Here is a 57,096-nt window from a genome sequence, read left to right as displayed (position 1 = left end):
GTGTAGCCGAACAGCGGTTTACGCGAGAACGCCGGGATGATCGAGCTGATGGCGCCAAAGGCAGGCAGGATCATGATGTACACCTCGGGATGCCCGAAGAACCAGAACACATGCTGGAACAGCACCGGGTCCCCGCCGCCTGCGGCACTGAAAAAGCTGGTGCCGAAGTGAATGTCCATCAGCATCATGGTCACGCAACCGGCCAGTACCGGCATCACCGCGATCAGCAGAAAGGCGGTGATCAGCCAGGTCCAGACAAACAGCGGCATTTTCATCAGCGTCATGCCAGGGGCACGCAGATTGAGGATGGTGGCGATCACGTTGATTGCGCCCATGATCGAGCTGATGCCCATCAGGTGGATGGCGAAGATAAAGAAGGTCACGCTGGCTGGGGCGTAGGTGGTGGAAAGCGGCGCGTAAAAGGTCCAGCCAAAATTCGGCCCACCGCCGGGGCTGAACAGGGTCGAGACCAGCAGCAGGAAGGCCGCAGGCAACAGCCAGAAGCTGAAGTTATTCATCCTTGGCAGGGCCATGTCCGGCGCGCCGATCATCAGCGGGATCATCCAGTTGGCCAGACCGACAAAGGCCGGCATCACTGCACCAAAGACCATGACCAGGCCATGCATGGTGGTCATCTGATTGAAGAACGCCGGCTCGACGATTTGCAGGCCCGGCTGGAACAGTTCGGCACGAATGACCATGGCGAACGAGCCGCCCAGCAGAAACATGCAGAAGCTGAACCACAGGTACAGAGTGCCGATGTCTTTATGGTTGGTGGTCAGCACCCAGCGCATCAGGCCCTTGGCGGGGCCGTGGGCGTGACCGGCATGGCCGTGGTCGTCGATGACTGCGCTCATGTTCTGCCTCCACAAAGAGGTAACAGATATCGGGTGGGAGCGAGGCTTGCCCGCGAAAGCGATTTTTCGGCCTCAGGAGATTTATTGGATGTACCGGCCTGTTCGCGGGCAAGCCTCGCTCCCACAGTGAGTGTGATTGTTCTGGTCATTTGCTCTGCGCCTGCTTGAGGGCCAGCACGTCTTTTGGCGTGACCATATCGCCCTTGTTATTGCCCCAGGCATTGCGCTCGTAGGTCACCACAGCGGCGATATCGACTTCCGAAAGTTGCTTGCCAAACGCAGCCATTGCCGTGCCGGGACGACCGTTGAATACAGTCTTGAGGTGTTCTTCCACCGGCCCGGTGGCAACCTTGGAGCCCTTGAGCGCCGGAAATAACGGCGGCATGCCCTGGCCCTCGGCCTGATGACAGGCCACGCAGGTGGTGTGATAGACCTTGTCGCCGCGCTCCACCAGCTCTTCCCGGGTCCAGTCCTTGCTGGTCAGCTCCCTGAGCTTGGCGCTTTCGGCCTTTCGTCCAGCCAGCCAGGCCTCGTAATCGGCCTGGGGACGGGCATCGACGACGATGGGCATGAAGCCATGATCCTTGCCGCACAGCTCAGAGCACTGGCCACGGTAGATGCCGGGCTTGTCGATGCGGGTCCAGGCTTCGTTGATGAAGCCGGGAATGGCGTCGCGTTTGACCGCAAAGGCCGGCACCCACCAGGAGTGGATCACGTCGGCGGCGGTGACCAGAAAGCGGATCTTCACCCCCACCGGCACCACCAGCGGCTCGTCCACTTCCAGCAAATAATGCTCGCCCTTGGCTTGCTGGTTATGAATCTGCTCGGCGGGGGTAGCCAGGTTGCTGAAGAACTCGACGTCCTGGCCCAGGTATTTGTAATGCCACTTCCATTGGTAGCCGGTGATTTGGATATCGAGATCCGACTCACTGTTGTCGTACATATGGATAAGCGTGCGCGTGGCCGGCACGGCCATGGCAATAAGGATCAGCAGGGGAATGACGGTCCAGAGAATCTCGACCGTGGTGCTTTCATGAAAGCGGGCGGCAACCTGGCCGGTTGAACGACGGTGCACGATCATCGACCAGAACATCGCCACGAAGACGATCAGGCCAATCACGACACAGATCCAGAAGATGGTCATGTGCAGGTCGAATACGGCCTGGCTGACTTGCGTCGCTCCCGGCGCCATGTTCGTCGTCCATGCGGCCAGCGCCTCACCGGATAACGACCACGACAACAGGCCCATCCAGGCGTGTGGATGTCGCATCATTGCGGGGCTCCCCTGTTTTTCTTGTCTCCCGCAAGTGATGACCTGCGGACAAGGGAGCTGGCTGTCACAAGATACTCCGATCCACGCCAAACCTGCTTGAGCAGGGAGGCAATTGGATATCAGCCATCTTCCTTACAGGTCGCAGTATAGACAGCACCTGCCGCGTGCAAGGCGCGCAAATCACCCGAAGTCCGGTCGTTCCCCTACCCGTTACCATGGAAAAAATGGCAAATCCCATAAAAACAGGGGTTTTTAGTCGTGAACACACATAAAGGTGACGCCGTTATGACAAATACGTCTTAGCAATTCGCTTAAGCGAGCTAACGTATGACTTCCCATCAATAACAGCCTGGTTTTACCGTTTTCAGGAGACTGCATGAACACCGCCGCTTTGCGCGAGCAGATACAACGTGCCCATCAGCACGAGGCCGCAACTGGCCAACTGGTAAAGCAACTGGAAGTCCAACTGCCACACCTGCACCCAGCCATTCATTTACCCGAAGTCGATGCACGGGACGTACTGACCCGCTTTGTCACCGCCTATATCGATCTGGTCCCGGACCTGCTGGACGCTGCCCATGAAGTGGCCGTCGAAGCTGGTATCGAAGGGCAGATCAAGCCGGTACTGAAGATTGCCGAGCACTTTTTCACCGCTCCTCCGGCCATCATGGAAGGCCACGAAGGACTCGACAGCCTCCTGGACGAAGCCTATCTGGCCCATCGTCTGGTGGAGGAAGTGAACGATCTGTACATCAAGCATTTCGGTCAGCCGCTGATTCCGTCCAATACGACGGTTGCCAGCGTGATCGCTCATCAACTGATCGGCGAAGCGTTCGCCAACCAGCTGGATGAGGCCGTGCATCATGCAGTAGACGGCATGCTTGACGACGACAGCTTTGCCCTGGAATCCGTGGAAGCCTATCGCGACCGCCTTGCTAGCCCCGATACCGAGGCTGCCTGGAAGCGTTGGCCGAGCCTGTCACGGCAACTGGGCATTGGCCTGGAAATGGAACAAGGCAAGGGCTGAAACCCTTGTTGTGTATTGCCCGCAGGTAACTGCGGGCACTATTTTTCTACGATGCCGCGCTACCCATTCCCACCGTTGTGCGCACACGCCCTTCCAATCGACGCTTCAAGCCCCGCGACTCAATGATCAACCGCGAACCTTGCGCCGCATTCGCGCGCCCCCACTCTTCCAGCAACTCCAGGCACGAGTGGTCGATATAACTCAGGTTATTCAACGGCACATGCACTGTGCTGCCCTTGGGAATGCTGTTCAAGGCCTGGGTCAGGGCCGGCACTTTGAGGAAGGTCGCGGCACCGATCAGACGCAACTCCATCTCACCTTGCGGCTGCAGCTCGACCAGACTGATTTTCAGGCGCGCCGCCTTGAAAGCCAGCTTGACCAGGGTCAGGGCAAAACCGATCAACACACCGGTCAGCAGGTCCGTAGAAACAATCGCGATGGCCGTCGCCGCATAGGTGAACATCGGCATGCGTCCGTAGCGACCCAGGCCGCGAAAGGCTTTCAGGTCCACCAGCTTGAGGCCGGTGTAGACCAACACCCCCGCCAGGCTCGCCACTGGAATGCTCTGCAGCACACTGGACAATAGCAACACGAAGGCCAGCAGCCACAGGCCATGGAACATCGCTGACATCCGGGTCTTGGCACCGGCCTGCACGTTGGCCGAGCTGCGCACGATCACCCCGGTCATCGGCAGCGCACCCACCAGACCGCAGAGCATATTGCCCACACCCTGGGCGCTGAGCTCCTTGTCGAAGTCAGAGCGCACGCCGTTGTGCATGCGGTCCACCGCTGCCGCCGACAACAGGGTTTCAGCACTGGCGATAAAGGCCACGGCAAAGGCGGCGACCAGAATGGCCGGCTCCGCCAGGTTGAGCAGATCCGCCGGGCGCAGCCAGTCGATGGCTTCGGCCAGGTTGGCAGGCACCTCGACGCGCTTGACCGGCAGCGCCAGCAGCAGACTGGCAGCGGTCGCCGCGCCGACACCGAGCAAGGCCCCCGGCACGAAGCGCAAGGCTTGCGGGCGGCGCTTTTCCCAAGCCCACATGATCAGGATAGTGCCCAGCCCCAACAGCCCGGCGTACAGGGCACTGCCGGGGCCGAAGGCGCCAAGCAGAGTCGCAGGGAAGGCGATCAGGTTATCCAGCCCCGAGGGCTGCGGCCCGCTGTCAAACATCACATGCAGCTGTGACAGCACGATCAGCACGCCAATCCCGGCCAGCATGCCGTAGACCACTGCTGGCGCCGTGACCCGGAACCAGCAGCCGAGCTTGAAACGCCCGGCCAGTACTTGCAGCAAACCCGCCAGCAGCAGGATCGGCCCGAGCATGGCCATGCCGTGCTCGCGTACCAACTCGAAGACCAGCACCGCCAGCCCCGCAGCCGGGCCGCTGACCTGCAACGGCGATCCCGCCAGCCAGCCCACTACCAGGCCGCCGATAATACCGGTGACCAAGCCTTTTGCAGGCGGCATGCCTGAAGCAATGGCGATGCCCATGCACAAGGGCAGGGCGACCAGAAAGACCACCACGGACGCCAGCAGCTCCCGTGGCAACAACGATTTCAGTTCTTTAGCACCCATGACGACTCTCCGGGTTTTTCTTCAGACATGGCAAAGCCCTGCCGCGCATCCAAGGCGCAGCGTCGGGCTTAAAGAAGGATTCGACCGTTAGTCGTGATCAGCTCACGCGGCTAGAAACGTGACTTGGGTGTCGCCACGGGTATGTGCGAGCTGCCATCAAGCGGCAGGAACGTGTCCTGCTCGGCGTCGTAGGCCAGGATTTCGCTGGTCTCGATGCTGTAGACCCAGCCATGGATGAACAGTTGGCCGTTGGCGATCTTCGAGGCCACCGAAGGATGGGTGCGCAAATGCTGCAACTGGGCGATGACGTTTTCCTGGGTCAGCACATGCATGGTTTCTTTTTCACCGCTGCAATGGCAGTTGTCCTCGACCACCGTGCGCGCGACTTCGGCATGGCGCAGCCAGGCCCTGACCGTCGGCATTTTTTCCAGGGAGTCGGGGTTGAGTACGGCGCGCATGGCGCCACAGTCAGAGTGACCGCAGATGATGATGTGCTGTACACCCAGAGCCAGCACCGCGTATTCGATCGCGGTGGAAACACCGCCGTTCATCTGGCCATACGGCGGCACGACGTTGCCGACGTTACGCGTGACGAACAGATCGCCGGGGGAGCTGTGGGTAATCAGTTCAGGGACGATGCGCGAGTCGGCGCAGGTGATGAACATGGCGCGGGGGTTTTGCGCGGTCGCGAGCTTCTTGAATAGCTCTTCTTGCTCCGGAAAGACCTCCTTGCGGAAGTGCTTGAAGCCATCAACGATGTGTTGCAAGGCTGCCTCGGGGCTGTCTGCTGCTGGCGCCGATGCAGCCAACGTCTGTTTATCCATGTCGCTCATGTCTCATCCTCTCTGACGGATTGATGTGGATTATTGCTTTATCTCGAAGTGGTTTTCTTTTTTTCATGTCAGAAAATTCCGTTTTCTGTGACATCCACAGACCACTTCAAGTGACAGACTAGTCTGCAAAGCTTAATTGAAACTGAATGTAGTCGACCACTGGGCGGTCAAGATGGATCTGTAGGAGCTGCCGAAGGCTGCGAAATCGGTACATCAGGCAGCCCCCCATCGCAGCCTTCGGCAGCTCCTACAGACCCTCACTCGCCAAGAAAACTACAACAACGACATCTGCCCACCCGGCGGGCAGAACGCCGTGCAATCCAGGCTGAAGCCGCGCCGCTGATTCAGTCCCAGGCGCTTGATCGCCACTGCATAGCGCTGGGCCAGCAGATCGGCAAACGGCCCTTCGCCGCGCATGCGCGAGCCGAAACGGCTGTCGTAGACCTGCCCGCCGCGGCTTTGCCGCACCAGGCTCATGACGTGATCGGCCCGTTGCGGGTAATGCGCTTGCAACCACTCTTCAAACAGCGGTGCCACTTCCAGGGGCAGGCGCAGCATGACGTAGCTGGCACTCAGCGCACCGGCGGCATGGGCTTCGTTGAGCAGGCTTTCCAGCTCGTTGTCGTTGATCATCGGGATCATCGGCGCGCAGATCACACCCACAGGCACCCCGGCATCGCGCAACACTCGGATCGCCCGCAACCGGGCCTTGGGCGCCGCTGCACGGGGCTCGAGGATGCGTTTGAGTTCATCGTCCAGGGTCGTCAGGCTGATGTAGACCGAAACCAAACGCTGCCTGGCCAGCTCGGCCAGCAGATCCAGATCACGCAGGATCAGCGAACCCTTGGTGATGATGCTCACCGGATGCCGGTAACGCAGCAGCACTTCAAGCGTGGCGCGGGTGATTTTGTACTCGCGCTCGATGGGCTGGTACGGATCGGTATTGGCGCCCAGGGTAATCGGCGCCACCGTATAGCCGGGTTTGGACAGCTGTTGCTCGAGCAGCGCGGCGGCGTTGGTCTTGGCGATCAGCTTGGTTTCGAAATCCAGCCCCGGCGACATATCCCAATAGGCGTGAGAAGGGCGCGCATAGCAGTAGATACAGCCATGTTCGCAGCCGCGATAAGGATTGATGGAACGGTCGAAAGGAATATCCGGCGAGCTGTTGCGGGTAATGATGCTCTTGGCGGTCTCGGTGGTGACCTGAGTACCCTGAGTCATCGGTACTTCCTGATACCAGCCGTCGTCCTCGGCCACCGAGCGGTTGGGCGCGAAGCGATTATGCGGATTGGTCGCCGTGCCGCGACCGCGAGGCGGGAGAGCAATAGACATGGGGACGCCTCTCTATACTGGTTATTTGTACAGTATAGAGAAAGCATTCGCGATGACCAGTCCTACAAGATGAAAGGCGAGGGCTGCGACTGGTTCTATCTGACACACCGCTATCGCAGCCTTCGGCAGCTCCTACAAGAGCGCATTGCAAATCAAAACCGGGTGATCAGCTCGGATCAACCGGCTTTTTCAGCTTCGGATTGGGGAAAAACTGCACGCCCTGCACCTTCGGATCAGCCGGTTTCACCACTGGCTTATTGACCCGCGTGCCCAATTCCTTGGGCACTGAGTTGCCATCGGCGTTGAGCGTGTCGCTGTAACCGCAGGCGACGCACTCACGGTGCGGCACGTCGTTTTCGCTCCACATCATCAGCTTGTCGGGTTCGCTGCACGCCGGGCAGACAGCCCCGGCGATAAAGCGCTTCTTGGTCACGATTACCGGTGTATCGGTCATGCTGCCGCTTCCTCGCTCAGGCCTGAATGGCGCAAGAGTGCGTCAATCGAGGGTTCGCGTCCGCGGAAATCGACGAACAGCACCATCGGCGCCTGAGAGCCGCCACGGGCCAGAATCGCCTCACGGAATGCGCGGCCGGTGTCGGCATTGAGCACGCCGTCTTCTTCGAAACGCGAGAAGGCATCGGCCGACAGCACCTCGGCCCACTTGTAGCTGTAGTAGCCCGCCGCGTAACCGCCCGCGAAAATATGCGCGAAGCTGTTGGGGAAACGGTTATAGGCCGGTGGACGCATGACCGACACTTCGTCGCGCACGCCTTCAAGCACTTGGGCAACGCTGCGGCCATCACCGTGAGTGGCGTGCAATTCGAAGTCGAACAGCGAGAACTCCAGTTGGCGAACCATCATCAGGCCGGACTGGAAGTTCTTGGCGGCAAGCATTTTTTCCAACAGGTCCTGAGGCAGGGCAGCACCGGTCTCGTAGTGACCGGAAATCAGCGCCAAGCCTTCCGGCTCCCAGCACCAGTTTTCCATGAACTGGCTTGGCAGCTCGACCGCATCCCAGGCCACGCCGTTGATCCCCGAAACACCGACGTGTTCGATGCGGGTCAGCAGGTGGTGCAGACCATGGCCAAACTCGTGGAACAGGGTGGTGACTTCATCGTGGGTCAGCAGCGCAGGCTTGCCGCCCACGGCCGGGGTGAAGTTGCAGACCAGGTTGGCCACCGGGTTTTGCAGGCGGCCGTCAACGGTGCGGCGACGATCGCGGGCGCCATCCATCCAGGCACCGCCGCGCTTGTTGGCACGGGCATAGAGGTCGAAGAAGAAGCGGCCGACGTGCTGGCCGTTCTCGCTGATCTCGAACAGGCGCACATCCGGGTGCCAGGTATCAAAACCCTTCTGCTCGACGATTTCGATGCCGTACAGGCGCTGCACGATGGCAAACAGCCCGGTCAGCACTTTGTCGATGGGGAAGTAGGCGCGCAGGGCTTCCTGGGAAACGCTGTAGCGCTGCTCGCGCAGTTTTTCGCCGTAGAAACCGCTGTCCCAGCTCTGCAGGTCCGGGCAGCCGTGTTCGGCGGCATAGGCGCGCAGCTGTTGCAGGTCCTTGGCGGCAAACGGCTTGCTGCGCTTGGCCAGGTCACGCAGGAAAGTCAGCACCTGATCGCTGGACTCAGCCATTTTGGTCGCCAGGCTCAGCTCGGAGAAGCTGGCAAAGCCCAGCAGCTTGGCCAGTTCCTGACGCAGGTCGAGGATCTGCTCCATCACCGGGCCGTTGTCGTTTTGACCGGCGTTCGGGCCCTGATCGGAAGAACGTGTGCAGTAGGCGGCATACACTTCTTCGCGCAGGGCGCGGTCTTCGGCGTAGGTCATTACCGCGTAGTAGCTCGGGAATTCCAGCGTGATCAGGAAGCCTTCGAGATCCTTGGCCTTGGCCGCCGCAGCCATTTGCTGCTTGGCGGACTCGGTCAGACCGGCCAGGGCCGATTCATCGGTAACCAGTTTGGTCCAGGCCTGAGTCGCGTCCAGCAACTGGTTGGAGAACTGGCTGCCCAGTTCCGACAGCTTGCTCTGCACTTCGGCGTAGCGCTTTTGCTGCTCGGGCGGCAAATCGATACCCGACAGGCGGAAATCACGCAGGGAATGTTCGAGAATGGTTTTCTGCGCCACGTCGAAACCGGCGGCTTCCGGGCTGTTGGCCAGCGCTTCATAAGCCTGGAACAGCTCACGGTTCTGGCCCAGCTCCGTGGAGTAGGCGCTCAGGCCCGGCAGGCAGGACTCATAGGCTTCACGCAGCTCGGCGCTATTGCACACGGCGTTGAGGTGGCTGACCGGGCTCCAGGCATCGCCCAGGCGCGCATTGAGTTCGTCCATGGCCAACACCAGGCCGGCCCAGGTCGGGGCCTTGCCCTGCTTGGCGAGGATATCGGCAATGGCCACGCGGTTGTCAGCGAGAATCTGGTCGATGGCAGGTTTTACATGCTCGGCACGGATCGCCGAAAAGGCTGGCAGGTCGTACGATTGCAAAAGAGGGTTGTTCGCGCTCACGGTTTTGCACCTTGGCTGGAAGAAACACCCTCGCATCTTAATTACAATCGGCGCTCACCGCAGCAAGCAGACCCCGATCCCGCGACTATCGCGAGCAAAGAAGGAGCCTATCGTGGCCATCCGCACGTTCCAGCAACACACTCCCGCCCTTGGCGAACGGGCCTTTGTCGATTCGACGGCAGTGGTTATCGGCGACGTCGAAATAGGCGCCGACAGCTCGATCTGGCCGCTGACCGTGGTCCGTGGCGACATGCACCGCATCCGCATCGGCGCGCGCACCAGCGTGCAGGACGGCAGCGTGCTGCACATCACCCACGCCGGGCCGTTCAACCCGGACGGTTTCCCGCTGCTGATCGGCGACGACGTGACCATCGGCCACAAAGCCATGCTCCACGGCTGCACCGTCGGCAACCGCATCCTGATCGGCATGGGCACCACCATCATGGACGGCGCCGTGGTCGAGGACGAAGTGATCATTGGTGCAGGCAGCCTGGTACCGCCGGGCAAGGTGCTGGAAAGCGGCTTTCTCTACGTCGGCCGCCCGGTCAAACAGGTACGCGCCCTGACCGAAAAGGAAATCGCCTTCTTCCCCTACAGCGCCGCCAACTACGTAAAACTCAAGGATCAGCACCTGGTCGAAGGCTACGACCGCGCCTGACCTCCCTGAACCTGCCAACGGATACCCCATGCATTACCCAACAATTCTGTTCGACCTCGATGGCACCCTGACCGACCCGCGCGAAGGCATTACCCGCTCGATCCAGTTCGCCCTGGCACGCCTGGGGATCGACGAGCCGGACATTACTCGCCTGGAACACTTTATAGGCCCGCCATTATTGCAGGCCTTCATGCAGTTCTACGGTTTCGACGAGGCCAAGGCCTGGCAAGCCGTGAACTTCTACCGCGAACGCTTCAAAGTCACCGGACTATATGAAAACCGTGTGTTCGACGGCGTTTTCGAACTGCTCGACACCCTGGCCGGGCAGGACCGCACCCTGTATATCGCCACCTCGAAGCCTTGGGAGTTCGCCCGGGAAATCGCCCGGCATTTTGACTTCGCCCGCTATTTCAAGGTGATCTACGGCAGCGAACTGGACGGCACCCGCACCGACAAGGTCGAGCTGATCGCCCATCTATTGGCCGAAGAGGGCCTGGACCCAGCGCAGACCCTGATGATCGGCGATCGCAAACACGACTTGATTGGTGGCACGCGCAACGGGCTGGACGTGGCGGCAGTGGGGTATGGGTTTGGCAGTTACGAAGAGCTGGCGGGGCAGGCGCCGACGTATCATTTTGAGACGATGGCGGATTTGCGCGAGGCGTTTATGCATCGCTGATGGGTTGAATTCGATCACCGTGGGAGCAAGGCTTGCCTGCGAATGCGGTTTTTCAGCCGTAGAAGATGTGGCGGTTGCACCGGCCTCTTCGCGGGCAAGCCACGCTCCCACGAGAGTTGCGTTTGTGCAGCGCCTATTTGGATTGGAATGAGATTTTGTGGGAGCGAGGCTTGCCCGCGAAGGATATAGCGCGGTGTACCTGATACACCCCACGCCACATTCGCGGGCAAGCCCGGCTCCAACAGAAAAATCAGGGCATCAGCTTTTGCAGCGCCGCCTTGCGCTCTTCAATGGGTAAATGCCCCAGTTTTTCGACCGCGCTGAAAAACGCCGGCCAATCGCCGTTCACCTGCTTGAACACCGCCGCAAATGCCGGTACCCATTGGTCATAGAGCCCGAACGGCAGCAGCTTGGCGTTGTTCAGCGGCGCGTTGATCCAGGCATCGTAACGCTTGTCGCCGCCCCACTGGCTATCGCTCATCTGCCGGTAATCACGGCGCAGCCGCTCGAATTCGGCGGCCTTGCGCGTGCGCATTTCGGCGGCTGGCAAGGGCAGGGCGTACAGGGCTTTCAGACGTTCGCGGGTATCCAGCACCAACTGAATGAACTGCTCGCGCTGCCGGGCCTGGCTCTGGCTTTCCGGCGGCAGGCCTTGGGCGGTGCGCCATTGGCGGGTGCCTTCCTGCTCGACGAAGTTGGCGTAGGATTCGTTGAACTCGGTGTCGTCCTTCACATAAAACCGCTGATGCGCCAGCTCATGGAAGATCAGCGTGGACAGGCGTTCATCGCCCCAGCCAGACATGGAACTGAGGATCGGATCATCGAACCAGCCCAGGGTCGAGTAGGCTTCGACCCCGCTGACATAGACATCCTTGCCCGCCTGGCGCTGCAACGCCGCATCGCCCCGAGCGCCGCCCTGGCTGTAATAGCCGCGATAAGCCACGCAACCGGCAATCGGGAAGCAATGGGTGACAGGGGACAGGGAAAATTCATCGGTGGCGAAGACATTCCAGACCACAAAGGGCCGGTGGATATCGGCATACAGTCGATAGCTGCGGTTGTCCGGCAGGTGCAGCGTGCGACTGGCAAAATCCCGCGCAGCCTGGGCGTGACGCAGGCGCTCGCGCAGTTTCGGGTCACGGCCAGGGTCAGCAATCACGTCGGTCACCGGCTCGCGAGCGTGCAACAGGCTGAGTTGGCCATCGACCAATTGGCTGTAGTAAGAAAGGCTCGAACAACCGCTGAGCAATACCGCCGCCAGCATCAGTACGGGGCGTAATACATTGAGTCTCGGCATATGCAGCCCAGAGGTGAAAAACGTCGTCCGTTATGCCGCACGCCTCGGCTCAAATGCAACTATCATCGGCAGTTCGTTCAGCCTGGGGACCCATGATGCGCTATCCACTCGTAATCCTTGCCTGCGCCGCCACTTTGGCTGGCTGTGCCGGGCCGCTGCCTGCGGTCGATCCGCAACAGGCCTGGGTCGATATGCATACCTTTACCGGCAAACTGGTGATGGCCGATAAGCTCGATGGCAAGACCACCTACGATGGGCGTTATTTCCAGATGCCGCCCGGCAGCCATTTGCTGAAGGTGCGCTATGACTACGAGTATCAGGCCGGTGGCCTGGGTATCTCCATGGACCTATACAGCGAGCTGACCTGCTATATCGACGTGCGCTACGACCATTTTGCCGCAGGCGAGCACTACAAGCTTGAGGTGCGCCATATCGCCAATGACATCACCGCGCGGCTGTACGACGCCGAGCGCCGGGAAGTGGCCCGGGAAGGTGATATTCACTGCATCTGATCAGCGATCGTTCTTCTGGTAGATGATCTTCTTCGTGCCGTTTTCACAGCTGCCTACGACCATATTCTGATCGTGCACATCGTCATTGCTGACAATCTCCAGGGTGTAGGCATTGACGTTCGCCGCCTGAATCTTCGCTTCGATCTCAGTCTTGAGCTCTTCGCACGGCTTGGGTGCCGCCAGGGCCGCGGTACACAACGCAGAACAGGCAATGGCCAACAAAATACGTTTCATGCTCGACTCCTTGGCTAAGCATAAAAAAATGACCTGCCCAGACGGGCCGGGCAGGTCATCGGTGCAACGCGGCTGCAATCAGCTCAGCAGCGTGGCGTCCAGGGTGATTTCTGCGTTCAGCACTTTCGATACCGGGCAACCGGCCTTGGCCATGCCGGTCAGCTTCTCGAACTGCTCCTGAGTCGCGCCCGGCACCTTGGCCTTGAGGATCAAGTGCACCTTAGTGATGGAAAAGCCGCCATCGACCTGATCCAGGGTCACTTCGGCCTGCGTATCGATGCTATCAGCGACGAGATTTTCGCCACCCAGAATCATCGACAGCGCCATGGAGAAGCAGCCGGCATGGGCCGCGCCGATCAGCTCTTCCGGATTGGTGCCCTTGCCGCCTTCGAAGCGGGCCTTGAAGCCGTAAGGCGCTTCACGCAGCACGCCGGTTTCAGTGGAGATGCTGCCGATACCGGACTTCAGGTCACCTGCCCAGTGGGCGGACGCTTTCTTGACAATGCTCATGGTGTCTCCTGACTTAGGTGTGAGGTTTCGTTCGGGTATGAAGGTTCTGAGGATAGACGGCTTTGAAAAGTTCAACGATTGGTAAATCCTACTAAATTCGTAGGATATTTTTCACGTAGCCATTGAAATCCTACCGCTCGCCCATACACACTAAAGCTAATTCTGTGCGTAAAGACTGGCCAATGTACCAGACCGGCCTGCGCACCACTCTAACGAGGATATGTTGCGGCCTATGAAACGTTTAGCCGATGTGAAGATTTCCACCCTCGACCTGGTGCCCGTGCGCCAGGACAAAGGCACTGCCCAGTCCCTGCACAACTCTCTGGATCTGGCTCGCCACGTTGAAAAACTGGGCTTCGAGCGCTTCTGGGTCGCCGAACACCACAATATGGACGGCATCGCCAGCTCGGCGACTGCGGTCTTGCTGGGTTATCTGGCAGGCGGCACCTCGACCATTCGCGTTGGCGCCGGCGGAATCATGCTGCCCAACCATGCGCCACTGGTCATCGCCGAACAGTTCGGCACCCTGGCCAGCCTCTATCCTGGCCGCATCGACCTGGGCCTGGGCCGAGCGCCCGGCTCCGACCAGATGACCGCCCGCGCGCTGCGCCGTGAGCGTTCGGGCAGCGCCGATGATTTTCCGGACGATGTCACCGAGCTGATGGAGTACTTGGGCCCGCGCAAACCTGAGCAAAAAGTAATCGCCGTACCGGGCACAGGGACCGAAGTGCCGATCTGGCTGCTCGGCTCGAGCCTGTTCAGCGCGCAGCTGGCGGGCATGCGCGGCTTGCCCTACGCCTTCGCCTCGCACTTCGCACCGCGCTACATGCATGAGGCGATTCGCGTCTATCGCAACCACTTCCAGCCATCGGCCGTGCTCGACAAACCGTACGTCATGCTCGGCGTGCCTTTGGTGGCAGCCGATACCGACGAGCAGGCCGAATACCTGGCGACCTCGGTGTACCAACGCATCCTCGCCCTGATGCGCGGGCAAAGCCTGATGCAGCGCGCGCCGGTCAAAACCATGGACGGCCTGTGGCTGCCCCATGAGCGCGAAGCAGTGGCGAGTTTCCTGGGACTGGCGATGGTCGGCGGCCCGGAAAAAATCCGCGCCAAGCTCGATGTATTGCTGGAGCAGACCGACGCTGACGAGCTGATCTTTACCTGCGACATGTACGAGCATGCCGATCGGTTGCGTTCGTATGAGATTCTGGCTCAGGTCGCCAAGGGCTGAGCCAGACCCGTAGGAGCGGCTTTAGCCGCGAGAGCCGCGAGATCGCCCTCCCGGCTGAAGCCGGTCCTACGGATTTATCACGGCTCAATCGACCGAAACTCCAAAATAAAAAAACCGACGCCTGAGAGGGTCGGTTTTTTTAAAACAGGCCAGCCAATCAACCGCGCTTGTAGACGATCTCTTTGGTGCCTGCGTCGCACGAGCCAACAACCTTCTTGTCGCCCGCAGCACCTTTGTCGACCACTTCCAGCGAATAGGATTTGACGCCTTTCGCCTGCAGTTTCGCGTCCAGATCAGCCTTCAACTCATCGCAAGGCTTGCCTGCCGCCATGGCGCCACCGGCAAGACTCAACAGACCCACTGCCAACAGTAACTTCTTCATCGGTCAAACTCCCTGATCAGGCTGAAACAGGCGATTTCGCAAAGGGGAAATCGCCCGCAAACATTAGCCATGTCGACGTATTTGTCAAAGGTTGTGGCAATCAGCCAGTGTAAAAGTTCAGCTTTTAGCTATTGGCGATGCGAAAACCGACTTTCAGGGTCACTTGGTAGTGCTGGACCTTGCCATTTTCGATATGCCCACGTGTTTCCGTCACTTCAAACCACTCCAGATGCTTGAGGCTTTTGCTCGCCTCGGCCAGAGCATTGTTGATGGCGTCTTCGATGGTGGTGGTAGACGAGCCAACCAGTTCGATTTTTTTGTAGGTGTGGTGATCAGTCATGGCAGTTCTCCTAAAGGGTAAGTAGGAGCGTAGCAGCGCTGACGCTCCTTACCTCTGTGGGCAAATTCCAGGGAGAAGTTCAGATATTTGATCTAAAGCTGCGTTGCACTTTCGCGAAGTGGTGTAGTCGGAAACAACACACCCTCTCACCCTGAAGGAGAAACACCATGGCTCTTAACTCACTTCGTAAAGCCTCGTTGCAAAGCATGGAAGCGGAAATCGAAAGCCTGCTCAAGTCCCTGGAAAGCCTGAAAAACGACGCTTCGGAAGAGTCCCATAAGACCCTGAAAAGCCTGAAGGCCAACGCCGAGCGCGCCCTGAGCCATTCGCGCGGCCTGCTCAGCGATGTCTATGAAGACGTCAAAGTGAAAACCCGCGAAACCGGCGTTGCTACCCGTGACTACGCTCAGGAACACCCTTGGACTACGGCCGGTGTAGCTGTTGGTGCCGTAGGCCTGCTGGCCGCTTACCTGCTGTGCAAGCGCGCTAACTGATCATTATGTGCGAGATCACCTTTTGCGAATGAATTCGCTCCCACGAGATCACTTCACACCCGCCCCCGGTGTCAGGATAGTTGTCGCCTCTGCGAATTCTTAAACGCATTCCGGGGGCGGCAAGAGTATGGTCATGTCTTTCTACTCACCCGAACGAAAAGCATCACTGCTGAGAATGATGCTCCCGCCCCTGAGTCTCTCTGTAAAAGAGGTCTCACGGCGTGAGGGGTGCAGCGATGTTTCTCTCTATCAATGGCGCAAACAAGCTGCGGCGCAAGGAACTCAATTGTCCGAAACCAAGCAACCGTCGGAGAATTGGTCAGCCGAATCCAAACTGACGGTGATCATCGAAACATCGCCCCTGTCTGAGCTGGAGCTGGGCGAGTACTGCCGTCGCAAGGGAATTTTTCCCGAGCAAATTGCGGCCTGGCGTAACGCGTTTATCACCAACAGCTCTAATCAGCCGACCGCTAAAAGAGCAGAGGTCGGACAAGCGCGCGAGGATAAAAATCGTATCCGTGTTCTGGAGCGTGAGTTGCGACGTAAAGACGCGGCGCTGGCTGAAACAGCAGCCTTGTTGGTACTGCGAAAAAAGCTCAATGCCTACTGGGGGAACGACGACGAGGACAGCTGACCTTGTTGCCAGAACGGTATTTACTCGTGAGTTGGCTCAATGAAGCCATTACCGCGGGCGCCCGAAGGGCGCCTGCTTGTCAGGAAGTCGGCATTTCCCTGAGAACTTTGCAGCGCTGGAGCTTGCCGCTGGAAGTCCTTGCCGATGGGCGCACCACGACGCTCAGGCCAACACCCCGTAATGCACTCAGCGAGCTGGAGCGCCAAGGTATCGTGACGCTGTGCAGCAGCAAGGCTTATGCGCATCTGCCACCGAGCCAGATCGTGCCGCAGCTGGCTGATGAGGGACGCTATCTGGCCTCGGAAGCTACTTTTTACCGGGTGTTGCACACAGCAGGTCAGCAACAGCATCGCTCGCGCGCCAAACGTCCACAGCACCGTGCAACCCCCACGACGTATGCAGCAACATCGGCCAATCAGGTGTGGTCATGGGACATCACCTACTTACCCTCGCCGGTTCGCGGGCAGTTTTACTACCTCTACCTGATTGAGGATATTTACAGCCGCAAAGCCGTGGGCTGGGAGGTCTACGAAGCAGAAAGCGGGGAAAAGGCAGCAGCGTTACTGCAACGAAGCGTGACCCAGGAGCAGTGCTGGCGCCAACCGTTGGTGCTGCACTCGGATAATGGAGCGCCCATGAAGTCGGTGACGCTTCTGTCCAAAATGCACGATTTGGGAATAACACCTTCGCGGGGACGGCCACGCGTCAGCAACGACAACCCCTATTCGGAGTCGCTGTTCAGGACGTTGAAATATTGTCCGCAATGGCCCGTGAATGGGTTTGGAGGCCTGGACGAGGCGCGTACCTGGGTCAGAGACTTCATGACTTGGTACAACACAGTGCATCGCCATAGCCGAATCCGCTTCGTCACACCGACCCAGCGGCATGACGGCAAGGACAAGGAAATACTTGCCCGCCGTCATGATGTTTACCGACTCGCCCGAGAGAAAAAGCCTGAACGATGGTCCGCTGAAACACGCAATTGGAGTCCGATCGGAACGGTCTATCTAAATCCTGAAAGGGAGCTCAGCGTGATCGTGAAAGTGGCATAGCAACACCGCCGACGCGACAACTACCTTGAAAAACGCCGCCCGTGGGAGCGGATTCATCCGCGAATAGGTCGCTCGAACCACTTACAGGCTATCCCCCAAGCTCCGCCTTTAGCCACTGCGCCAATTGCCGTGCACGGCCATCTGCGGAGCGCTTGGGTACCCAAAGCGCCAGTTGCGCCGGGGTTTCACTGAAGCCCCAGGGCGCAACCAGGCGCCCGGCGCGCAGGTCGTCGGCCACCAGTGGCTCGGGGGCGATGGCGATGCCCAGTCCCGCCGTTGCGGCCTCAAGCAGGTAATACAGATGCTCGAACTTTTGGCCGTAGCTTAAGGCTTGGGGGTCGATGCCATTCTGTTGCGCCCAACTGGGCCAGGCCTGTGGTCGTGAGGTGGTTTGCAGCAGGTTCTCACCCAGCAATGCCTGGGCGGGGGCCTGTTGCAGGGCCTCAAAGCCGGAGAAGTGCGGGCTGAGCACCGGGCCGATGCGCTCGCTGACCAACTCGAACACCTGCATATCCACCGGCCACGGTGGCTCGGCGAATATCAGCAAGGCATCCAGACCCGGCCGACGTGGATCGAGGTCACCTTCGCCCGCCGACAAGTGCAGGCGCAAGTCCGGTAAATCCGCATTCAGACGCCCCAACCGGGGGATGAACCAGCGCGCCAGCAAACTGCCCGAGCAGCCCAACACAAAGGGCGCATCGGCGCTGTCATGCGTCAACTCGGCGCACACCGCGCGCAGCCGGTCAAAGGCTTCACCGCTGGCATCGCGCAGACGGATACCGGCATCTGTGAGTTTCAGGCCGCGCCCATCCTTGCTGAACAGGGCCAGGCCCAAATGTTCTTCAAGGACTTTCAATTGCCGGCTGACCGCACCATGGGTGACGTGCAGCTGCTCGGCTGCCTGACTGACGCTGTTCAGACGGGCGGTGGCTTCAAAGGCGCGCAGGGCATTCAGGGGCGGAAGGTCGCGGCTCATGGTATCTGTGAGTTTTCCTGACAGGTTGCGCCGATCTTATCGATTTTCTTCGTCACATGCGCTGGTTAAAGTGGCTTCATTGCCAAATCGGCTAAACCCATTACTTCAAACGTGGAGGTCCCATGACCCAGACCAATTTCAGCAAAGGCGCCGACGCCAACGGCTTGTTTGGCTCGTTTGGCGGCCGCTATGTCGCCGAAACCCTGATGCCCCTCGTCCTCGACCTGAACCGCGAGTACGAAGCGGCCAAGGCTGATCCTGAATTCAACGAGAAACTGGCTTATTTCCAGCGTGACTACATCGGTCGCCCAAACCCGCTGTACTTCGCCGAACGCCTGACCGAGTTCTGCGGCGGCGCCAAGATCTACTTCAAGCGCGAAGAGCTGAACCACACCGGCGCGCACAAGATCAACAACTGCATCGGCCAGGTCCTGCTGGCCTTGCGCATGGGCAAGAAACGCCTGATCGCCGAAACCGGCGCCGGCATGCACGGCGTGGCCACTGCCACTGTCGCCGCCCGCTTCGGTTTGCCTTGCGTGATCTACATGGGCGCCACTGACATCGAGCGCCAACAGGCCAACGTGTTCCGCATGAAGTTGCTGGGCGCTGAAATCGTGCCTGTGACTTCGGGCACCGGCACCCTGAAAGACGCGATGAACGAAGCCCTGCGCGACTGGGTCACCAACGTCGACGACACCTTCTACCTGATCGGCACCGTCGCCGGTCCACACCCTTACCCGTCCATGGTTCGCGACTTCCAGGCCATCATCGGCAAGGAAACCAAGGCGCAGATGCAAGAGAAGGAAGGCCGCCTGCCGGACAGCCTGATTGCCTGCGTCGGCGGTGGTTCCAACGCCATGGGCCTGTTCCACCCGTTCCTGGACGATGCCAGCGTTGAAATCATTGGCGTTGAAGCCGGTGGCCATGGCGTTGATACCGACAAGCACGCAGCCAGCCTGAACGGCGGCGTTCCCGGCGTATTGCACGGTAATCGCACCTACTTGCTGCAAGATGCCGACGGCCAGATCACCGACGCCCACTCGATTTCCGCAGGCCTTGACTACCCTGGCATCGGCCCGGAACACGCCTACCTGCACGAAGTGAAGCGCGTCGAATACGTCAGCATCACCGACGAAGAAGCCTTGGAAGCGTTCCACGACTGCTGCCGCCTGGAAGGCATCATCCCGGCCTTGGAAACCGCTCACGCCCTGGCCGAAGCCATGAAACGCGCCACCAACCTGCGCGACGATCACCTGATGGTGGTCTGCCTCTCCGGCCGCGGTGACAAAGACATGCAAACCGTCATGAACCACATGGCCGCCGCTGAAAAAACTCAGGAGAAGCTGGTATGAGCCGCCTCGAACAACGTTTTGCCGAACTGAAAACCGAAGGCCGTTCGGCGCTGGTGACCTTTGTCACCGCTGGCGACCCTGGCTATGACGCCTCCCTGAAAATCCTCAAGGGCCTGCCCGCTGCCGGCGCCGACGTGATCGAGCTGGGCATGCCTTTCACCGATCCGATGGCCGATGGCGTGTCGATCCAGCTGGCGACCCTGCGCGCCCTGGATGCCGGCCAGACCCTGCCGAAAACCCTGCAGATGGTTCGCGAGTTCCGCGTCGACAACCAGACCACACCTATCGTGTTGATGGGTTACTACAACCCGATCCATCGTTTTGGCGTTGAAGCCTTCGTTGCGCAAGCCAAGGCAGCTGGCGTCGATGGCTTGATCATCGTTGACCTTCCGCCCGAGCACGACGGCGAGCTGGCGACCCCGGCCCAGGCTGCTGGCATCGACTTTATCCGCCTGACCACGCCAACCACCGATGACGTACGTCTGCCGACGGTGCTGGAACGCAGCTCCGGCTTCGTCTATTACGTCTCGGTCGCCGGTGTGACCGGTGCCGGCTCCGCAACTACCGAACACGTCACCGAAGCCATTGCTCGCCTGCGCCGCCATACTTCGCTGCCGATCAGCGTCGGTTTCGGCATCCGCACACCGGAGCAGGCTGCTGCCATTGCCCGCCTGGCAGACGGCGTCGTAGTGGGTTCGGCACTGGTGGACAAGATCGCCAACGCCGCCTCCCCGGACAAGGCCATCGATGATGTCCTAAGCCTGTGTGCCGCGCTGGCCGAAGGCGTACGCAAGGCCCGTATCAGCTGAAGGTAAATGTTTTGATACAAAGGAATCATTAGGCCATTACTGGTACTAATCAGGTACGACATAAAAAGGCTCAAGACCTCTGTCCTGGGCCTTTTTTGTCGCTCTGAATTATCCAGGAGTAACACCCATGAAATTGCCGAACCGTTTGCTCGCCGGGCTGGGCGTCTTGATGATCAGCATCAGCCCGCTGACTCATGCGGATGATCACGATCAGGGTCGTGGCCGTGACGATAATCATGGTCAGCAGCATGGTCCGGGTCCGCAAGGCAATGGTCATGGCAACGACCACGGCAATAACCGCGGCGGCAATCGTCCGCCTGACAATTTCGACGATGTTCGTCACACCTTTCAAGAACATCGCGACGTAATCGGCCGCGGTCAGCCGTTGCCGCCGAATATCCACATCGTCAAAGGCCACCCTCTGCCACGGGGCTATGGCAAGCGTCTGGACCAACGTTCGCTGCAGTATCTGCCGCGCTATGACGGCTACGAATGGCGTCGTACCGGCACCGACGTAGTGCTGGTCGCCATTGGCACCGGAATCGTCTACGAGATTCTGCAGGGTGTATTGAACTGATCCGCAACTAACTTTGGATTACGTCTCACTGTGGGACCGGCTTCAGCCGGGAAGGGGCAGGTGCTGACAATGCGTATCTATTGTCCTTGCCAAAGCCTTCCCGGCTAAAGCCGGTCCCACCGTAACGGTGCAGATCCAGCTTTTCAAACCCTGAACATTCCCACATCCAGCGGTCGTACCTCGCCCATCCACATCGCATGTTCGGTGTGGTCGGCAAGGTCATCGCCGGTCAGGGGATGGATCAGTATCACCAGGCCTTTGCGATTGAGCGCCAACCACAGCATGACATCGGCGAAGCGCTCATGACTGAAGGCAAGCTGGCAGCTCCAGTCCACATGGGGCCCGACCAGCCGTTCATGGATGCGACCCATCTTCAGGCCGAACTGCTCCGTCGCCTGCTCGCACAAGGTGCGCGCCTGGTCGAGGCTCTCGGCGTCGAAATAGACGTGGGCGTGGTAGCCCTGAACTTCCGGCATTACTGAAACCCTCCAAAACAGCAAAAAGATGAGTGTGCCTGCCTGCGCAACTTATCCACAGGCTCAGATCAAGATTCACACGGCAATCGATGGCAAAGGCCGCCCACCCAGCAGATCGCCACTACGTGACTGTTCACTGGCCAGCCAGTCGACGAACTGCTGGACGATCTGTACCCGACGCTTGCGCTGCGGCAGGACCACGTAATAGCCGTAGGCGGAAATCGCTGTAGCCTCCACCGGGCGGCACAGCAGGCCCTGATCGAGCAGGTTGTCCACCAGATGGCGCCAACCGATAGCCACGCCTTCTCCGGCAATCGCCGCCTGAATCAGCAGCGTGTAGTTATCGAAGCGCAATTGCCCCGGCGCCGGTGCCTGGGGGATTTTCAGGGCACGGAAGACACCGGCCCAGTCAAACCAGTTGCTGCTGCCTTCGCCACGCAGGTGCAGCAGCGGAAACTCGCGCAGCACCTCAGTGGGCAGCGGCGGCTCGCGACCGGCCAGCAACTGCGGGCTGCACACCGGAAACACTTCTTCACTGAACAGCCAGCGGCTCTCGCCCTGTTTGAAACGACCATCGCCGAACAGCACGGCCACATCGATATCGGCGCGCAGCATGCTGTGGCTGCGCTCACTGGTTACCAGGCTGACGTCGACGTCCGGGTTGGCCTTATGGAAGCGATGCAGGCGCGGCATCAGCCAATAGGCGGCGAAAGCGAAGTCCGTGGCCACCTGCAACACCTCATGCTGATGGTGACCGGTGACGGCGATCAGGCCGCTGTCCATGGACTGCAAACCAGCCTGAACGTGGCTGAATAGCACTTCCCCGGCTTCGGTCAGCTCAATGCCCCGGTAGATCCGGTCGAACAGGCGCGTAGCCAGTTGTTCCTCAAGGCGCTTGATCTGCTGACTGACCGCAGGCTGAGTGGTGCCCAGTTCAATCGCGGCAGCGGTAAAACTGCGCAGACGCGCCGCTGCCTCGAAGGCACGCAGCAGGTCCAGAGACATTGCCCCAAGGCTTTCAAACATAAGCTGTACTTATCCTAGCTATTGTTTTGCATGGGCTTTACCGCTAATCCCATGGCTTCCATAGTGAATAACAGCACTGTCGCATAAATATTCACTATGGAATGCCGCGAAGACATGAAGCGCAAGAACATTCTTTTCATCATGGCCGATCAAATGGCCGCGCCGATGTTACCGTTTTACGCCCCATCTCCAATCAAGATGCCGAACTTGAGCCGCCTCGCCGCCGAAGGCGTGGTGTTTGACTCCGCGTACTGCAACAGCCCGCTGTGCGCCCCCTCGCGTTTCACTCTGGTCAGCGGCCAGTTGCCCAGCAAGATCGGCGCCTATGACAACGCTGCCGATTTCCCCGGTGACATCCCGACTTACGCCCACTACCTGCGTGGCATGGGCTACAAAACTGCGCTGTCGGGCAAGATGCACTTCTGCGGGCCGGATCAGTTGCACGGCTACGAAGAGCGCCTGACCAGTGATATCTATCCCGCCGACTATGGTTGGGCGGTGAACTGGGACGAGCCGGATGTGCGCCCAAGCTGGTATCACAATATGTCGTCGGTGCTGCAGGCAGGCCCGTGCGTACGCACCAACCAGCTCGACTTCGATGAAGAAGTGGTCTTCAAGGCCCAGCAGTATCTGTTCGATCACATCCGCGAGGATGGCGATGCGCCGTTCTGCCTGACCGTTTCGATGACTCATCCGCACGACCCGTACACCATCCCCAAGCCGTTCTGGGACCTGTACGACGATGCCGATATCCCGATGCCACCGGCCCACGCCGATCAGGACGCCCTGGACCCGCATTCCCAGCGCCTGCTCAAGGTCTATGACCTGTGGGACAAGCCGATGCCGGTCGCCAAGATCCGTGACGCCCGCCGGGCCTACTTCGGTGCGTGCAGCTATATCGACGATAACGTCGGCAAGTTGCTCAAGACCCTGGAAGACACCGGCTTGGCCGATGACACCATCATCGTGTTCTCCGGCGATCATGGGGACATGCTCGGCGAAAAAGGCCTCTGGTACAAAATGCACTGGTTTGAAATGGCCGCTCGGGTACCGATGCTGGTTTACGCTCCGGGTCAGTTCAAGGCAAGCCGGGTGAGCGCTTCGGTGTCCACCGCTGATCTGTTGCCGACCTTCGTCGACATGGCCGGTGGCGAGCTGGACGTCGGTCTGCCGCTCGATGGCCGCTCCCTGATGCCGCACCTCAAGGGCGAGGGCGGGCACGATGAAGTGTTTGGCGAATACATGGCTGAAGGCACGGTCAGCCCGCTGATGATGATTCGCCGTGGCGCTTATAAATTCATGTATTCGGAGCAGGACCCGTGCCTGCTGTTCGATGTGCAGAACGATCCAAAGGAACTGGAAGACCTCAGCCAATCGGCTGAACACCAGGCGTTGTTCTTTGATTTCATGGCGCAAGCACGGGCCAAGTGGGACATTCCGGCGATACACCACCAGGTGCTCGCCAGCCAGCGTCGTCGGCGCTTCGTCGCCAAGTCGCTGGCAATCGGCAAGCTGAAGAGTTGGGATCACCAGCCGCTGGTAGACGCCAGTCAGCAATATATGCGCAACCATATCGATCTCGACGATCTGGAGCGTAAGGCGCGTTATCCGAAACCTTGAACCCTGCCAAGACCAAAAAAACCAAAGGGGCACCAACCATGAAGAAGCTATCCACAGCACTTGCGGCCGGCGTGATTGCGCTGACCAGTTTTGCGGCACAAGCCGATGGGGAATCTTGCAGCACCGTGAAAATGGCCGATCCGGGCTGGAGCGATATCGCGGCAACCAACGCGATCACCTCGTTCCTGCTCGACGGCATGGGCTACAAGGCCAAGATCGACACCTTGGCGGTGCCGATTGCCTACGGTGGACTAAAGGATGGGCAGATGGATGTCTTCCTGGGTAACTGGATGCCAGCGCAACAGGGTTTCTATGACAAGTTCATCGCTACCGGCGATGTAACCCAGTACGCCAAAAACCTCGACGGCACCGAATTCACCCTGGCGGTGCCGGACTACGTATGGGACGCGGGCGTGCATGACTTCGCCGACCTGAACAAGTTTGCCGACAAGTTCGACAGCAAGGTCTTCGGCATCGGTGCCGGTGCCCCGGCCAACCAGCACATTGCCGATATCATCAAGAAAAATGAATTCGACATGGGTAAATGGAAGCTGATCGAGTCCAGCGAGCAGGCGATGCTGGCCGAAGTCGGCCGGGCCGTGAAGAAGCAGAAGTTCGTGGTCTTCCTCGGCTGGACCCCACACCCGATGAACGTGCAGATCAAAGGTATGCATTATCTGAAAGGTGGCGAGAAGTACTTCGGTGACACCGGTACTGTTTCGACGCTGACCCGCAAAGGCTACGCTGCTGCCTGCCCGAATGTGGGCAAGCTGCTGACCAATCTGACCTTCACCCAGGACATGGAGAACTCCATCATGGCCGACGTGAGCAACAACAAGGTCAGCAACGCCGACGCAGTGAAAACCTGGATCAAGGCCAACCCGGCACAGCTGGACAAGTGGCTTGATGGCGTGAAAACCCTGGACGACAAAGATGCATTGCCGGCGGTGAAGGCGAAGTTGTAATCCCGATATACGGAAACGCAAAACATGTGGGAGCGAGGCTTGCCCGCGAAGAAGCCGGTACATCCGCCGCATTCTCTACGGCTGAAATACCGTATTCGCGGGCAAGCCTCGCTCCCACAATGATCATTCCTATTCAAATTGGCGCTGCACAAACACAAATCTCGTGGGAGCGTGGCTTGCCCGCGAAGAGGCCGGTACATCCGCCGCATTCTCTACGGCTGAAATACCGTATTCGCGGGCAAGCCTCGCTCCCACAATGATCATTCCTATTCAAATTGGCGCTGCACAAACACAAATCTCGTGGGAGCGTGGCTTGCCCGCGAAGAGGCCGGTACATCCGCCGCATTCTCTACGGCTGAAATACCGTATTCGCGGGCAAGCCTCGCTCCCACAATGATCATTCCTATTCAAATTGGCGCTGCACAAACACAAATCTCGTGGGAGCGTGGCTTGCCCGCGAAGAGGCCGGTACATCCGCCGCATTCTCTACGGCTGAAATACCGTATTCGCGGGCAAGCCTCGCTCCCACAGATCATTCCAATTCAGATAATTGCGTTGGGTTTGACAGGACAGCGCATCACGCAGCCAACTGCCGCCGCAATTCGGCCAGTACCGGCGCAGAATCCGGGCGCACGCCGCGCCATAGCAGGAAGGCTTCCGCCGCCTGTTCGACCAGCATCCCCAAGCCGTCCATTGCCTGCGCTGCGCCATGTTCCGTGGCCCAGCGGCAGAAAGCGGTCGGTTCCTTGCCATACATCATGTCGTAGCAAAAGGTTTTGCCAGGCTCGATCAGGCTCGGTGAGATCGGCGGCAATTCCCCGGCCAGGCTGGCTGACGTGGCATTGATGATCACGTCGACCGACTCTTCCAGCCAATCGAAACCACTGGCAAATACAGGTCCCAGCTCGGCGAATTCCTGCGCCAGTTGCTCGGCTTTTTCCACGGTGCGGTTGGCGATTACCAACACCGCCGGGCGCTCAGCCAGCAACGGCTCCAGAGCGCCACGCACGGCACCGCCCGCGCCGAGCAGCAGGATGCGCTGGCCGGTCAGGCTGATACCGGCATTGACGGTCAGATCACGTACCAGGCCCGCGCCATCAGTGTTGTCACCCAGCAAGGTGCCATCGGCCAGCTTGCTCAGGGTATTCACCGCGCCTGCACGGCGCCCGCGCTCGGTCAGGCTGTCGGCCAGGCGATAGGCCTGTTCCTTGAACGGCACCGTGACGTTGGCACCACGCCCCTGGGCGAAGAAGTCCCGGGCGAAGGCGGTAAAGCCGTCCAGCGGCGCCAGCGCCGTGCGGTAATCGAGTTGTTGGCCGGTTTGTGCGGCAAACAATCCATGGATCAGCGGCGATTTGCTATGACCGATGGGATTACCGAAGACGACGTAGTGATCCATTGTGCATTCCTGAAAGTGTTTTTAAGCCTGGCCGAGCCAGTCGCGATCCTGCAGGAAATACTCGGTCAGGCGCGCTTCGGCGCTGCCAGGCTCGGGTTTCCAGTCGTAGCCCCAGCGTACCTGGGGTGGCAGCGACATCAGGATCGACTCGGTGCGCCCGCCCGATTGCAGGCCGAACAGAGTGCCACGGTCGTAGACCAGGTTGAACTCGACATAGCGGCCACGGCGGAACTCCTGGAATTCACGCTGCTGTGCCGTGTACGCATCGGCCTTGCGGCGCTGAATGATCGGCAGGTAAGCCTCGATGTAGGCATCGCCAATGGCACGAATGAAAGCGAAGCTGGTATCGAAGTCCCACTCGTTCAGGTCATCGAAGAACAGGCCGCCGATACCGCGCGGCTCGTTGCGGTGCTTGATGTGAAAATAAGTGTCGCACCAGGCTTTATAGCGCGGGTAGACGTCGGCACCGAACGGCGCGCAGGCGGCTTCGGCGACGCGGTGCCAGTGCACGCAGTCTTCTTCGACGCCGTAGTAAGGGGTCAGATCGAAACCGCCGCCGAACCACCAGACCGGCTCTTCGCCCTCTTTTTCGGCGATGAAAAAGCGCACGTTGGCGTGGGAAGTCGGCACATGGGGATTGTGCGGATGAATCACCAGGGACACACCCAGGGCCTCAAAACCGCGCCCGGTCAGTTCAGGCCGATGAGCACTGGCCGACGGCGGCAAGCCAGTGCCGAAGACATGGGAAAAGTTGACGCCGCCTTTCTCGATCACGTCGCCGTCACCGATCACACGCGTACGACCACCGCCGCCTGCCGGACGCGTCCAGGCATCCTCGACGAAGCTCGCCTTGCCGTCTTCCTGTTGCAGGGCGGCGCAGATGCGATCTTGCAGATCGAGCAGGTAAGTTTTTACGGCCTCGGTGCGGGCGGACATATCGATCCCTTCAAACGGCTGAAAAGGCTGAGCTGCCCGCCCCACATGGGGTTGAGCAAATTTGCCGCGTAGCATACCACCGGCCCGTGTGCAGCCGCAGTTGACGAAGATCAAGTGAAGGAGTGGGATAGGCGGTCTTCGCATCTGTAATTTGATGCCACCTATGGAGAGTGCACATGGCAAAGCGTATCCAGTTCAGCACGATTGGCGGTCCTGAAGTCCTGCAATATGTCGACTTCGAGCCTGCCGAGCCCGGCCCGCAACAGGTACGAGTGCGTAACAAGGCGATTGGCGTCAACTTTATCGACACTTACTTCCGCAGCGGCCTGTACCCAGCGCCAGCGATGCCATCCGGGCTGGGCACCGAAGGTGCTGGCGTGGTCGAAGCAGTCGGCAGCGAAGTAACCCGCTTCAAGATCGGCGACCGTGTGGCCTACGGCAGCGGCCCACTGGGCGGCTATAGCGAAGTGCACACTCTGCCGGAGGCCAACCTGGTGCTGCTGCCGGACGCCATCAGCTTTGAACTGGCCGCCGCCGTCATGCTCAAGGGTCTGACCGTGCAATACCTGTTCCGCCAGACCTATGAGCTCAAGGCCGATGAAATCGTGCTGTTCCACGCCGCAGCTGGCGGCGTCGGCTCCCTGGCCTGCCAATGGGCCCGGGCGATCGGCGCCAAGCTGATCGGTACGGTCAGTTCGGCAGAGAAGGCCGCCCACGCCAAGTCCCTCGGCGCCTGGGAAACCATCGATTACAGCCATGAAAACGTCGTCCAGCGCGTGCTGGAGCTGACCAACGGCAAGAAGTGCCCGGTGGTTTACGACGGCGTCGGCAAGGACACCTGGGAAACCTCCCTCGACTGCCTGGAGCCGCGAGGCTTGATGGTCAGCTTCGGCAATGCCTCGGGCGCGGTCAGCGGGGTCAACCTGGGGATTCTGGCGCAGAAGGGCTCGCTGTATGTCACCCGGCCGACCTTGGGCACCTACGCCAACAACGCCGAAAGCCTGCAAGGCATGGCCGACGAGCTGTTCAAGATGCTGGCAACCGGCAAGATCGAAGTCGGCGAGGTACAGCAGTACGACCTCAAGGACGCCGCCACGGCGCAAACCGAGCTGTCCGCCCGGCGCACCACGGGGTCGACCATCCTGATTCCGTGATGACTTGATCAGGCCGGGCGGATTACCTGCCCGGTCGCCAGGTCACGAATCACACTGGGGTTACGGCGCCCACCCAGGGCGCCTCCCAGCACGCCATCGATCTGCCCGCGGAAATACTGCTCGACGCGCAAGCGACTGCGCGCTGCCGGGCGGCCTGCCGGGTTGGCCGAGGTCGAGATCAGTGGTCCGACCAGGGCACACAGGTCGCGCACCGTCGGGTGATCGCTGACGCGCAGAGCCACGGTGTCGTGAATACCGGTGATCCACTCCGGCAACAGGTTCTGATGGGGCACCAGCCAGGTATTCGGGCCGGGCCAGGTGCTGGCCATGCGGTCGAGCCACAACTCCGGGAAATCTTCGAACAGAAAATCGAACTGGTGAATATTGTCGGCAATCAGGATCAGGCCTTTTTCCACCGGCCGCGACTTGATCGCCAACAGGCGATACACCGCCTCTTCGTCCCAAGGATCGCACCCCAGCCCCCACACCGCCTCGGTTGGATAGGCAATCACCGCTCCGGCTCGAATATCCCGCGCGGCTTGTTGCACACGCCAACTGCTGACCATTGCTTTCTCTCCGATTCAGGGCTGGGCGAAGTTTAACCTCAGCCAGCCCGGGCGAACCACCGTCCGGCCTCACAGATCACCCGTCCCTCGAGCTCAAGCTCGGTCAGGGCCGCCAGCACTTTGGGCAACGGCCAACCGGCAGAATTCGCCAACGCCTCACTGGTGTGGGGCGCCGCGTGTAGCAGGGTCAACAAGGGGTGGAGCGGTGCGGCTGGCTCGGGCGTCGGTGCGCAGGGTACTTGCCAGCCACGCAGGGCTTCGAGGATGTGTTCAACAGTCTCCACCAATACGGCGCCATCACGAATCAATTGATGGCAGCCACGGGCGCCCGGATGGTGAATCGAGCCGGGAATGGCGTACACCTCGCGGCCCTGTTCGGCGGCCAGGCGAGCGGTGATCAGCGAACCGCTGGCAACACTGGCTTCCACCACCAGTACGCCGAGGGAAAGCCCACTGATGATTCTGTTGCGGCGCGGGAAGTTCTGCGGCTGGGGACCTGCATCCAGCGGGAACTCGGAAACGACCGCGCTACCCGCTTCGCGCATGCGCTGCGCCAACTGACGGTGGCGCTGTGGATAAAGTTTTTCGATGCCCGTGCCAAGCACCCCGATCGTGGCCCCGCCGACGTCCAGCGCACCCTGATGCGCAGCGCCATCTATACCCAGGGCCAAGCCACTGGTAATGACAAAACCGGCACCCGCCAGGCTGCGGGCGAAGGCTGTAGCGGTATCGATACCGGGACGGGAGGCGCGGCGGCTGCCGACCATTCCCAACTGCGGTCGGTCGAGGATCGAAGGGTCGCCTGCCACAAATAACAGCGGGGGTGGGTCGGAAATTTCCGCAAGCAATGCAGGATAGTTCTGATCGTCCCACATCAGTAAATGCTGGCCCGGACGCTCTAGCCAAGCCATCGCGGCACTGGCTGCGTCGCGAATCAGCGGGTCGCGCCGGGCTTCGGCACAGGCACTCGGCAGCCCCAGCGCGCGCCATGCGCTGGCCGGTGCACTGAGGGCTGAAGAGGCGCAACCGAAGGCGTCGATGAGCTTGCGAAAGCGTTTCGGGCCGACCTCCGGCAAGCGATGCAAGCGCAGGCGCGCTTCCAGTTCGGCAGGCGAAGGGACGGCTTTTTCGAACAGTGGCATAAGATCATCCTTGATCTGTAGTGCTCCTCAGGCGTGCAGCCAACCTGTGGATAACTCTGTTGACAACAATTTGATAAGTGACGGATTAATGAAGGAAAACGTATCAAACCTGAACCAACAGGTCAGGGATTGCGAACCTTGTCCATGACCGCCAGCGAACGACTGGCGCGCAACACCAGACCGTAACTGAGTTTGTCGTAAGTGCGGAAAACCATCAGCAGGCCCGAGCGCTCGTCAGGAATCTTGACTTGTTCACCGGTGATGCGATCACGGACAGTCTCGCCGGTCTTGAAGATCGCCAGCACGTTGCCCTCAGCCAGGCCGTCGCGCTTGCCCTTGTCGAGGGTAACCACGTCGTATTCGCCGATCTGCGTCACGCCACGCGGCACGTCGATGATCAGGCCCTCGATGGGGGTTTGCGGCGAGCTGGGCATGAAGGTGGAGTTGATCGCCCGCTCTTCGCTGGCGAACAATCGGTCACCCAGGCGCACTTCTTGAGTGGAGCGTTGCAGTTGCAGGGTGGAGACATCGCCTTCAGTGGCGACGACTTCACCACCGCCGATGTCGTCAGCGTTGATGCCCAGCACTTCCTGGGTCTTCGGATCGGTATAGGTCTTGCCCTGACGGAACAGGCCGTAGACCGAATGCGCCGGATCCAGCTTGCCGCGCACGTAGATGCGGTCGCCCTGGCCGCTGAGTACGCGCTCGGCGTTACCGGCGACGATATAGGGAGCCTTGTCGAACTGATCGGGGGTATTCACGATACGGTTGCTCAGCAGGAACGCATTGATTGCGCCCAGCGGGATGCTCGGAATCGCATCGACCATCGGCGTGCTGCGGATGCGCGGCGAGAGCTTGACCGTGCCATGGGACTCGCCACGGTTGAGCGTCACTTGCGGCTGACCATTGACGTAAGAGAGCGTCAGCGAGTCGCCGGGGTAGATCAAATCAGGGTCGTGAATTTGCGGATTGGCGTGCCAGATTTCCTTCCATTTCCACGGCTCGCTCAGAAACTTGCCGGAAATGTCCCAAAGTGTGTCACCCGAAACGACTGTGTAAGTCTGTGGATGGCCTTCCCTGAGTTGCACTTGCGCCTGCACAAGACCGCTGGCGGTCAGCAACAGCAGGGCGAGTAGTGTTTTCCTCATGCGGTGAATCCCTTTATCATGTTGCTTCGCGTGAACATTGAGTCCCGTCAGGCTCGGTATCTAGAATCTACAGGGGTTGCCCCGCTTCAGACGTCCAAGCCTAGCAGCCGATTTTGACTTTACCCTACAGTGCAGCTCTTACATATATGGCTATTTTAAACATCCTCGAATTCCCCGATTCGCGCCTTCGCACCATCGCCAAGCCAGTGGCGGCGGTCGACGACGGCATTCGCCAGTTGGTCGATGACATGTTTGAAACCATGTATGAGGCCCCTGGCATCGGTCTGGCCGCGACCCAGGTCAACGTGCACAAGCGCGTTGTGGTCATGGACCTGAGCGAAGATCGCAGTGAACCCCGGGTGTTCATCAACCCCGAGTTCGAATTTCTCACCGACGAGATGCAGCAGTATCAGGAAGGCTGCCTCTCGGTGCCAGGATTCTATGAGAATGTCGACCGCCCTCAAAGGATCAAGATCAAGGCACTGGACCGCGATGGCCAACCTTACGAGCTGATTGCCGAAGGTTTGCTCGCCGTCTGCATCCAGCACGAGTGCGATCACCTCAACGGCAAGCTGTTCGTGGACTACCTGTCCAACCTCAAGCGCGACCGGATCAAGAAGAAGCTGGAAAAGCTGCACAAGCAGAACGCCTGATTCCCGGCATGCCTCTGTGGGAGCGAGGCTTGCCCGCGAAGAGACCCGGACATTCAACGCATCTTTTGATGCCTGAAAAATCGCCTTCGCGGGCAAGCCTCGCTCCCACGGCTCCAATTTCCTTTCCTACGAGAAGCCCATGACTGAGCCACTGCGCATCGTCTTCGCCGGCACCCCCGAATTCGCCGCCGAACACCTCAAGGCCTTGCTCGACAGCCCTTACAAAATCGTTGCGGTCTATACCCAGCCGGATCGTCCGGCCGGTCGCGGGCAGAAACTCATGCCCAGCCCGGTCAAACAGCTGGCAGTAGAGAAGGGTATCGCGGTGTTGCAGCCGCCGACCCTGCGCGATGCAGCGGCCCAGGTTGAGCTGGCGGCACTCAAGCCGGACCTGATGGTGGTGGTTGCCTACGGCCTGATCCTGCCCCAGGTAGTGTTGGATATTCCGCGTCTGGGCTGCATCAACAGTCACGCCTCGCTGCTGCCGCGCTGGCGCGGTGCGGCGCCGATCCAGCGCGCTGTGCAGGCCGGTGACGCAGAAAGCGGCGTGACCGTGATGCGTATGGAAGCCGGGCTCGACACCGGGCCAATGCTGCTCAAGGTCAGCACGCCGATCACCGCTGAAGACACCGGCGGCAGCCTGCACGACCGCCTCGCCGTGCTGGGCCCGCCTGCGGTATTGCAAGCCATTGCCGGACTCGCCGACGGCTCGCTGGTGGGTGAAGTGCAGGACGACAGCCTCGCCACCTACGCCCACAAGCTTAATAAAGATGAAGCGCGCATCGACTGGAGCCGTCCCGCCGATGAGCTGGAGCGTCTGATCCGCGCCTTCAACCCATGGCCGATCTGCCACACCACGCTCAATGGCGAAGCCCTGAAAGTGCTGGCGGCAAGCCTGGCTGAAGGGGGAGGAACACCGGGGACCATTCTGGAAGCCAGCAAAGACGGCCTGATCGTCGCTTGTGGTCAACAGGCCTTGCGCCTGACCCGCCTGCAATTGCCGGGGGGCAAGCCGCTAAACTTCACCGACCTGTTCAATAGCCGTCGTGAAAAATTCGCCACCGGCACAGTGTTGGGTGAGGCATGAACCCGCGTCTCGCTGCCGCCAAGGCACTGGCCGCCGTCCTCAGCGGCAAGGCTTCGCTCAATAGCTCCCTGCCCACACAATTGGACAAGGTCGAGCTGCGTGACCGTGGCCTGACCCAGGACCTGGCGTTCGGCACCGCACGTTGGCAGCCACGGCTGTCGGCCCTGGCCGCCAAACTGTTGCAAAAACCTTTCAAGGCCGCCGATGCTGACGTCGAAGCGCTGCTGCTGGTAGGCCTGTATCAGTTGCTCTACAGCCGCATTCCGGCCCATGCCGCCATCGGCGAAACCGTTGGCTGCGCCGACAAGCTGAAAAAGCCCTGGGCCAAGTCCCTGCTCAACGCCGTGCTGCGTCGCGCCCAGCGCGAGAGCGAAGCACTGCTGGCTGAACTGGAACACGACCCGGTGGTACGCACCGCCCATCCGCGCTGGCTGCAAAAGGCGCTGAAAGCTGCGTGGCCCGAGCAATGGGAGGCCATCTGCGCCGCCAACAATGCCCATCCGCCGATGATCCTGCGGGTCAATCGCCGGCATAAAACCCGTGACCAGTATCTGCAACTGTTGAGAGACAACGGCCTTGAGGCCAGCGCCTGTACCTTTAGCCAGGACGGCATCGTGCTCGCCGAAGCGGCAGACGTACGCGCCTTGCCCGGTTTTGCCGAAGGCTGGATCAGCGTGCAGGACGAAGCCGCGCAACTGGCGGCCGATCTGCTGGAACTGGCCCCTGGTCAACGGGTACTGGATGCCTGCTGCGCCCCTGGCGGCAAGACCTGTCACATCCTCGAGGTGCAGCCGCAACTGGCGGGCGTCGTGGCGGTGGATCTGGAAGCCAAGCGCCTGGTGCGGGTACGCGAGAACCTTGAACGCCTCGGTCTGAGCGCCGAACTGATTGCTGCCGATGGCCGCGAGACCGCGCAGTGGTGGGATGGCAAGCCGTTCCAACGCATTCTGCTCGACGCGCCATGCTCGGCGACCGGCGTAATCCGCCGTCACCCGGATATCAAGCTGACCCGTCAGGCCGATGACATTCCGGCCCTCGCCGCGCTGCAAGGCGAGCTGCTCGATGCCCTGTGGCCGACACTGCAGGTGGGCGGCATTCTGCTGTATGCCACCTGCTCGACGCTGCCGATGGAAAATACGCAAGTCATCGAGGCGTTTCTGGCCCGGACTTCCGGCGCTCGCGAGCTGGATATCGCCGGTCAACACGGCCAGCAACCGCCCGGCCTGAAACAGCCCCATGGTCGCCAACTGCTGGCGCAAGAGGGCGGGCATGATGGTTTCTACTATGCCAAGCTGATCAAAATAGCTGCTAGCTGAGGCCATATTTTCAATTTGAAATACGATCCTGTAGGAGCTGCCGAAGGCTGCGAAGGCGGTGTATGAGCCATTCGCAGCCTTCGGCAGCTCCTACCGGCGCAATCTCCTCAAAACCGATTCTCATGGAATGAACGGATGAAAATCATCATCCTCGGCGCAGGGCAGGTCGGCGGCACGCTGGCCGAGCACCTGGCCAGCGAAGCCAATGACATCACCGTGGTCGACACCGATGCCGACCGCCTGCGCGACCTGGGTGATCGTCTCGATATCCGTACGGTGCAGGGCCGCGGCTCTTTCCCGACGGTCCTGCGCCAGGCCGGGGCCGATGATGCCGACATGCTGGTGGCGGTGACCAATAGCGACGAGACCAATATGGTCGCCTGCCAGGTCGCCTACACCCTGTTCCACACCCCGACCAAGATCGCCCGCGTACGAGAAGCAGCCTACCTGACGCGCGCCGGCCTGTTCGACAACGACGCCATTCCGGTGGACGTGCTGATCAGTCCGGAACAAGTCGTCACCAATTACATCAAGCGCCTGATCGAATACCCCGGCGCGCTGCAGGTCATCGACTTCGGCGAGGGCAAGGCCCAACTGGTGGCGGTCAAGGCGTACTACGGCGGGCCGCTCGTAGGCCAGCAGTTGCGCCAGTTACGCGCACACATGCCCAATGTCGACACCCGTGTCGCCGCAATTTTCCGCCGTGACCGGCCGATCCTGCCCAAGGGCGATACGGTGATCGAAGCCGATGACGAGGTGTTTTTCATTGCCGCCAAGGGCGACATTCGTGCGGTCATGGGCGAAATGCGCGGTCAGGATGCAGGCTACAAGCGCATCGTCATCGCCGGTGGCGGGCATATCGGCGAACGTCTGGCCGAAGCCATCGAAAGCCGCTATCAAGTGAAGATTATCGAGATGAACCCGGCGCGCTGCCGTTATCTCTCGGACAATCTACACAGCACCGTGATTTTGCAGGGCAGCGCCTCGGACCGTGATCTGTTGCTGGAAGAGAATATCGCCAATACCGATCTGTTCCTGGCCCTGACCAACGACGACGAGGCCAATATCATGTCGTCGCTGCTGGCCAAGCGCATGGGCGCGCGCAAGGTCATGACCATCATCAACAACCCGGCCTATGTAGATCTGGTCCAGGGCGGCGAGATTGACATTGCCGTCAGCCCGCAGCTGGCGACCATCGGCACTTTGCTGACTCACGTACGCCGGGGCGATATCGTCAGCGTCCACTCACTGCGCCGGGGTGCGGCGGAAGCCATCGAGGCTGTGGCCCACGGCGACGCCCGCTCAAGCAAGGTGATTGGCAGGGCCATCCGGGATATTTCCCTGCCCCAGGGCACCACCATTGGCGCGATCATCCGCGAGGATGAGGTACTGATAGCCCATGACATCACCGTGATCGAGTCCGGTGACCATGTGATCCTGTTCCTTGTGGATAAGAAGTACATCCGCGATGTGGAGCGGCTGTTTCAGGTGGGGTTGAGTTTTTTCTGAAAGGTCTGAACGATAAAGCTCCTCTGTGGGACCGGCTTTAGCCGGGAAGGCGCCGCAACAGACACCACAGCGGTGAGACACCCAGCGCTTTCCCGGCTAAAGCCGGTCCCACATAAACGAGAGCGGGTTTTAACCCTCGGTATCAATACCAGCGCTCTTCACCCGCCGGGCGTTTCTTGAAGCGCTTCATGGTCCACATGTACTGGCTCGGATAGGCCCGCACATATTTCTCCACCACCTGGCTCATGGCCGCCGCTGAAGTTGCAGTGTCTTCGCTGTACATGGCTTCGGGCGCCGCTTCCAGCACGACTTTATAGCCGGAGCCGTCCGGCAGGCGCATGGCGTGCAGGAACACGCCAACCGCCTTGCCACCGGCAAGCATGTTGGGCACGAACTTGCTGGTCAGGGCCTGGGTGGCGCAGAAGGGTACAAAGATACCGGCCGACTCAGCCGGTTCCGGGTCGGCAGGGATGCCCACTGAACCGCCTTTGCGCACTTCCTTGATGACACTGAGAATGCCTTCCTTGGTCGACGCCGCCACGCGGTTACCCAACTGCACGCGCTGTTTGCGCAGCAGATCATCCACCGCCTTGAGCTTGGGCGGACGATAGAAAATGATCGGTTTGCACTGACTGCAATAGAAGTGGTTGAGCACTTCCCAGTTGCCCAGATGACTGGTGATACCGACCACGCCCTTGCCAGACGCCAAGGCGTCCTTGAGCACATCGAGGCCTTCGACTTCGCGTACCAGATCGATGGATTTCTGCGCTGGCCAGATCCAGGCGCAGGCACTTTCGGTCAGCGTCTTGCCGATATCCATCAGGCTGCGCCCGACCAGACGCTCGCGCTCGGCGGCGTCCAGTTCCGGAAAACACTTGCTGAGGTTGATCCGCACCACTTCCCGTGAGCGGTTGGGCAGCTTCCACATTAACCAGCCGATGCCTGTACCCACGGCCTGTACGGCGCGCCACGGCAACAGCGCAAACAATCGCAACGCCCCGACGATCAAGGCGCCTTTGAACTTATCCACAGCTCACTCCCCAGGTTTCAAGACGGCCATTGTAACCGTCAGCGAGTCAGCTCGGCGTATCGATCACAATCGACGGTGTGGTCCATGACCATGCCGGTGGCCTGCATAAAGGCATAACAAATGGTCGGGCCGACAAAGGTGAACCCGGCTTTCTTCAACGCCTTGCTCATGGCTTCGGCTTGCGGCGTCACCGCAGGCACTTCGCCGCGACCGCTGAAGTGATTGATCTTCGGCTGACCGCCGACGAAGGACCAGAGAAAGGTCACCGGATCCTCCAGCTTCAGCCAAGCCTGAGCGTTGCGCCGGGTGGCGTTGAGCTTGAGGCGGTTGCGAATGATGCCCGGGTCGAGCATCAGGGTCTCGATCTCTTCGTCAGTCAAACCCGCCAGGCGCTCGGCATCAAAATTGAACATGACCTCACGATAACGCGCGCGTTTTTTCAGAATCGTGATCCACGACAGGCCCGCCTGGAACCCTTCGAGCATGAGGAACTCGAACAACATCTGCGCGTCGCGCAGCGGTACGCCCCACTCCTGATCGTGATAGTCCATGTAAATTGGATCTTCGTTGCACCAAAAGCAGCGTGCCATAGGGCTCCCAAGGGTAGAGGCGCGGCCGAATCGGGTATACTCCCGCTCTTTAAATCGCAGCCCAAGAAACAGGTGAATTTCGTGAGCCAGCCTACGCCAGCCGTGCGTACCTTCCAAGACTTGATCCTCGCCCTCCAGCAATACTGGGCCGAACAAGGTTGCGTGGTACTTCAGCCCTACGATATGGAAGTAGGCGCCGGCACTTTCCACACTGCCACGTTTCTGCGCGCCGTCGGCCCGGAAACCTGGAACGCCGCTTACGTACAGCCCAGTCGCCGCCCGACTGACGGCCGCTACGGCGAAAACCCGAACCGTTTGCAGCACTACTATCAGTTCCAGGTCATCCTGAAACCGAACCCGGAGAACTTCCAGGAACTGTACCTGGGTTCGCTCAAGCGCATCGGTCTGGACCCGCTGGTTCACGACGTACGCTTCGTCGAAGACAACTGGGAGTCGCCGACCCTGGGCGCCTGGGGTCTGGGCTGGGAAATCTGGCTCAACGGCATGGAAGTCTCGCAGTTCACCTACTTCCAGCAAGTGGGCGGCCTGGAGTGCTATCCGGTTACCGGCGAAATCACCTACGGCCTCGAGCGCCTGGCGATGTACCAGCAGGGCGTGGACTCGGTCTACGACCTGGTCTGGGCTGACGGTCCGTTCGGCAAAGTGACCTACGGCGATGTGTTCCACCAGAACGAAGTGGAGCAGTCGACCTACAACTTCGAACACGCCAACGTCGAGAAGCTGTTCGAATTTTTCGACTTCTATGAAAGCGAAGCCGCACGCCTGATCGAACTCGAGTTGCCATTGCCGGGCTACGAAATGGTCCTCAAGGCCTCGCACACTTTTAACCTGCTGGATGCCCGCCGCGCGATCTCGGTGACTGCCCGTCAGCAGTACATCCTGCGCGTACGTACGCTGGCCCGTTCGGTGGCTCAGGCTTACCTGCAGGCCCGGGCCAAGCTCGGCTTCCCGATGGCTCCACCTGATTTACGCGATGAAGTGTTGGCTAAGCTGGAGGCTGCGCAATGAGTGCTCAAGATTTCCTGGTTGAATTGGGCACCGAAGAACTGCCACCGAAAACCCTCAGCAGCCTGGCCGATGCGTTCCTCGCCGGTATCGAGAAAGGCCTGCAGAGCGCCGGCCTGACTTACAGCGCCAAGCAGGTCTATGCCGCGCCGCGCCGTCTGGCGGTCCTGATCACCGATCTGGCTACGCAACAGCCGGACCGCAGCGTCAATCTGGACGGCCCGCCGCGTCAGGCTGCTTTCGATGCCGAAGGCAATCCGACCCAGGCTGCCCTGGGCTTTGCCAAGAAGTGCGGCGTCGATCTGAACGAAATCGATCAGAGCGGCCCAAAGCTGCGCTACACCCAGAGCATCGCGGGCAAGCCAACCGCCAGCCTGCTGCCGACCATCGTCGAAGATTCGCTGAACGACCTGCCAATCGCCAAGCGCATGCGCTGGGCCGCGCGCAAGGAAGAGTTCGTGCGTCCGACCCAATGGCTGGTGATGCTGCTCGGTGACCGGGTGATCGATTGTACGATCCTGGCCCAGACCGCTGGCCGCGACTCCCGTGGTCACCGCTTCCACCATCCGGACGATGTACGCATCTCTTCGCCGGCCGGTTACCTCAACGACCTGCGTAACGCGTACGTGCTGGCCGACTTCAACGAGCGCCGCCAGCTGATCAGCAAACGCGTCGAAGAACTGGCGACCCAACACGAAGGCACCGCCATCGTGCCGCCGGAGTTGCTCGACGAAGTAACCGGTCTGGTCGAATGGCCAGTGCCGCTGGTGTGCTCGTTCGAGGAGCGTTTCCTCGACGTACCGCAGGAAGCCCTGATCACCACCATGCAGGACAACCAGAAGTATTTCTGCCTGCTGGATGCCGAAGGCAAGCTGCTGCCGCGCTTCATCACCGTAGCCAACATCGAAAGCAAGGACCCGAGCCAGATCGTTCTGGGCAACGAGAAAGTCGTTCGTCCACGCCTGACCGACGCCGAGTTCTTCTTCAAGCAGGACAAGAAGCAGAAGCTGGAAACCTTCAACGAGCGCCTGAAGAATGTCGTATTCCAGGCTCAGTTGGGCAGCGTCTACGACAAAGCCGAGCGGGTTTCCAGACTGGCGGCCTACATTGCCCCACGCATCGGTGGCGACGCTCAGCGCGCAGCCCGTGCCGGCCTGCTGTGCAAATGCGACCTGGCGACCGAAATGGTCGGTGAATTCCCGGAAATGCAGGGTATCGCCGGTTTCTACTACGCCAAGGCTGACGGCGAGGCGGAAGATGTCGCCCTGGCCCTCAACGAGCAGTACATGCCTCGCGGTGCCGGTGCAGAATTGCCGACTACCTTGACAGGTGCTGCCGTCGCTATCGCCGACAAGCTCGATACCCTCGCCGGTATCTTCGGTATCGGCATGCTGCCCACCGGTAGCAAGGACCCGTACGCCCTGCGTCGTGCGGCACTGGGTATCCTGCGCATCCTGATCGACAAGCAGCTGGATCTGGACCTGATCCAGGCAGTGAACTTCGCGGTCACCCAGTTCGGTGCCAAGGTCAAGGCCGCCGGCCTGGCCGACCAGGTGCTGGAATTCATCTTCGACCGCCTGCGTGCACGTTACGAAGACGAAGGCGTGGAAGTGGCGGTGTACCTGTCGGTTCGCGCCTTGAAGCCGGGCTCTGCGCTCGATTTCGACCAGCGTGTCCAGGCTGTTCAGGGCTTCCGCAAACTGCCGCAGGCCGCTGCATTGGCTTCGGTGAACAAACGCGTCTCGAACCTGCTGAGCAAAGCGGAGGGCAATATTGCTCAGACCGTGGAGCCCAAGTACTTCGACAATGCCAACGAGTTCTCCCTGTACTCGGCGATTCAGCAAGCGGATCAGGCCGTGCAGCCAATGGCCGCAGCCCGTCAGTACAACGAATCGCTGGCACGCCTGGCCGCTCTGCGCGAGCCGGTGGATGCGTTCTTCGAAGCGGTGATGGTCAACGCGCAAGACCCTGCGGTACGGGCCAACCGTTATGCCTTGCTGGCACGTCTGCGCGGCCTGTTCCTGGGCGTGGCTGACATTTCCCTGCTGGGCTGAGCGGAGCACGACGCGTGAAGTTGCTGATACTCGACCGGGACGGAGTCATCAATGAAGACTCCGACGCTTACATCAAGTCGGTGCAGGAGTGGATTCCCATTCCCGGCTCGGTCGAAGCCATCGCGCAATTGAGCAAAGCCGGCTGGACGGTGGCGGTTGCTACCAACCAGTCCGGCATTGCCCGAGGTTATTACGATCTGGCGACCCTCAATGCCATGCACGCGCGTTTGCGCGAGCTGGTGGCGGAGCAGGGTGGCGAGGTCGGCTTGATTGTTTACTGCCCCCACGGCCCGGACGAAGGCTGCGCTTGTCGCAAACCCAAACCCGGCATGTTGCAGACCATTGCCGCGCATTATGCGGTGGATCTGGCGGGTATCTGGTTTGTCGGCGACAGCAAGGGTGACTTGCAGGCCGCCGTGGCCGTCGATTCACAACCTGTTTTGGTATTGACCGGCAAAGGTCGCAGGACCGAAGCGGGTGAATTGCCGCAAGGCACGCTGGTTTTTGACGATCTGGCGGCAGTAGCCGCAGAACTTATCCACAACGGCGTATCGTACAACCGCTAGTCGACGGTACCGGTACGCTTCAATGGCGGGCAATGCCCGTATGGTAAAAGCCGCTATGTCGATCGTGCAGGCAATCAGAATCTTCTTCTTTTACCTGCTGTTGGGCACCAGCTCATTGCTGTGGTGCTCGCTGAGTTTCTTTGTCGCCCCGTTCCTGCCGTTCCATAAGCGCTATCGCTTCATCAATGTCTATTGGTGCCGCTGCGCGTTGTGGCTGACGCGGGTGTTCCTGAATATCCAGGTAAATGTAAAAGGCGCAGAAAACGTTCCCGAAACGCCCTGCGTGATTGTTTCCAATCACCAGAGCACCTGGGAAACGTTTTTCCTGTCCGCCTATTTCGATCCCCTGAGCCAGGTGCTCAAGCGCGAGTTGCTGTATGTGCCGTTCTTCGGCTGGGCCATGGCCATGTTGCGGCCTATCGCAATTGATCGGGGCAATCCCAAAGCGGCGCTGAAAGTCGTGGCGAAGAAGGGCGACGAACTGCTCAAGGATCGCGTCTGGGTGCTGATCTTCCCGGAAGGCACCCGAGTGCCTTACGGCCAGGTTGGAAAATTCTCACGCAGCGGCGCGGCATTGGCCGTCAACGCCGAGCTGCCGGTACTGCCAATTGCTCATAACGCGGGTAAATACTGGCCGAAAGAAGGCTGGCAGAAAAAGCCCGGCACTATCGAGGTGGTGATCGGTGAACCGATGTTCGCCGAAGGCACTGGCCCGCGCGCCATTGCTGCACTCAATGATCGCGTTCAAGCGTGGAATGAGGACACTCAGCGCGCCATGGGCTCACCCGTTGCACCACTGTCGACCAACGAGAAAACGGCTGTCTGATTTTTGTGGATAACCTGTGCACGCTTTTGAAAAACTGACTGATAAATAGCGCTAAGTACTTAATTTCGTTATTTATTTCTTAAGCTCATTAAAGACCCAAAAACGTGCATAAGTTTTTGCAGTGATAAAAAAACCGACTTCTAGAGGTCGGTTTTTTATTGCCCGAAATTCTATCTGCCCGGTTGTAGCAGCAGGGCCACCAACGCGCTCCATCCAGTCTGATGCGAAGCCCCGAGACCGCGGCCATTCTCACCGTGAAAGTACTCGTGAAACAGCAGCAGGTCGCGACTGGCCGGATCAGCCTGCAATTGGGGGTAACCTGCCATCGACGGACGATTGCCGCTGTCATCACGCAGGAACAGACGCACCAGACGGTCGCTAAGGCCCTGTGCCACCTCTCCCAGCGACGCCAGATAACCAGAGCCAGTCGGATACTCCACAGAGAAGTTTTCGTCGTAGTAGCGGTGAAACTCGCGTAGAGATTCGATCAGCATGTAATTGATCGGCATCCATAACGGCCCGCGCCAATTCGAGTTGCCACCGAACAAACGTGAATCAGATTCGGCGGGCTCATAGTCGGCACACAGGGTGTCGCCATTCATGCGCATCTTGAACGGCGTCTCAGCGAAAGACTTGGACATGGAACGAATGCCGTAGGCTGACAGAAACTCCTGCTCATCGAGCATGCGCTTGATCAGGTCCTTGGTGCGTTGCCCTCTGAGCAGCGCCAGCAGCAAACGGTTGCCCTTGCCTGGTTCAGTCCAGCGCGATACCAGTTCCGCCAGATCCGGTCGGTGGTGCAGAAAGCCCAGCAAGCGTTCACGCAGTCCGGGAAGGCCTTCGTGCTCACGCTGCTCCAGTACCTGCACGGCAAACAGCGGCATCAGGCCGACAATCGAGCGCAGGCGCACCGGCTGGCGCTCGCCACCGGGGCAGCGCAGCATGTCGTAGAAGAAGCCATCCTGTTCATCCCACAAACCTTCGCCGGTGTCGTCCACCAGGTTGATGGCTCCGGCGATATAGAGGAAGTGCTCGAAAAACTTCACCGACATGTCCACATACACCGCATTGCGCTTGGCCAGTTCCAAAGCGATGCGCATCAGGTCCAGAGCGTAGGCAGCCACCCACGCCGTGCCGTCGGCCTGATCGAGTTGATAACCCGCAGGCAATGGGGCAGAGCGGTCGAATACACCGATATTGTCGAGCCCGAGAAAGCCACCCTGAAACAGGTTACGGCCGTCGGCGTCCTTGCGATTGACCCACCAGGAAAAATTCAGCAGTAGCTTATGGAAAATCCGCTCAAGAAATTCGGCATCACCCGTGCCCGTCTGCGCCTGCTCCATCTTGTAGACGCGCCATGACGCCCAGGCATGAACGGGCGGGTTAGCGTCGTCGAAGCGCCATTCGTAAGCGGGCAGCTGGCCGTTGGGGTGCATGAAGCGATCCTGTACCAGGGCCAGCAGTTGTTGCTTGGCAAAGCCGGGATCGATCAACGCAAAAGCGACAGCTTGAAAGGCTTGGTCCCACGAGGCGTACCACGGGTACTCCCACTTGTCCGGCATCGAAAGAATGTCGAAATTCACCAGGTGCCGCCACTGCTTGTTCCGTACCTCGACCCGCTCGGGTGGCGGTGCAGCCTGAGTCGGATCACCCTTTAGCCACAGGTTCACATCGTAATAGTAGAGCTGCTTGGACCACAGCAATCCGGCCAAGGCCTGGCGTTGTACGTTGCGTGCGTCGGCGCTTTCCATTGCGCTCTGCAAGGTGCCGTAAAACTCGTCGGCTTCGCTGCGACGCTTCTGGAACAATGCCTTGGCATTGACCTTGGGCGCGTCCAACGGGGAAAAGCGCAGATAGATCACTTCACTGGCACGCCCCTCCAGTTTCAGACTGAAATGCGCGGCGGCACGTGTGCCTCGATCACTGCGAATAGCCTGAACGTTGCCCGCAACCAGATAGTCGTTGATGCCGTCCTTGAACGGCCCCACCGCTGGTTTGCCTGTCAGCCGGGGCCAATTGGTGTCGTTATTACAGAACAACCAATCGGGGGTTTCGCGGCCCCAGGCAATCAACTGCCGTGACGGTTGATGCTGTCGGTGAGCGAGTACCCGAACGTCATCCCGTTCAAGAAGAGGGCAGGGTGCATCTTCGCTCCAACTCCAGGTATTGCGCGCCCAAAGCTGGGGCAACACATGCAGGTGGGCCGCCAGCTCGGAACGGTTCTCCACGGTCACCCGCATGAAGATATCGTCGGCCTCGTGCTTGGCGTATTCGACGGTGATATCGAAGTAGTGGTTATCGTTGAATACTCCGGTGTCGAGAATCTCATACTCCGGATCGGCCAAGCCACGCCGCGCGTTCTCCTCGACCAGATCGGTATAAGGAAATGCCGCATGGGGATACTTGTAGAGCATGCGCATATAGGCGTGGCTCGGTACGCCGTCGAGGTGAAAATACAGCTCCTTGACGTCTTCACCGTGATTGCCTTCCGCGTTGTTCAAGCCAAACAAACGCTCTTTGAGAATAGCGTCGCGACCATTCCACACTCCCAGCCCAAGGCACCAATGCTGCGCCTTGTCCGAGAACCCGGCCAATCCGTCCTCGCCCCAGCGATAGGCCCGGCTACGCGCATGGTCATGGGGAAAGTAACTCCAGGCATCACCATCGGCACTGTAGTCCTCACGCACCGTACCCCACTGCCGATCACTCAGATAAGGCCCCCACTCACGCCATCGCTCGGCATCATCGCCTTGCAGACGCTGACCTTCAACGGTGTGCAAAAGACTCGGCTTGGACTCGTCGGGCATAGGGGTTCCGGATGGCGAGAGAAATGTTGGCCCCTCACACCATCCGTTCAAGACTGGGCAGGGATTACCTGTTGTCGAATAGGGAGTTCAACGCGAAAGGTCGTGCCGACACCCAGTTCACTACTGACCGAGATCTTGCCCCCATGCTTCTGCACAATGCCGTACGACAGCGATAAGCCGAGGCCGGTTCCTTTGCCCACCGGCTTGGTCGTGAAAAACGGGTCAAAGATTTTCTGCTGTACTTCGGGGCTCATACCGGAGCCATTGTCCGCTACTTCCAGCCAGATATGTTCACCCTCAGTACCTCCTCGCAGGATGATAGTGCCGCGTTCCGGCCCCATGGCTTGCACGGCATTTACCACCAGGTTCATCACCACCTGATTGATCTGCGAAGGCAGGCATTCGATCTGCGGCAGCGTCGCGTAATCCTTGATGACATCAGCCTTGTACTTGATCTCGTTGGCAACAATGTTCAACGTCGATTCGATTTCCTGAGGAATATTGCTCCACTGCCATTCTTGGCTAGTGTCGACTCGTGAGAAATTCTTCAGGTCTTTGACGATTTTGCCTACCCGGCTGATGCCGTCCTTTGTCTCCTTGATCAGCGTCGGAATATCCTCTCTGAGGAAATCCAGTTCGATCTGTTGCTTCAGCGCCTGCAGTTGCTGGCGGGACTCATCCGAACCAACACTGCTTTCGATGCTCTCGTAGGCATCAAGCATTTCGCTGATCTTGGCGAAATAGCCTTCGAGGGCGCCGAGGTTTGAGGAAATGAAACCAATGGGATTATTGATCTCGTGAGCAACGCCAGCGGCCAACTGCCCGAGCGAGGCCAGTTTCTCGGATTGAATGAGCTGACTTTCGAGTTGCTTGCGCTCATCCATCTCTCGTTGCAGCGCTTCACTGGCCAGCCTGAACTCCTGGGTTCGTTGTTCGACCCGCTCTTCAAGGCTGTGCATCTGCAGATTGGCCCGCTCAGTCATTTCCCACTTATGGACCAGAGTATTGGCCAGCTGCTGGACCTCGACATTGTCAAAAGGCTTTTTCAGGATCAATAAACGATCATGCCCCTGAAGGCGATCCAGCACCTCCTCCCAAGAGTAATCCGTGTAAGCCGAACAAATGACCACTTGCAGACTGGGATCAACTTTCCACAGCTGCTCAATGGTTTCCAGCCCATCCCAACCCTGCGGCATGCGCATGTCAATGAAGGCCAAGGCATAAGGTCGTTTACCGGCCAAGGCTTGTTTGACCAACGCTAGCCCCTCGGCCCCCGTGTACGCCGAGTCCAGTTCAAAGGGTTGCTGTCGGTTTGTCTTCACCTGCTCACCAAAGAGCATTGCCTCCATTTCATCCAGCTCTGCGACGCCATCGTCCGCAGGCATCAGAATCTTGCGAAAGTCTTGATGAATCATCGGTGTGTCGTCGACAAGCAAAATGCGTCGATTCAAGAATGCAGGCATGCTACCTCCGTTACGATTTTCAGCGGCAGCTCAAGGGTGAACACCGCTCCTGTACCCTGGCCATCACTGTGTACGGTCAGCCGACCTTTCATTTCTACAGCAGCCAGGGCGCAACTGTGCAAGCCAAAGCCATGGCCATCCTTGCGAGTAGTGAAGCCATGGGTAAATAACCGGGCCATGTTTTCCGGCGCAATACCCTCGCCATCATCCTTCACGCTGATATGCAGCGTTTCATCCTCGATGACACGCACCTGCAAAGTCAGTTGCCGCGAATGACCTGGCAGATCAGACATCGCTTGCTTGGCGTTACTGATGAGGTTGATCAGGATAAGCAGTATTCGGTGCTTGTCGCCCATCACTTGCGGCAGACGCTCATATTCACGCACCACCGTAACGTTATGGCGGGTGAGGGCGCCTGCGTTCATGCGCAAGGCATCCTCCAGAAGCTGCTCGATGTAGAGCGGCTCTTCCACCCTGGGCGCGCCGGCATAAGATTGCTGAGTGGAGACAATATCCTTGATGTGGTCGACGCTCGAAGTCAGCTGCACCAGTTCCTCTTGCATGCTCTGCTGTTCGACGGCGATTGCATCGGTCAACTGAGCGAGATATCCAGGCAGCAATTTTCCTTTCGCATCCTGGCTGATAAATGCCCCCAGATCATCTCGGTGCTCATTCATCAGCTGAACGACCTTGCCCAGGCCTGACGTCTTGCTGGCATGCAATTTTCGCGTCAACAGGTCGGCAGATATGTTTACGCTATTGAGCACATTTCCGACGTTGTGCAGAACGTTGGTGGCGATCTCTGCCATCCCGGCTTGCCTTGCGGAATCAAGCAACTCGCTCTGGGCTTCGCGCAGTTGCTGGGTGCGTCTTTCCACACGCTCTTCCAACTCTTCGTTGGCGGTCTGCAGGGCAACGTTCATTCGATTGATTTCGGCATAACTGCGCAGCAGACGACTGCCCGTGAAAATCAAAAGCACCACCATGAGCGCGGAAAAAATCATCAGGTACACATGGTATTTCTGATCAATCAGGTCAGCCGTGCGTTGGTCATTGTTCAGATGCAGGGTTATATCATCGAGGGTCGCCGCCACAGGAACAGAGGCGATCTTGTCGAGCAAGTCATTGACCACAGGCTGTTCGCGCAGAATAAGGCTTACATGACTGAGCAGAATATCGATCGGCACCTCGAACGACGCAGGCAGACGAGCCTTATCGATCAATAAGTTGTTCATGCCCAACTCGATGGAATGAGCAATATCGTCGTTAGTTACCTGGGAAAATTCGAGACTGCTCAGCAGCAGGTCATAGATGTTCGTCGAGATGTTCTGCAACTTGAGTTTGTCTGCGTCATCAAGATCATTCAAGGCGGCCTGGATGTCATCTTCTGCCGTCGGCAGGAAAGCCAGGGAGTTACGCAGTATCGCGTTGTGCGATTTGAACTGTTCCACCAGCCGCTGTTTTTCCTTGAGCGCGCGAGTAAATGCATCACGCCGCTCCTGGCGCTGTATCGGGTCTGCCACTTCTTTAAGCGCTACGTTTTGGAACTCCTGCCAGTGCTCAGTTATTTCCCCAAGCGGTCTGACGAGAGGGTCGTAGTCTCGCGTAATGGCGATACGCGCTTTAAGAATCTCGGTATTCCACTGCGCGTCCTGCTGCTTGACCTCACGGATAAGGTCTCGCGCAGCGGCGTAACCTTCCGTTTTCGTGGTGGAGGAGCGGACATACAAGGACACGACGGCCGACACCACCAGAAAGAGAACGAGCGGGACCACTCTATTGAGCAGGCTGCGAGTCAAACTCATTGTGCCTTGCTCCCTTGTTCACCGGATAACGTCTTGAGAAACAGGACGATCAGGCGCTTGTCTTCGAGAGTGGGAATTCGGCCCAGTTGATATCTGAACATTACGTCTACTGCCTGATCGAGTGTGTTGGCAGAACCGTCATGGAAGTAGGGTGCAGTAAGAGCGACATTGCGCAGGCTTGGCACCTTGAACACGTTGCGATCTTCCTCGGCCTTGGTGATCAAATAGCGCCCCAAGTCGCTCTCGGTCGGATTTCCCCGCGCCTTGAAGTAATCACCCATCACGCCGAACTTCTGGTACATGTTGCCGCCGATGTTCACACCCTGATGGCAGGCAATGCAGCCATAAGCCTTGAAGCGCTGATAGCCGTACTTTTCATCAAGCGTGAGGATATCGGTATCGCCTGCGAGGTATTGGTCAAAGCGCGAATTAGGCGTCAGTAGTGTTTTCTCATAACTGGCCAGGGCGTTCTGAATGTTTGTGATCGTCATGCCGTTAGGGTAAGCAGCCTTGAATGCCGATGCATAACTCTCATCCTGACCAAGTGTCGCGATTACGTTGTCCCAGGTGTTGCCCATTTCGAGATGACTGGTGACGACTTCCTTGACTTGGTCCTCTAGCGTGTCGGCCCGACCGTTCCAGAACTGCACGAAATTCAGACTGGCATTGAAGACGGTGGGCGTATTGACGGTGACAGGTTGACCATCGAAACCAATGGAAAACCTTTTGTCATCTGCTCCACCCGAATCCAGATGGTGGCAACTGGCACAGGAAAGGGTGTTGTTGACGGAGAGGCGAGGCTCATTGAAAAGGCGCTGTCCCAACGTGACCCGCTGGGGGTCCAGGGCAGGAATGGCTGGCAACGGTTTCAGCGGTTCGTTCAATGGCTCTGCCTGTAGCGCGCCAGTGACCGTGATCGGGAGAAGCAGCAGCGCTGCGCTGAGATTGAAGCCTGGAAGCAACCGACTCATACGAATTAACTTCCTGATAAATTCGACAGCTTGAGTTTCAAGATTCACAGCCAACTATCAGAGCTTAGCCCCCAGTCGAATTATTTGCGTGAAAATGGTGTCATTTCGCCCAGCTTCTCCCTGTAGCATCTAGTCTTGGGCAAACGATTCGCTATTCCTGATTTAGTTAATGGATTCAATTAGAGGTGCCTTATGGATGAACCCTCCGCGATTGCGGTTTATAAACCTCGCGTCCTGCTCGTTGATGACGAAGAACTCATTTTGAGTAGTCTGCGCCGCCTGTTGCGCAGCCAATCTTACGAGCTGTTTCTGGCAGAAAGTGGTGCCAGGGCGTTGGAGATCATGCAAGAGCACGCTATTGACCTGGTGATCAGTGATGCCCGCATGCCCAACATGGACGGCGCTACATTGCTGACGACCATCCGTGAACAATATCCCCAGACCTTTCGAATTTTGCTGACCGGCTATGCCGACCTGGACATGATCGTCAGGGCGATCAACGACGGGCAGATCTACCGTTACCTGAGCAAACCCTGGAATGATGAAGAGCTGTTGCTCACTGTGGCTCAGGCTCTGGCTCATCAACAATCGGAGCGTGAACGAAAGCGCCTTCTGGCTCTGACACACCAACAAAACGAGCAACTGCAGACGCTCAATGCCAACCTGGAAAAACGCGTTCAAGCGCGCACCGCAGAAATCGAACAAACAGCGGATATGCTTGATCTGGCGTACGAAGAGCTCAAACGTAGCTACGCCGTTACAGCAGAAGTTTTTTCCCGCATGGTCGAATCCCGCCTGCCCAAGGACAAGCAAACCAACCGGTCAATCATTGATCTAGTACGTGCGTATTGCAAAACCCACGTTCCGAACGAAGCAGACAGCCGGAATCTGGCGATGGCTGGCGCATTGCACAATATAGGCAAGTTAAGTTGGTCAGACGGCATGATGAGCGCACCGGCGGATCAACTGCACCACACCGATAGAGAACGTTATCGCGACTACCCGGTACAAAGCGAAACGCTATTGATGACCCTGGAACCGATGAAGGATGCCGTCAAGCTTATCCGACATCATCAAGAGCGCTGGGATGGCTCGGGCTTCCCCGATCGGTTGAAGGGTGATGCCATTCCTTATGGCTCGCGTGTGCTCAAACTGGCGGTGGACTTCATCGAGTTACAGAGCGGCCTGATTCTGGAGCGCAAGATGAACGTCGATGAGGCGCTGCTTTTTATCCGCAAATACGCAGGGCGTCTTTATGACCCCTCTATGGTCGAAGACTTCATAAAGGTCTGCGCGGAGCTTTTGAGCGATGTCACTCTAGGCGATCCCACGGTCAAGGCGATCACCAGTCGCGAGCTGGTGGCGGGCATGGTCCTGGCCCGTAACCTTAACGCTGATAACGGCATGCTGCTACTCAACGCTGGCAAAGTATTGAACGCGCCGTTGGTAGAAAAGCTCATCAGCTTCGAAGCCATGGAGGCAGCCAAGTACACCATCTTCATCAAGGTGCCGCCCGAAGAGGAGGAGGGGTTGGAGCCTGCTCCCGCACTGGGCTGATTGCAATGACGAAAAAAAACCAGCGCTCGTGAGCGCTGTTTTTTTTTGGGCCAAAGAGCCTGAATCAAAAATCCAGGTTCGATACCGCCAAGGCGTTGCTCTCAATGAAGTCGCGACGAGGCTCGACCGCATCACCCATCAGGGTGTTGAAGATCTGGTCTGCACCAATAGCGTCTTCGATAGTGACTTTCAGCATGCGGCGAACCGCCGGGTCCATAGTGGTTTCCCACAGCTGGTCAGGGTTCATTTCACCCAGACCTTTATAGCGCTGGATCGTATGGCGCTTGGTGCTTTCAGTCATCAGCCAGTTCAGTGCATCCTTGAACTCGGTGACTGGTTTCTTGCGCTCGCCACGCTGAACGTAGGCGCCTTCTTCCAGCAGAGTGCTGATCTGCAGACCCAAAGCCGTAACGGTCTTGTAGTCGTTACTGCCAAAGAAGTCACGGTTGAAGGTCACATAGTTGGACAGGCCGTGAGAGATCAGTTCTACCTCTGGCAGCCAGACGTTACGTTCACGATCTTCACGCAGGCTGGCTTTATAAACCAGACCAGACTTCTCGCCCACACGCAGACGGACGTCAAACTTGTCCAGCCACTCCTGCATGGCAGCATGATCGGACAGTTGCTCAAGGGTGACCGGAGGCAGATAGACGAAGTGCTCGGTCAGCTCCTGTGGATACAGACGCGACAGGCGCTTGAGGGTCTTCATCACCATGCGGAAATCGTTGACCAGCTTCTCGAGCGCAGCACCTGAGATACCCGGGGCCGATTCATTGAGATGCAGGCTGGCATCTTCCAGAGCCGAAGACGTCATGTATTCTTCCATGGCGTCGTCGTCTTTGATGTACTGCTCCTGCTTGCCCTTCTTGACCTTATACAGTGGCGGCTGGGCGATGTAGATGTAGCCACGCTCGATCAGCTCAGGCAACTGACGGAAGAAGAAGGTCAGCAACAACGTACGAATGTGCGAACCGTCGACGTCAGCATCGGTCATGATGATGATGTTGTGATAGCGCAGCTTGTCGATGTTGTACTCTTCGCGGCCGATGCCACAGCCCAGGGCGGTGATCAGAGTGCCGACTTCCTGGGACGAGATCATCTTGTCGAAACGAGCTTTTTCGACGTTGAGGATCTTGCCCTTGAGCGGCAGGATCGCCTGGGTTTTACGGTTGCGTCCCTGCTTGGCGGAGCCGCCAGCAGAGTCACCTTCCACGAGATACAGTTCGGACAGGGCGGGGTCTTTTTCCTGGCAGTCCGCCAGTTTGCCCGGCAAGCCGGCGATATCCAGCGCACCTTTGCGACGAGTCATTTCCCGAGCCTTGCGTGCAGCTTCACGAGCGCGTGCTGCGTCGATCATCTTGCCGACAACAGCCTTGGCTTCGTTCGGATTTTCCAGCAGGAAGTCGGAGAAGTACTTGCCCATTTCCTGCTCGACCGCAGTCTTCACTTCGGACGAAACCAGCTTGTCCTTGGTCTGGGAGCTGAACTTGGGATCCGGCACTTTTACCGAGATGATCGCGGTCAAACCTTCGCGTGCGTCGTCCCCCGTAGTCGCCACCTTATGCTTCTTCGCCAGGCCTTCCTGTTCGATATAAGTATTGAGGTTACGGGTCAGCGCCGAACGGAAGCCCACCAGGTGAGTACCACCGTCGCGCTGCGGAATGTTGTTGGTGAAGCAGAGCAGGTTCTCGTTGAAGCTGTCATTCCACTGCAGGGCAATCTCGACACCGACGCCATCGTCGCGCTGGACGTTGAAGTGGAACACTTGGTTGACCGGAGTCTTGTTGGTGTTCAGGTAGTCGACGAACGCACGCAGGCCGCCCTCGTATTTGAACAATTCTTCCTTGCCGCTGCGCTCGTCCTTGAGAACGATACCCACACCGGAGTTAAGGAAGGACAGTTCGCGAATGCGCTTGGCCAGGATGTCCCAGCTGAAGTGGATGTTCTTGAAGGTTTCAGCGGAAGGCTTGAAGTGGATCTCGGTGCCTGTGGTATCGCTCTCTCCGACGATTTTCATGGGTTCTTGTGGAACACCATGAACGTAGGTCTGCTCCCAGATCTTACCGCTGCGACGAACCGTGAGCAGCAGAAGTTCGGAGAGGGCGTTTACTACGGAGACACCCACACCGTGCAGGCCGCCGGAAACTTTATACGAGTTATCGTCGAATTTACCGCCGGCATGGAGCACGGTCATGATGACCTCTGCTGCCGAGATACCTTCTTCTTTATGCACGTCTACCGGAATACCGCGGCCGTTGTCGCGCACGGTAATCGACTCGTCCGGGTGGATGATGATGCTGATGTCGTCGCAATGGCCAGCCAAAGCTTCATCAATCGAGTTATCAACTACCTCGAACACCATATGGTGGAGACCGCTGCCATCGTCGGTGTCACCGATGTACATACCGGGACGCTTGCGTACGGCATCTAGCCCTTTCAACACCTTGATGCTGGAGGAGTCGTACGTTTGATTTTCGCTCATGCAATCACTCCCGATGATCGTGGGTCTGGGTGATACGGCCTTGTTCCACGTGGAACAAAGCGACTGGCGTTTCCGTTTGCCAGCCTTCCCTCAATAATTCGTGGTCTACACAGGTGATAAAAACCTGGCAGCGTAATTCTTCAAGCAAGCGACAAAGTGCACGACGGTGGTGCTCGTCGAGTTCTGACGGCAGATCGTCCACCAGATAGATGCATTGGCCACGGCGAGCTTGGCTGACCAAATGACCCTGGGCAATGCGCAGGGCGCAGACCACCAGCTTCTGTTGGCCGCGAGACAGAATATCTGCCGCATTGTGCGCACCCAGTCTAAGGCGCAGATCGGCGCGTTGGGGTCCGGCTTGGGTGTGGCCCATCTGCTGATCGCGAAGGAGGGATGAAGTGAGCACGGTGCTCAATTCCTTTTCCTTGTCCCAGCCTCGGTAATAGCTCAGGGTCAGACCTTCAAGCTCCACCAACTCGCTCAAAGTGTGTTCAAAGACAGGCTTCAGAGCCTTGATGTACGAGCGGCGAAATTCATCGATTTCGTCGCTGGCCAGACATAACTCCCGGTCCCATGCCGCTTGCGAAGCGACGTCAAGTGTACCACGCCGCAACCATGAGTTCCGCTGCCTCAGCGCCTTCTGCAAGCGCTGCCAGGTAGCCATGAACCGAGGTTCCACGTGGAACACTCCCCAATCGAGGAACTGTCGGCGGATCTTCGGCGCTCCTTCGAGAAGGCGAAAGCTGTCCGGGTTGATTAGCTGCAACGGCAATGTTTCGGCGAGCTGAGCGGCGCTTCGCGCATTCTGCCCATCGATACGAATCTGGAACTCTCCCTGCCTATCGCGAGAAATCCCGAGGTTGCTGTGGCTGCCCTCAGCAAGATCGACCTGACCAAACACCATGCAAGAAGGTTGTTCGTATTGGATCACCGGCAGCAAACGAGCGCTGCGAAACGAGCGCGCAAGGCCGAGCAGATGGATGGCCTCCAGCACGCTGGTTTTTCCGCTGCCGTTGGCGCCGTGAAGGATGTTGATACGGGGAGAGGGGGAGAAGGTCACCGGGTGCAGATTGCGCACCCCGGTGACCGAGATGCGGCTAAGAGACATCCAGGTTCCGTTACAGGCGCATTGGCATAACGACGTAAGCGGAGTCGTCGTTGTCCGATTCCTGCACCAGCGCACTGCTATTGGAGTCAGAAAGGATCAAACGAACCTGCTCGGTAGTCATCACGCCCAATACGTCGAGCAAATAGCTGACGTTGAAGCCAATCTCCAGGGAACCACCGTTGTAATCAACGCTGATTTCTTCTTCGGCTTCTTCCTGCTCGGGGTTATTGGCCTGAATCTTCAATTGGCCGTTAGCCAACTGCAGGCGAATACCGCGGTACTTTTCGTTCGACAGAATGGCGGTGCGGCTGAATGCCTCGCGCAAAGCCTGGCGATCGCCCAGTACCAACTTGTCACCGCCTTTAGGCAGCACGCGCTCGTAATCCGGGAACTTGCCGTCGACCAGCTTGGAGGTGAAGGTGAACTCACCAGTAGTCGCGCGAATATGGTTCTGTCCCAGTACGATGCTGACAATACCGTCCTGTTCAGTGAGCAGACGCGCCATTTCCAGAATGCCTTTACGCGGCACAATCACCTGATGACGGTCAGCGTGTTCGATATCAGCGGTCATGGAACACATGGCCAGACGGTGACCGTCAGTGGCCACAGCGCGCAATATACCGGAACTGACTTCCAGCAGCATGCCGTTAAGGTAGTAGCGAACGTCCTGCTGAGCCATCGCAAAACTGGTGCGCTCAATCAAACGACGCAACTTGCTTTGCACCAGATTGAACGTCAGCGAGCCCGGGCCTTCTTCGACTGTCGGGAAATCATTGGCTGGCAGAGTGGAAAGCGTGAAACGGCTGCGACCGGCCTTGACCACCAACTTGGCGTCGTCGACCTTGATATCGATCAGCGCGTCGTTGGGCAGGCTTTTGCAGATGTCCATCAGCTTGCGCGCAGGAACGGTAATTTCCCCTGGCTCTGCCGGTTCTTCCAATTGGACGCGGCCAACCAGTTCGACTTCAAGGTCAGTACCCGTCAATGACAGCTGCTGACCCTCTACAACCAGGAGCACGTTGGAGAGCACCGGCAAGGTCTGACGGCGTTCAACCACGCCGGCGACCAATTGCAGGGGTTTCAACAGGGCTTCGCGTTGAATGGTGAAATGCATGGTCTAGTCCCTTGCCTTAATAAGCTGCGCTAAAGTCATTACTCAGGTTGTCAGTGTACGCAGCAGGTTCTTGTAGTCCTCGCGAATATCCGCGTCGGATTCCTTCAATTCATTGATCTTTCGGCACGCATGCAGCACGGTCGTATGGTCACGACCACCAAACACATCACCAATCTCCGGCAGACTGTGGTTGGTGAGTTCCTTGGACAGCGCCATCGCCACCTGACGTGGCCGGGCTACAGATCTTGAGCGACGCTTGGACAACAGGTCGGAGATCTTGATCTTGTAGTACTCGGCCACCGTGCGCTGAATGTTATCCACACTGACCAGTTTGTCCTGCAGTGCCAACAAATCCTTCAGGGACTCGCGGATCAACTCGATGGTGATTTCACGGCCCATGAAGTGCGAGTGAGCGATGACACGCTTGAGCGCGCCTTCGAGCTCGCGAACGTTGGAACGAATTCGCTGGGCAATGAAGAACGCGGCGTCGTGGGGCAGATCGACCTTGGCCTGGTCTGCCTTTTTCATCAGGATCGCGACGCGAGTCTCAAGCTCTGGCGGCTCGACGGCTACGGTCAAACCCCAGCCGAAGCGCGATTTCAACCGCTCTTCCAGGCCTTCGATTTCCTTCGGGTAACGGTCACTCGTCAGGATGACCTGCTGACCACCTTCAAGCAATGCGTTGAAGGTGTGGAAAAACTCTTCCTGAGAGCGTTCCTTGCGAGCGAAGAATTGAATGTCATCGATCAGCAGCGCATCGACTGAACGATAAAAACGCTTGAATTCGTTGATCGCGTTCAACTGCAACGCCTTGACCATATCCGCTACGAAGCGCTCCGAATGCAGGTACACGACCTTGGCATTCGGATTCTTTTTCAGTAGGTGGTTACCCACAGCATGCATCAAGTGCGTCTTACCCAAGCCAACACCACCATAAAGGAAGAGCGGGTTGTATCCATGCTTGGGGTTATCAGCGACTTGCCAGGCCGCCGCACGGGCGAGCTGGTTGGATTTACCTTCGACAAAATTCTCAAAAGTAAAAGTACGGTTCAGATAGCTGGTGTGCTTGAGCGCGCCTTCAACCTGCACCGTGCGTTGTTCGGCACGCACTGGTGCCTGCTGCGAACTGGCGCCGGCCATGGGATCGAAGCTGTCGCGAGAAGGCTCATCATTGATCTCGGCAGCTCGCCCGGCGTCAGCCTGAGGCGAAGCCACTACAGCAACCGGCGCAACAACAGGGCTCGCCGCAGCCAGCGCCTGAGATGCTGCAGCAGCCAACGGAGCGTTGGGTGCGGCACGAGGAGCTGAACTGCGTTTGCTGCCTATTAATAAGGAAAGCGCAGGGGCCATGCCTTGGCCGTGTTCGCCAAGCAGTTCGAGCAGACGGCCAAGGTACTTCTCATTGACCCAATCGAGAACGAAACGATTCGGCGCATAGACACGCAACTCGTCGCCTTCGGCTTCGACCTGTAGCGGACGGATCCAGGTGTTGAATTGCTGGGCAGGCAGCTCATCGCGCAAAAGCTCCACGCACTGCTGCCAAAGTTCCACTGACAC

52 protein-coding genes (1 of these 52 only partly in view) are annotated in these 57,096 nt (G+C 58.9%); 22 read left to right on the top strand and 30 right to left on the bottom strand.

The genetic code is table 11. The features are described 5' to 3' along the window. Both ctaD and coxB read right to left on the bottom strand, forming a co-directional pair. Positions 1 to 857, bottom strand: the 5' portion of a protein-coding gene (ctaD, locus tag AC1Z24_RS00260; protein ID WP_483744123.1) for a cytochrome c oxidase subunit I. It extends 763 nt beyond the left edge of the window; only the first 857 of its 1,620 coding nucleotides appear in the window; its start codon is at positions 855 to 857; its stop codon lies off the left edge, out of view. A 145-nt stretch (positions 858 to 1,002) separates the two neighbouring features. After that, on the bottom strand, positions 1,003 to 2,130 hold the full coding sequence (gene coxB / locus AC1Z24_RS00255; RefSeq protein WP_483744122.1) for a cytochrome c oxidase subunit II: 1,128 nt from the start codon (positions 2,128 to 2,130) through the stop codon (positions 1,003 to 1,005). Between the two features lie 376 nt (positions 2,131 to 2,506). Between coxB and AC1Z24_RS00250 the strand changes: the two genes are divergently transcribed. Next, positions 2,507 to 3,157, top strand: a complete 651-nt coding sequence (locus AC1Z24_RS00250) for a hypothetical protein (RefSeq protein ID WP_483744121.1) — start codon at positions 2,507 to 2,509, stop codon at positions 3,155 to 3,157. Between the two features lie 46 nt (positions 3,158 to 3,203). On the opposite strand, the gene AC1Z24_RS00245 is transcribed toward AC1Z24_RS00250, so the two are convergent. The 5 genes from AC1Z24_RS00245 to prlC form a co-directional block, all read right to left on the bottom strand. Then, positions 3,204 to 4,736, bottom strand: a complete 1,533-nt coding sequence (locus tag AC1Z24_RS00245) for a SulP family inorganic anion transporter (protein WP_483744120.1) — start codon at positions 4,734 to 4,736, stop codon at positions 3,204 to 3,206. Positions 4,737 to 4,846: 110 nt separating this feature from the next. Beyond that, on the bottom strand, positions 4,847 to 5,560 hold the full coding sequence (locus AC1Z24_RS00240; protein WP_409033893.1) for a carbonic anhydrase: 714 nt from the start codon (positions 5,558 to 5,560) through the stop codon (positions 4,847 to 4,849). Positions 5,561 to 5,842: 282 nt separating this feature from the next. Beyond that, a complete protein-coding gene (locus tag AC1Z24_RS00235; protein ID WP_483744119.1) occupies positions 5,843 to 6,901 on the bottom strand; it encodes a PA0069 family radical SAM protein in 1,059 nt (352 codons plus the stop codon). A gap of 166 nt (positions 6,902 to 7,067) precedes the next feature. Continuing rightward, entirely contained in the window at positions 7,068 to 7,355 is a 288-nt protein-coding gene (locus tag AC1Z24_RS00230) for a YheV family putative zinc ribbon protein (RefSeq protein ID WP_483744118.1), read from the bottom strand. After that, on the bottom strand, positions 7,352 to 9,439 hold the full coding sequence (gene prlC / locus AC1Z24_RS00225) for an oligopeptidase A (protein ID WP_483744117.1): 2,088 nt from the start codon (positions 9,437 to 9,439) through the stop codon (positions 7,352 to 7,354). Before prlC ends, AC1Z24_RS00230 begins: the two co-directional genes overlap by 4 nt. A 76-nt stretch (positions 9,440 to 9,515) precedes the next feature. Here prlC and AC1Z24_RS00220 point away from each other — a divergent pair, with 76 nt between their 5' ends. Together AC1Z24_RS00220 and AC1Z24_RS00215 are read left to right on the top strand one after the other, a co-directional pair. Next, positions 9,516 to 10,061 carry a gamma carbonic anhydrase family protein gene (locus AC1Z24_RS00220; protein ID WP_483744116.1) on the top strand — a complete coding sequence of 182 codons (546 nt, stop codon included), beginning with the start codon at positions 9,516 to 9,518 and terminating at the stop codon, positions 10,059 to 10,061. A gap of 28 nt (positions 10,062 to 10,089) precedes the next feature. After that, entirely contained in the window at positions 10,090 to 10,740 is a 651-nt protein-coding gene (locus AC1Z24_RS00215) for an HAD family hydrolase (RefSeq protein WP_483744115.1), read from the top strand. Positions 10,741 to 10,990: 250 nt separating this feature from the next. On the opposite strand, the gene AC1Z24_RS00210 is transcribed toward AC1Z24_RS00215, so the two are convergent. Further along, complete coding sequence (locus AC1Z24_RS00210; protein ID WP_483744114.1) at positions 10,991 to 12,037, bottom strand: aminopeptidase; 1,047 nt, start codon at positions 12,035 to 12,037, stop codon at positions 10,991 to 10,993. Between the two features lie 95 nt (positions 12,038 to 12,132). Between AC1Z24_RS00210 and AC1Z24_RS00205 the strand changes: the two genes are divergently transcribed. Next, positions 12,133 to 12,549: a PA0061/PA0062 family lipoprotein gene (locus AC1Z24_RS00205; RefSeq protein ID WP_483744113.1), complete on the top strand. Its 417-nt coding sequence runs from the start codon at positions 12,133 to 12,135 to the stop codon at positions 12,547 to 12,549. Here AC1Z24_RS00205 and AC1Z24_RS00200 read toward each other — a convergent pair whose 3' ends face one another. Both AC1Z24_RS00200 and AC1Z24_RS00195 read right to left on the bottom strand, forming a co-directional pair. Further along, positions 12,550 to 12,783, bottom strand: a complete 234-nt coding sequence (locus AC1Z24_RS00200; RefSeq protein ID WP_259101082.1) for a DUF1161 domain-containing protein — start codon at positions 12,781 to 12,783, stop codon at positions 12,550 to 12,552. Between the two features lie 78 nt (positions 12,784 to 12,861). Continuing rightward, positions 12,862 to 13,293 (bottom strand): OsmC family protein, encoded by a 432-nt coding sequence (locus AC1Z24_RS00195; protein ID WP_483744112.1) that lies wholly within the window; start codon positions 13,291 to 13,293, stop codon positions 12,862 to 12,864. 232 nt (positions 13,294 to 13,525) lie between these two features. Here AC1Z24_RS00195 and AC1Z24_RS00190 point away from each other — a divergent pair, with 232 nt between their 5' ends. After that, complete coding sequence (locus tag AC1Z24_RS00190) at positions 13,526 to 14,527, top strand: LLM class flavin-dependent oxidoreductase (RefSeq protein ID WP_483744111.1); 1,002 nt, start codon at positions 13,526 to 13,528, stop codon at positions 14,525 to 14,527. Between the two features lie 157 nt (positions 14,528 to 14,684). Here AC1Z24_RS00190 and AC1Z24_RS00185 read toward each other — a convergent pair whose 3' ends face one another. Both AC1Z24_RS00185 and AC1Z24_RS00180 read right to left on the bottom strand, forming a co-directional pair. Continuing rightward, positions 14,685 to 14,909: a DUF1161 domain-containing protein gene (locus AC1Z24_RS00185; RefSeq protein WP_483744110.1), complete on the bottom strand. Its 225-nt coding sequence runs from the start codon at positions 14,907 to 14,909 to the stop codon at positions 14,685 to 14,687. A 124-nt stretch (positions 14,910 to 15,033) separates the two neighbouring features. Then, positions 15,034 to 15,249, bottom strand: a complete 216-nt coding sequence (locus AC1Z24_RS00180) for a dodecin (protein ID WP_413298172.1) — start codon at positions 15,247 to 15,249, stop codon at positions 15,034 to 15,036. 167 nt (positions 15,250 to 15,416) lie between these two features. Between AC1Z24_RS00180 and AC1Z24_RS00175 the strand changes: the two genes are divergently transcribed. Further along, positions 15,417 to 15,743: an ElaB/YgaM/YqjD family protein gene (locus AC1Z24_RS00175; RefSeq protein ID WP_259101077.1), complete on the top strand. Its 327-nt coding sequence runs from the start codon at positions 15,417 to 15,419 to the stop codon at positions 15,741 to 15,743. Between the two features lie 133 nt (positions 15,744 to 15,876). Next, positions 15,877 to 17,429, top strand: a protein-coding gene (locus AC1Z24_RS00170; RefSeq protein WP_483742864.1) for an IS3 family transposase whose coding sequence is annotated in 2 segments (ribosomal slippage) — positions 15,877 to 16,339 and positions 16,339 to 17,429 — 1,554 coding nt in all. Because the reading frame shifts where the segments join, the coding sequence is not laid out codon by codon here. Positions 17,430 to 17,517: 88 nt separating this feature from the next. On the opposite strand, the gene AC1Z24_RS00165 is transcribed toward AC1Z24_RS00170, so the two are convergent. Continuing rightward, entirely contained in the window at positions 17,518 to 18,405 is an 888-nt protein-coding gene (locus tag AC1Z24_RS00165) for a LysR family transcriptional regulator (RefSeq protein WP_483744109.1), read from the bottom strand. Between the two features lie 122 nt (positions 18,406 to 18,527). Between AC1Z24_RS00165 and trpB the strand changes: the two genes are divergently transcribed. The 3 genes from trpB (at position 18,528) to AC1Z24_RS00150 (ending at position 21,143) form a co-directional block, all read left to right on the top strand. After that, entirely contained in the window at positions 18,528 to 19,757 is a 1,230-nt protein-coding gene (trpB, locus tag AC1Z24_RS00160; RefSeq protein ID WP_259101074.1) for a tryptophan synthase subunit beta, read from the top strand. Further along, complete coding sequence (gene trpA, locus AC1Z24_RS00155; protein WP_483744108.1) at positions 19,754 to 20,566, top strand: tryptophan synthase subunit alpha; 813 nt, start codon at positions 19,754 to 19,756, stop codon at positions 20,564 to 20,566. Before trpB ends, trpA begins: the two co-directional genes overlap by 4 nt. A 127-nt stretch (positions 20,567 to 20,693) precedes the next feature. Next, positions 20,694 to 21,143, top strand: a complete 450-nt coding sequence (locus AC1Z24_RS00150) for an RcnB family protein (RefSeq protein WP_259101071.1) — start codon at positions 20,694 to 20,696, stop codon at positions 21,141 to 21,143. Positions 21,144 to 21,286: 143 nt separating this feature from the next. On the opposite strand, the gene AC1Z24_RS00145 is transcribed toward AC1Z24_RS00150, so the two are convergent. Further along, complete coding sequence (locus AC1Z24_RS00145) at positions 21,287 to 21,619, bottom strand: DOPA 4,5-dioxygenase family protein (protein ID WP_483744107.1); 333 nt, start codon at positions 21,617 to 21,619, stop codon at positions 21,287 to 21,289. Between the two features lie 75 nt (positions 21,620 to 21,694). Next, a complete protein-coding gene (locus tag AC1Z24_RS00140; protein ID WP_483744106.1) occupies positions 21,695 to 22,645 on the bottom strand; it encodes a choline sulfate utilization transcriptional regulator in 951 nt (316 codons plus the stop codon). Positions 22,646 to 22,759: 114 nt separating this feature from the next. On the opposite strand from AC1Z24_RS00140, the gene betC reads away from it, so the two are divergent. Together betC and choX are read left to right on the top strand one after the other, a co-directional pair. Further along, positions 22,760 to 24,265 carry a choline-sulfatase gene (gene betC / locus AC1Z24_RS00135; RefSeq protein WP_483744105.1) on the top strand — a complete coding sequence of 502 codons (1,506 nt, stop codon included), beginning with the start codon at positions 22,760 to 22,762 and terminating at the stop codon, positions 24,263 to 24,265. Positions 24,266 to 24,303: 38 nt separating this feature from the next. After that, positions 24,304 to 25,230 (top strand): choline ABC transporter substrate-binding protein, encoded by a 927-nt coding sequence (gene choX / locus AC1Z24_RS00130; RefSeq protein WP_483744104.1) that lies wholly within the window; start codon positions 24,304 to 24,306, stop codon positions 25,228 to 25,230. A gap of 577 nt (positions 25,231 to 25,807) precedes the next feature. Here choX and aroE read toward each other — a convergent pair. Both aroE and hemF read right to left on the bottom strand, forming a co-directional pair. Further along, a complete protein-coding gene (aroE, locus tag AC1Z24_RS00125; RefSeq protein ID WP_483744103.1) occupies positions 25,808 to 26,629 on the bottom strand; it encodes a shikimate dehydrogenase in 822 nt (273 codons plus the stop codon). A gap of 21 nt (positions 26,630 to 26,650) precedes the next feature. After that, complete coding sequence (gene hemF / locus AC1Z24_RS00120; protein WP_483744102.1) at positions 26,651 to 27,565, bottom strand: oxygen-dependent coproporphyrinogen oxidase; 915 nt, start codon at positions 27,563 to 27,565, stop codon at positions 26,651 to 26,653. A gap of 176 nt (positions 27,566 to 27,741) precedes the next feature. Between hemF and AC1Z24_RS00115 the strand changes: the two genes are divergently transcribed. Then, positions 27,742 to 28,719, top strand: coding sequence for an NADPH:quinone reductase (locus AC1Z24_RS00115; protein WP_483744101.1), 978 nt, complete (start codon positions 27,742 to 27,744; stop codon positions 28,717 to 28,719). 8 nt (positions 28,720 to 28,727) lie between these two features. Here the strand turns inward: AC1Z24_RS00115 and tsaC are convergent, their stop codons facing one another. The 3 genes from tsaC to AC1Z24_RS00100 all read right to left on the bottom strand — a co-directional run bounded on the left by tsaC (position 28,728) and on the right by AC1Z24_RS00100 (position 31,575). Further along, the gene (gene tsaC, locus AC1Z24_RS00110) at positions 28,728 to 29,285 is read right to left on the bottom strand and encodes an L-threonylcarbamoyladenylate synthase type 1 TsaC (RefSeq protein WP_259101056.1); all 558 of its coding nucleotides are present in this window, start codon (positions 29,283 to 29,285) and stop codon (positions 28,728 to 28,730) included. Between the two features lie 38 nt (positions 29,286 to 29,323). Beyond that, positions 29,324 to 30,427 (bottom strand): DNA-processing protein DprA, encoded by a 1,104-nt coding sequence (gene dprA, locus AC1Z24_RS00105; protein ID WP_483744100.1) that lies wholly within the window; start codon positions 30,425 to 30,427, stop codon positions 29,324 to 29,326. Between the two features lie 122 nt (positions 30,428 to 30,549). Beyond that, a complete protein-coding gene (locus AC1Z24_RS00100) occupies positions 30,550 to 31,575 on the bottom strand; it encodes a LysM peptidoglycan-binding domain-containing protein (protein ID WP_483744099.1) in 1,026 nt (341 codons plus the stop codon). Positions 31,576 to 31,721: 146 nt separating this feature from the next. Here AC1Z24_RS00100 and def point away from each other — a divergent pair, with 146 nt between their 5' ends. From def to trkA, 4 genes are all read left to right on the top strand, one after another. Next, positions 31,722 to 32,228, top strand: a complete 507-nt coding sequence (gene def / locus AC1Z24_RS00095) for a peptide deformylase (protein ID WP_259101050.1) — start codon at positions 31,722 to 31,724, stop codon at positions 32,226 to 32,228. Between the two features lie 139 nt (positions 32,229 to 32,367). Then, positions 32,368 to 33,315: a methionyl-tRNA formyltransferase gene (gene fmt, locus AC1Z24_RS00090; protein WP_483744098.1), complete on the top strand. Its 948-nt coding sequence runs from the start codon at positions 32,368 to 32,370 to the stop codon at positions 33,313 to 33,315. Further along, the gene (rsmB, locus tag AC1Z24_RS00085) at positions 33,312 to 34,631 is read left to right on the top strand and encodes a 16S rRNA (cytosine(967)-C(5))-methyltransferase RsmB (RefSeq protein WP_483744097.1); all 1,320 of its coding nucleotides are present in this window, start codon (positions 33,312 to 33,314) and stop codon (positions 34,629 to 34,631) included. The genes fmt and rsmB overlap by 4 nt, the downstream gene beginning before the upstream one ends. 135 nt (positions 34,632 to 34,766) lie before the next feature. Then, the gene (trkA, locus tag AC1Z24_RS00080) at positions 34,767 to 36,140 is read left to right on the top strand and encodes a Trk system potassium transporter TrkA (RefSeq protein WP_259101045.1); all 1,374 of its coding nucleotides are present in this window, start codon (positions 34,767 to 34,769) and stop codon (positions 36,138 to 36,140) included. Between the two features lie 142 nt (positions 36,141 to 36,282). Here the strand turns inward: trkA and AC1Z24_RS00075 are convergent, their stop codons facing one another. Together AC1Z24_RS00075 and AC1Z24_RS00070 are read right to left on the bottom strand one after the other, a co-directional pair. Then, a complete protein-coding gene (locus AC1Z24_RS00075; protein WP_259101043.1) occupies positions 36,283 to 37,170 on the bottom strand; it encodes a lysophospholipid acyltransferase in 888 nt (295 codons plus the stop codon). Between the two features lie 38 nt (positions 37,171 to 37,208). Next, entirely contained in the window at positions 37,209 to 37,760 is a 552-nt protein-coding gene (locus tag AC1Z24_RS00070) for a DNA-3-methyladenine glycosylase I (protein WP_483744096.1), read from the bottom strand. A gap of 81 nt (positions 37,761 to 37,841) precedes the next feature. On the opposite strand from AC1Z24_RS00070, the gene glyQ reads away from it, so the two are divergent. From glyQ to AC1Z24_RS00050, 4 genes are read left to right on the top strand one after another with little or no spacing between them, the layout of a single operon-like run. Further along, positions 37,842 to 38,789 carry a glycine--tRNA ligase subunit alpha gene (gene glyQ, locus AC1Z24_RS00065; protein ID WP_259101041.1) on the top strand — a complete coding sequence of 316 codons (948 nt, stop codon included), beginning with the start codon at positions 37,842 to 37,844 and terminating at the stop codon, positions 38,787 to 38,789. Next, complete coding sequence (gene glyS / locus AC1Z24_RS00060) at positions 38,786 to 40,840, top strand: glycine--tRNA ligase subunit beta (protein ID WP_483744095.1); 2,055 nt, start codon at positions 38,786 to 38,788, stop codon at positions 40,838 to 40,840. Before glyQ ends, glyS begins: the two co-directional genes overlap by 4 nt. 14 nt (positions 40,841 to 40,854) lie before the next feature. Beyond that, on the top strand, positions 40,855 to 41,406 hold the full coding sequence (gene gmhB, locus AC1Z24_RS00055) for a D-glycero-beta-D-manno-heptose 1,7-bisphosphate 7-phosphatase (RefSeq protein ID WP_483744094.1): 552 nt from the start codon (positions 40,855 to 40,857) through the stop codon (positions 41,404 to 41,406). 55 nt (positions 41,407 to 41,461) lie between these two features. After that, positions 41,462 to 42,232, top strand: coding sequence for a lysophospholipid acyltransferase family protein (locus tag AC1Z24_RS00050; protein WP_483744093.1), 771 nt, complete (start codon positions 41,462 to 41,464; stop codon positions 42,230 to 42,232). A 170-nt stretch (positions 42,233 to 42,402) separates the two neighbouring features. Here AC1Z24_RS00050 and AC1Z24_RS00045 read toward each other — a convergent pair whose 3' ends face one another. From AC1Z24_RS00045 to AC1Z24_RS00030, 4 genes are read right to left on the bottom strand one after another with little or no spacing between them, the layout of a single operon-like run. Beyond that, positions 42,403 to 45,039: an MGH1-like glycoside hydrolase domain-containing protein gene (locus AC1Z24_RS00045; RefSeq protein ID WP_483744092.1), complete on the bottom strand. Its 2,637-nt coding sequence runs from the start codon at positions 45,037 to 45,039 to the stop codon at positions 42,403 to 42,405. A gap of 47 nt (positions 45,040 to 45,086) precedes the next feature. After that, entirely contained in the window at positions 45,087 to 46,502 is a 1,416-nt protein-coding gene (locus AC1Z24_RS00040; protein WP_483744091.1) for an ATP-binding protein, read from the bottom strand. Continuing rightward, entirely contained in the window at positions 46,487 to 48,307 is a 1,821-nt protein-coding gene (locus AC1Z24_RS00035) for a DAHL domain-containing protein (RefSeq protein WP_483744090.1), read from the bottom strand. The genes AC1Z24_RS00040 and AC1Z24_RS00035 overlap by 16 nt, the downstream gene beginning before the upstream one ends. Further along, positions 48,304 to 49,278, bottom strand: coding sequence for a cytochrome-c peroxidase (locus tag AC1Z24_RS00030; RefSeq protein ID WP_483744089.1), 975 nt, complete (start codon positions 49,276 to 49,278; stop codon positions 48,304 to 48,306). Before AC1Z24_RS00030 ends, AC1Z24_RS00035 begins: the two co-directional genes overlap by 4 nt. Before the next feature lie 192 nt (positions 49,279 to 49,470). Between AC1Z24_RS00030 and nosR the strand changes: the two genes are divergently transcribed. After that, entirely contained in the window at positions 49,471 to 50,835 is a 1,365-nt protein-coding gene (gene nosR, locus AC1Z24_RS00025) for a response regulator c-di-GMP phosphodiesterase, NosR family (RefSeq protein ID WP_483744088.1), read from the top strand. Positions 50,836 to 50,899: 64 nt separating this feature from the next. Here nosR and gyrB read toward each other — a convergent pair whose 3' ends face one another. Genes gyrB through dnaA form a run of 4 tightly spaced genes read right to left on the bottom strand, consistent with a single transcriptional unit; the run spans position 50,900 to position 57,096 of the window. Continuing rightward, positions 50,900 to 53,317 (bottom strand): DNA topoisomerase (ATP-hydrolyzing) subunit B, encoded by a 2,418-nt coding sequence (gene gyrB, locus AC1Z24_RS00020; RefSeq protein ID WP_483744087.1) that lies wholly within the window; start codon positions 53,315 to 53,317, stop codon positions 50,900 to 50,902. Positions 53,318 to 53,321: 4 nt separating this feature from the next. Continuing rightward, the gene (recF, locus tag AC1Z24_RS00015; RefSeq protein ID WP_483744086.1) at positions 53,322 to 54,425 is read right to left on the bottom strand and encodes a DNA replication/repair protein RecF; all 1,104 of its coding nucleotides are present in this window, start codon (positions 54,423 to 54,425) and stop codon (positions 53,322 to 53,324) included. 10 nt (positions 54,426 to 54,435) lie between these two features. Continuing rightward, positions 54,436 to 55,539, bottom strand: coding sequence for a DNA polymerase III subunit beta (gene dnaN / locus AC1Z24_RS00010; protein WP_483744085.1), 1,104 nt, complete (start codon positions 55,537 to 55,539; stop codon positions 54,436 to 54,438). Between the two features lie 42 nt (positions 55,540 to 55,581). After that, a complete protein-coding gene (gene dnaA / locus AC1Z24_RS00005) occupies positions 55,582 to 57,096 on the bottom strand; it encodes a chromosomal replication initiator protein DnaA (protein ID WP_483744084.1) in 1,515 nt (504 codons plus the stop codon).

Source organism: Pseudomonas sp. JL23 (assembly GCF_056933585.1).
This window is presented reverse-complemented; position numbering and strand designations above follow the sequence as displayed.

Bases quoted from the DNA above. Each gene is read 5' to 3' on its own strand.
- coxB (WP_483744122.1), bottom strand. From the start codon at position 2,130: ATGATGCGACATCCACACGCCTGGATGGGCCTGTTGTCGTGGTCGTTA.
- AC1Z24_RS00250 (WP_483744121.1), top strand. From the start codon at position 2,507: ATGAACACCGCCGCTTTGCGCGAGCAGATACAACGTGCCCATCAGCAC.
- AC1Z24_RS00245 (WP_483744120.1), bottom strand. From the start codon at position 4,736: ATGGGTGCTAAAGAACTGAAATCGTTGTTGCCACGGGAGCTGCTGGCG.
- AC1Z24_RS00240 (WP_409033893.1), bottom strand. From the start codon at position 5,560: ATGGATAAACAGACGTTGGCTGCATCGGCGCCAGCAGCAGACAGCCCC.
- AC1Z24_RS00235 (WP_483744119.1), bottom strand. From the start codon at position 6,901: ATGTCTATTGCTCTCCCGCCTCGCGGTCGCGGCACGGCGACCAATCCG.
- AC1Z24_RS00230 (WP_483744118.1), bottom strand. From the start codon at position 7,355: ATGACCGATACACCGGTAATCGTGACCAAGAAGCGCTTTATCGCCGGG.
- prlC (WP_483744117.1), bottom strand. From the start codon at position 9,439: ATGCGAGGGTGTTTCTTCCAGCCAAGGTGCAAAACCGTGAGCGCGAAC.
- AC1Z24_RS00215 (WP_483744115.1), top strand. From the start codon at position 10,090: ATGCATTACCCAACAATTCTGTTCGACCTCGATGGCACCCTGACCGAC.
- AC1Z24_RS00210 (WP_483744114.1), bottom strand. From the start codon at position 12,037: ATGCCGAGACTCAATGTATTACGCCCCGTACTGATGCTGGCGGCGGTA.
- AC1Z24_RS00205 (WP_483744113.1), top strand. From the start codon at position 12,133: ATGCGCTATCCACTCGTAATCCTTGCCTGCGCCGCCACTTTGGCTGGC.
- AC1Z24_RS00200 (WP_259101082.1), bottom strand. From the start codon at position 12,783: ATGAAACGTATTTTGTTGGCCATTGCCTGTTCTGCGTTGTGTACCGCG.
- AC1Z24_RS00195 (WP_483744112.1), bottom strand. From the start codon at position 13,293: ATGAGCATTGTCAAGAAAGCGTCCGCCCACTGGGCAGGTGACCTGAAG.
- AC1Z24_RS00190 (WP_483744111.1), top strand. From the start codon at position 13,526: ATGAAACGTTTAGCCGATGTGAAGATTTCCACCCTCGACCTGGTGCCC.
- AC1Z24_RS00185 (WP_483744110.1), bottom strand. From the start codon at position 14,909: ATGAAGAAGTTACTGTTGGCAGTGGGTCTGTTGAGTCTTGCCGGTGGC.
- AC1Z24_RS00180 (WP_413298172.1), bottom strand. From the start codon at position 15,249: ATGACTGATCACCACACCTACAAAAAAATCGAACTGGTTGGCTCGTCT.
- AC1Z24_RS00175 (WP_259101077.1), top strand. From the start codon at position 15,417: ATGGCTCTTAACTCACTTCGTAAAGCCTCGTTGCAAAGCATGGAAGCG.
- AC1Z24_RS00165 (WP_483744109.1), bottom strand. From the start codon at position 18,405: ATGAGCCGCGACCTTCCGCCCCTGAATGCCCTGCGCGCCTTTGAAGCC.
- trpB (WP_259101074.1), top strand. From the start codon at position 18,528: ATGACCCAGACCAATTTCAGCAAAGGCGCCGACGCCAACGGCTTGTTT.
- trpA (WP_483744108.1), top strand. From the start codon at position 19,754: ATGAGCCGCCTCGAACAACGTTTTGCCGAACTGAAAACCGAAGGCCGT.
- AC1Z24_RS00150 (WP_259101071.1), top strand. From the start codon at position 20,694: ATGAAATTGCCGAACCGTTTGCTCGCCGGGCTGGGCGTCTTGATGATC.
- AC1Z24_RS00145 (WP_483744107.1), bottom strand. From the start codon at position 21,619: ATGCCGGAAGTTCAGGGCTACCACGCCCACGTCTATTTCGACGCCGAG.
- AC1Z24_RS00140 (WP_483744106.1), bottom strand. From the start codon at position 22,645: ATGTTTGAAAGCCTTGGGGCAATGTCTCTGGACCTGCTGCGTGCCTTC.
- betC (WP_483744105.1), top strand. From the start codon at position 22,760: ATGAAGCGCAAGAACATTCTTTTCATCATGGCCGATCAAATGGCCGCG.
- choX (WP_483744104.1), top strand. From the start codon at position 24,304: ATGAAGAAGCTATCCACAGCACTTGCGGCCGGCGTGATTGCGCTGACC.
- aroE (WP_483744103.1), bottom strand. From the start codon at position 26,629: ATGGATCACTACGTCGTCTTCGGTAATCCCATCGGTCATAGCAAATCG.
- hemF (WP_483744102.1), bottom strand. From the start codon at position 27,565: ATGTCCGCCCGCACCGAGGCCGTAAAAACTTACCTGCTCGATCTGCAA.
- AC1Z24_RS00115 (WP_483744101.1), top strand. From the start codon at position 27,742: ATGGCAAAGCGTATCCAGTTCAGCACGATTGGCGGTCCTGAAGTCCTG.
- tsaC (WP_259101056.1), bottom strand. From the start codon at position 29,285: ATGGTCAGCAGTTGGCGTGTGCAACAAGCCGCGCGGGATATTCGAGCC.
- dprA (WP_483744100.1), bottom strand. From the start codon at position 30,427: ATGCCACTGTTCGAAAAAGCCGTCCCTTCGCCTGCCGAACTGGAAGCG.
- AC1Z24_RS00100 (WP_483744099.1), bottom strand. From the start codon at position 31,575: ATGAGGAAAACACTACTCGCCCTGCTGTTGCTGACCGCCAGCGGTCTT.
- def (WP_259101050.1), top strand. From the start codon at position 31,722: ATGGCTATTTTAAACATCCTCGAATTCCCCGATTCGCGCCTTCGCACC.
- fmt (WP_483744098.1), top strand. From the start codon at position 32,368: ATGACTGAGCCACTGCGCATCGTCTTCGCCGGCACCCCCGAATTCGCC.
- rsmB (WP_483744097.1), top strand. From the start codon at position 33,312: ATGAACCCGCGTCTCGCTGCCGCCAAGGCACTGGCCGCCGTCCTCAGC.
- trkA (WP_259101045.1), top strand. From the start codon at position 34,767: ATGAAAATCATCATCCTCGGCGCAGGGCAGGTCGGCGGCACGCTGGCC.
- AC1Z24_RS00070 (WP_483744096.1), bottom strand. From the start codon at position 37,760: ATGGCACGCTGCTTTTGGTGCAACGAAGATCCAATTTACATGGACTAT.
- glyS (WP_483744095.1), top strand. From the start codon at position 38,786: ATGAGTGCTCAAGATTTCCTGGTTGAATTGGGCACCGAAGAACTGCCA.
- AC1Z24_RS00050 (WP_483744093.1), top strand. From the start codon at position 41,462: ATGTCGATCGTGCAGGCAATCAGAATCTTCTTCTTTTACCTGCTGTTG.
- AC1Z24_RS00045 (WP_483744092.1), bottom strand. From the start codon at position 45,039: ATGCCCGACGAGTCCAAGCCGAGTCTTTTGCACACCGTTGAAGGTCAG.
- AC1Z24_RS00040 (WP_483744091.1), bottom strand. From the start codon at position 46,502: ATGCCTGCATTCTTGAATCGACGCATTTTGCTTGTCGACGACACACCG.
- AC1Z24_RS00035 (WP_483744090.1), bottom strand. From the start codon at position 48,307: ATGAGTTTGACTCGCAGCCTGCTCAATAGAGTGGTCCCGCTCGTTCTC.
- AC1Z24_RS00030 (WP_483744089.1), bottom strand. From the start codon at position 49,278: ATGAGTCGGTTGCTTCCAGGCTTCAATCTCAGCGCAGCGCTGCTGCTT.
- nosR (WP_483744088.1), top strand. From the start codon at position 49,471: ATGGATGAACCCTCCGCGATTGCGGTTTATAAACCTCGCGTCCTGCTC.
- gyrB (WP_483744087.1), bottom strand. From the start codon at position 53,317: ATGAGCGAAAATCAAACGTACGACTCCTCCAGCATCAAGGTGTTGAAA.
- recF (WP_483744086.1), bottom strand. From the start codon at position 54,425: ATGTCTCTTAGCCGCATCTCGGTCACCGGGGTGCGCAATCTGCACCCG.
- dnaN (WP_483744085.1), bottom strand. From the start codon at position 55,539: ATGCATTTCACCATTCAACGCGAAGCCCTGTTGAAACCCCTGCAATTG.